The sequence below is a fragment of the Sunxiuqinia sp. sy24 genome (assembly GCF_052677165.1).
Genome location: NZ_JBQYLH010000014.1, coordinates 57,672 through 115,342, shown reverse-complemented (window position 1 = coordinate 115,342; position 57,671 = coordinate 57,672). Strand labels below are relative to the sequence as shown.

The window sequence follows — 57,671 nt, the reverse complement described above, 5'->3', positions numbered from 1 at the left end:
TTTTTTCACAAAATTTGTTCTCGGGAATTCAAATAGGGAAAAAATTTGTCGAATAAATATTAAATCCTGCTGTTCAAAATGAGTAACAATCATCTTGCTGTATGGAATCGTTGTCTCTCAGTTATAAAAGATAATGTTCCTACAATTAGTTTTAAAACATGGTTTGAGCCAATTGTTCCGGTAAAAATCAACGATCAAGTATTGACCATTCAGGTACCAAGTCCTTTCTTTTATGAATATTTAGAAGAACAGTATATTGATCTGCTGCGTAAAACATTGCGCAAAGAAGTAGGAAACGATGCCAAGCTCGAATATGTTGTAGTAATGGGTAATAACCAAACGAACACACAACCATATACGGTTAAATACCCAACTACAAACAATAGTAAAATTCAAAATAAACCACTCAACATACCATTAAAAACTGAGGGGAAAGCTTCGATCAGGAATCCGTTTATTATTCCTGGTATTCAAAAGCTCCAAGTTGATCCACAATTGAAATCAGACAACACTTTCGAAAACTTTGTTGAAGGTGAATGCAACCGTTTGGCCAGAAGTGCCGGTTATGCCGTAGCACAAAATCCAGGAGGAACTGCATTTAATCCGCTGATGATCTATGGAAACTCAGGATTAGGAAAGACACATTTGGGACATGCCATTGGAATTGAGGTTAAAGAACGTTTCCCTGAGAAAATTGTCTTGTATGTTAATGCCAATAAATTTCAAACGCAATACACGGAAGCTATCCGTAACAATAACCGCAATGACTTTTTGCATTTCTATCAGATGATTGACGTGCTGATTCTGGATGATGTTCACGAATTTGCTGGAAAAGAAAAAACGCAGGAAACTTTCTTCCACATTTTCAACCACCTTCATCAAAGCGGCAAACAATTAATTCTGACTTCGGATAAGCCACCTATTGAATTGAAAGGCATGGAGCAACGCTTGCTTTCACGTTTCAAGTGGGGATTAACAGCAGACCTACAAGTTCCGGATTTCGAAACAAGAATGGAAATTCTGAAACGAAAAACCTACAAAGATGGTATTGAAATCAAAGAAGAAGTACTGGAATACGTAGCTTCTCATATTGGTAACAATGTTCGTGAATTGGAAGGTGCTTTAGTGTCATTATTGGCTCAATCAACCTTAAACCGCAAGGAAGTAACCATTGAACTGGCCAGCGAAATGGTCAATAAATTGGTTAAGAGCTCGAAACGCGAATTATCAATCGACTATATTTCTAAAGTAGTTTGCGATTACTTTAACATGCCGGTTGATACCCTTCAGGCACGAACCCGGAAAAGGGAGATTGTGCAGGCTCGACAGTTGGCGATGTACTTCTCCAAAAGCCTGACTAAATCATCACTGGCATCCATCGGCTCACAAATTGGAAAGAAAGACCACGCCACTGTATTGCACGCATGCAAAACGGTGAATAACCTCAAAGAGACGGATAAAAACTTCAAGTTCTTTGTGGACGAGATAGAAAAGAAATTAAAAATGTAACTGTAACTAGTGCTGGCAGATCAATATGATCTGCCTTTTTTATACCTTTAAAAATGACTGATTCATTTCGAACCATAACCGAAGCAGCTGAAGGCCTGTTTAAAGACAAAGGCAGCAAATTCATTGCCTACGCTTTTCCGGTTGAAACGGAGGATGAAATCAAAGAGCACATTCAAGAACTCAAAAAAGCACACCACTCTGCACGGCACCATTGTTATGCCTGGCGATTGGGGGCTTCCCAAAAGCGTTTCCGGGCCAATGACGACGGAGAACCTTCGTCAACAGCCGGCAAGCCCATTTTAGGACAAATTAGGCGCTTAGAGCTAACCAACGTTCTTGTTGTCGTCGTTCGCTATTTTGGCGGAACATTATTAGGAGTAGGCGGTCTTATCAACGCATACAAAGAAGCGGCAGCAGATGTACTGAATCAGACAACCATTGTTGAGCAACTGGTAGAAACCTATTTCAGGCTTGATTTTGATTATCCGAACATGAATCCGGTAATGCGCATCTTCAAGGAAGAAGGACTGGATCAAAAAGAAAATAAGTTTGAATTACATTGTCAAATAACAACATCTGTAAGACAAAGCGAGGCAGAGCGTATCATGGAGAAATTTCGGCAAATTCACGGCGTCAAGGTCACGCTTGTTGATTAATCCGGATATTGTTGATAAATCGCTAATAAAACACGTATAATATGCAATTGTTGCATGCACAATTTATTTAATTTTGGATTTTGATGAAGCGTTTAAACGTTCTATATGATTTCCCCATAGGTGACCAGGATCACCTGACAAATTTTTTTCCCATAATTAGACGTTTCATCAAAGTCTTGAATAGACATTTTTCAACTCAGCAAATTTATTTGTTACCGGTATATTATCCGGATAGTAAAAACCAACAGTGATTTTTTAATCCTGTTGGTTTTTTTTTGAAATCACTTAATGACACAGATCGAATGAATAAAAAAGATTTAATTTCCATCATGGATTATTCGAAGGAAGATTACCTGAGAATAATGAATCTGGCTGCAGATTTTGAAGCAAATCCCAATCAGAAATTATTGGATGGCAAAGTTGTAGCCTCGCTCTTTTTTGAGCCGTCAACGCGCACTCGTTTGAGTTTCGAAACTGCAATCAACCGCATGGGGGGACGTATTGTCGGGTTCTCTGATGCAGGTTCATCCAGCGTATCTAAAGGGGAAACCCTGCACGATACCATACGGATGGTTTCGCAATATGCTGATCTGATTGTAATGCGCCATCCCATGGAGGGAAGTGCCCGGTATGCCGCCGAAGTTTCTTCGGTTCCGGTAATCAATGCCGGCGATGGGGCCAACCAGCACCCTACCCAAACCCTACTCGACATGTACTCGATTCTTAAGACCCAGCAGACATTCGACAACCTGAATCTTTTCATGGTTGGCGATCTTCGCTATGGACGTACGGTACACTCACTCTTGATGGCCATGTCTCAATTTGAAAACCCGATTTTCAACTTCATTGCACCCGAAGAGCTTTTAATGCCCGAGGAATACAAGATTTACCTGCGCGAAAAAGGTATTCGCTATTTCGAGCACCTGGAATTTACCGATATCATTTCCGAAGCAGACATTGTCTATATGACCCGCGTGCAGAAAGAACGCTTTTCAGATCCGATGGAGTATGAGAAAGTCAAAAATGTCTATATCTTAAGGAATAGCATGCTTCAAAACACGAAGCCCAATATGCGCATTTTGCATCCGCTGCCGCGTGTCAACGAAATTGCCACCGATGTAGACCAAAACGAAAAAGCCTATTATTTTCAGCAAGCACTTAACGGGGTCTATGCCCGCGAAGCCATCATTGCTCACGCCTTAAATTTAAAGTAACTGTCATGAAAGAGCACAAGAAGAAATTAAAACTGAAAGTAAGTGCCATTAGCGAAGGCACGGTGATTGACCATATTCCTTCCGAGAACCTGTTTGATGTAATTTCAATTCTTGAATTGGACAAAACCTCTAACATGATCACCTTTGGGGCAAACCTGGACAGCGATAAGCTGGTCAAGAAAGCAATCATCAAGGTTTCGAATCAATTTTTCGAAAATGATGAGATCAACAAAATTGCTCTTATTGCTCCACACGCAAAGTTGAATATTATACGCGATTACGAAGTGGTGGAGAAAAAGGAAGTTACTATTCCCAATCAGGTTATTGGAATTGTTAAATGCTTCAACCCAAAATGCATCACCAATTCAGAACCAATAACTACGTCATTTTCGGTTATCTCAAAAGAGCCTATTGCGCTGAAATGTAAATATTGTGAAAAGATTACCCACGAAAGCCAGATGGTTATCAAATAGGCAGAGCTTAAAACTGATATAGAAATACGAATTGATTTAAAGGATGTAAAACATGAAAACAGATTTTTCTGCGATTCTGGAAGAGATAAAAGAGCTAGTAGAAAGCAATCCGACAGATCTGCACCTGCAGGTGTGCCAAATATTAAAAAAGAAAGTTTATCATTATGACTGGGTCGGTTTTTACCTGCTAAAAGAAGAGGCTTTAGTATTGGGCGACTATGTTGGTAAACCCACCGATCACACCAAAATTGCGATTGGGAAAGGTGTTTGCGGACAGGTTGCCGAAAAGAAACAAACCATCATTGTTCAAGATGTAAGTCAGGAAGACAACTACATTGCCTGCAGCCTGGATGTTCAATCAGAAATTGTAGTTCCGGTACTTCGCAATGGCGAATTTATTGCCGAATTAGATATTGACAGCCATTCTCCTGCTCCATTCTCAAACGAAGATCAGAAATTTTTAGAACAGGTTTGTACCTTACTTGAAGCTTCTTTTTAAAGAAAAAAGGTTCGTCCGGGATATCCCGGACGAACCAATATTTTTCACCATATAAAAGCCAGCATTAATAGCGATCTCTTCTCGGAGCTCTTTCCGGTCTGGGCCGGGCTTTATTAACTTTTATATTTCTTCCGTTTACTTCTGCTCCATCCAATTCTTCTACAGCTTTTTCGCCTTCGGCTTCTACAGCCATTTCAACAAAGCCAAAACCTTTCGCTCGTCCAGTTTCACGGTCCATAACAATTTTCACGGAGACAACTTCTCCGTATTCAGCAAAAATTCCACCCAGTTCGTCTTCTTTCAGATTGTAGTCCAGGTTACCTACGTAAATGTTCATAATTAAAAAATAAAAATTAGAAATGAATAAAAACATAACTGACGGGGTAAAAATGTGGACCAGAAAATTTAATTATTTGAATGAAATCGTCTCAGAGACCGAACAATTTCAACCCCACCCTAAATACATAAAATAACGTCAACAGTTGGGGATGAATAAGCATTCATTTTGCGGGAAAAGGTTGATTTTTATCTAAAAAATTTCCAATTCTCAACCATACTCTATACAAAAATAAGTATTGTTTCGAATCTGCAAATTTTTTAGATGTTTTTTTTGAGTAAAAATTATGCAAAATTACTGGAAAGTATCTCCCTCCTACTCAATGTATAAAACCAATCCTTTTAAATATTCGCCTTCCGGATGGTAAATATTGATGGGGTGATCAGCTGGTTGATGAAGCTGGTGCAAGATACGTACTTTACGCCCCGAAATGGCCGCTCCGGAAAACACCGCCTCCCGGAATTGATCTTTACTCACCACCTGAGAACAGCTAAAAGTGAACAAGATACCGCCCGGACGAATCTGCTCGAACGCTTTCGCATTAAGTCGTTTGTAGGCTTGCAATGCCTGACGCAAAGCACCTCTGTGTTTGGCAAAAGCCGGCGGATCCAGAATAATCAGATCATAACGGTCTTTCATGTCGCGCATAAAATCAAAAGCATCAGCAACATAAGCTTCATGCCGTGGATCATCCTCGAAATTCAAAGCTACATTTTGCTTAGTCAACTCAATGGCTTTGGCCGATGCATCAACAGAGTGCACTAAATTAGCGCCTCCCTGCATGGCAAAAAACGAAAAGCCTCCACTGTAACAAAACATGTTGAGCACATCGCGGCCTTTCGCAAACTGCTCAACCAGCTTCCGATTTTCACGTTGGTCAATAAAAAAGCCTGTTTTTTGCCCTTCAACCCAATCAACCTGATATGAAAGTCCATATTCCTGAACGATGCACGGTTCTGATTGTCCAAGCAAATACCCATTTTCAGGTTGAATATTGGCTTTAAACGGAAGTGTTTTATCACTCTTATCGTAAACGGAAACCAACTGATCGCCCATGAGTTCTTTAAAGATTTCGGCCAGCTCGTGCCGAACAAGGTACATACCAACTGAATGCGCCTGATAAACAGCCGTTCCGTTGTAAAAATCGACTATTAGCCCGGGCATGCCATCGCCTTCTCCGTGAATCAACCGATAAACATTGGTTCCCGTTTCAGTAAACCCCAAACTACGTCGAAGTACAAGAGCCACAGCAAGCTTATTTTTCCAAAAATCACGGTCAATCGTCGTATCTTCAAACGACAGAATGCGAACAGCAATCGACCCAATTTGAAAATGGCCGATGGCTAAAAATTCATCTTTACTGGAAACCACACGAACCAACTCGCCTTCTTCCAGTTCCTGACTAATATATTTGATTGCTCCGGAAAAAATCCAGGGGTGAAACCGGTTCAGCGATTGTTCTTTCCCGGGTTTTAAGGTAATTACAGGTAAGGTCATGATTGTGCAGTAATTAATGAATTGAAAATTTCGCAGGAAACCCAGGCATCGGTAGCCGCATAGCTAAGCTGTGCCTCGGATAATTGGTCCGCTTCCCAGTTCGACAAGCGTTGTGATTTGGAAATGCGAAATCCCAAAACAATACCGGTAATCTTTTTCAGACTAAAATCCTGAATGCCATAACCTTTTACCTCTTCTTGAAGCTCTATAAATCCTTGGGGAGAAAATCGGTTTATTTTTTGAAGTGCTTTGATATCATCCCGAATAGCCACCCCTACTTTAGCAATTTGCTCATCGGCTAAAATGTCTTTCAGCTCGTTGGGTAAGCCAATCTTACTAATCCGGAAAATAAAGGCTTTCTCGGAGGCTGACAGTTGTAAGAGCGCCACCTGATGAACCTGCCCCCGCTTAAATGAAGGTTTCGTCTCCGTATCAAAACCCAAAACATCTTGATCCCGCAAATAAGCGATGGCCGTTTTCAACTGATCTTCTTTATCAACCAAAACAATCTCCCCGTCAAAGGCATGTAAAGGCAAATCGGCCAGTGCTTCTTTTGTAATACTTTCTATAAACATATCTAATCTCCCTGGTTCTTAAATAATTGATTCAGCCAATCGGGCTTACTACTTGCACCATCGTCATCATCACGATCGTCTCTTTCCGGAGCCATTCTCACCTGATCTTCCAAATCAACATCGCCATAAATAAGCGCATGAATCGCCCGCAAAGAATTCACCAGACGTTGCCCCCAAAAGCTTTTAAAATTATCGATGCAAGTCCACAATGCTTCCTGCATAACCAACTCGTCACTCGTTCGGTAGGACATTAAAAAATCCTTCAAATCCTGATAAATATCAGCTAAACATTCCGAGATACTGGAGCTTAATGGCGCATCGCTAAATTGCATTTCCGCATCAAAAACTTCCTGAAAATCGTCATGTTCTCCCAGCAGATTCATCACTTTTTGTTGTAGAAAGTTGTAATCTACCTCGCTGACAAACTTTTCCAGTCCCATCTCTTCAAAACTTTCAACATCGGGCAAAACCGATGCTTTCAGGTACAATAAAGGCAAAACTTTTTGAACTTTGTTCAGTAAAGTGAGTGTTGTCTGTGTATTGGCAGCCTCCAGAAAGTTACAGTATTCATTGGCTACAGTAACAAACTCGATAACATTCTTTGAGTAAACAATTGGATTTAAATTTTCCCCGGTCATATAGTACAATTAAAGATGCAAAAATAATAAGATTTTCCGTTTCACTCGGTTTTTGAGCCATTAGTCTCCCGATTCTCTTTCCATTCCAGCTTATTATCAATGCGGCGAACAATCTTACCATTATCCATCAACCAACGGATAACCTTTATTTTCAAGTCTTCTTTACCTTTTAGCTTCATAATTAGTTCCTCAAAAGAACATGCTTCCAGCAAGTTATTTTTGATATCTTCAGCTAGCTGATCAAATTCCAGCTTGCTCAAATCCAACTCATTTCGTTCCAGACAAACATCGCATTTTCCACATCGAACCGACTCATCTTCGCCAAAATAGTGCAACAACACCTGGCTGCGGCACTTCAGTTTTTGGGTCGAATAATGAATCATCGCATCAATCCGCTTTTGATAATCGTGCTTGCGGTCAGCATAATGTTCTTTCGAAATCTTCAATCGAGTAATATCAATACGTTCTTTGGGGAAATAAATGTAGGGTGTATTCTTTCGGGGAATGTAATGAATAATTTTATAGGCATTCAGGTGATTCAGAAAACGATAAATCACCTCAAGGGTCAGTTCAGCACGCTTGGCCAGTAACTCCTCATTAATTTGCACATAATCGGAAAACAGACCGGAATACGATCGAAGTAATAACTTAATGAAGCCATCGAAGCTTGAGTTGGCCACCTGAAACTTATACAAATCGTCGCGACCAACGATAAAGGCCACACGCGATGGATTATCACTCTCTTCAGTCAACTCCAGGTAACCTTCACGCTGCAAAATTTTAATACTGCTGTATATGGCTTGAATTTGCATCTTGTATTTTGCAGCAAAATTACCCAAGTTGAAATCCTTGGTTTGATTTATTCCATAGCCAACCGCCATCTGAAAGGTATTGCAAAGCGCCTGATATACATTCTTAATGACCTGAATCTCGGGAAATGACTTCTCCACATTTTTTTTCAAGGCCAAAATATCGGACTTGCCGTAAATCAGCACCGCATAAGCTTTATTGCCGTCCCGCCCGGCCCGTCCCGCCTCTTGGAAATAAGCTTCGGGCGAATCAGCAGGACCATAATGAATTACAAACCGGACGTTGGCTTTATCGATCCCCATACCAAAAGCGTTAGTTGCCACAATCACCCGTGTTTTTTCCGATTTCCAATCGTCCTGTTTGCGCTCACGGTTTAAGCTACTCAGGCCCGCATGGTAATAATCAGCCGAAATTTGATTTCGCCGCAGGTATTCGCTGATTTCTTTGGTCATTTTCCGGCTACGCACATACACAATGCCAGTTCCTTTGGCCCGCTTCACCGATTGCAGCAAATAATTCAGCTTATCTTCCCGCTCGCGGACAATATAAATCAGGTTTTCACGAAAGAAGCTTTTCCTTAGGATATGCTCTTTCTTAAAGTCTAGTTGCTTCTGAATATCTTTTTCAACTTCGCGGGTAGCAGTGGCTGTAAGGGCCAAAACCGGCACATCAGGCAATAATTTCCGAAGTTCCGTAATTTTTCGGTAAGAAGGTCTGAAGTCGAAGCCCCATTGCGAAATACAATGTGCTTCATCAACCGTAATCAGATTGATGTCCATATTGGTCAAGTGCTCCTTAAAACGCTCGGTGTTGATACGCTCAGGCGATAAATACAAAAATTTGTAATCACCCCAACAGGCCTTGTTAAATGCAATTTTTATCTCTTGCTGACTTAATCCCGAATGGATGGCCAAAGCTTTAATGCCCTTTTTATTCAGATTCTCCACCTGATCTTTCATCAAAGAAATCAGTGGCGTAATCACCAGACAAATACCGGGCTTAGCCAACGAATACACCTGAAAAGTAATGGACTTACCACCACCAGTAGGCATCAATCCCAAGGTATCATTTCCTTCAGCAACAGACTGGATAATTTCTTCCTGCAATGGACGAAACACCGAATAGCCCCAATAGCGGGTTAATATGGACTTGAAATCACTCAAACGAACTAATTTTTTGCAATGATTATAAAAACAGATTCAACTTAACAAATTTTAATGAAATTTAATTTTTTTAATGGAGTCTTGCAATGCCTAGCTCCAAGCTTAATCCGGTTATTTTTTGTAGTTTTGGCCTAATATTTCAAACCAAAAAATCGCCACTATGTCGTTTTACGCCGATAAAATAGTCAGCAAGGGCTTAACATTTGATGATGTTTTATTAATCCCCTCATATTCTGATGTATTGCCTCGCGATGTTGATTTGACTTCTTCCTTCTCGCGCTCCATCAAACTAAACACCCCCATTGTGACAGCGGCCATGGATACGGTTACCGAAGCCACTTTGGCTATTGCCATTGCCCGCGAAGGCGGCATTGGAGTGTTGCATAAAAACATGAGCATTGTGGATCAAGCCCAACAGGTGATGACCGTGAAGCGAGCCGAGAACGGCATGATTTACAATCCAATTACTATTGAACGGCACAAGCTAGTCCGGCATGCACTGGAAATCATGAAAAACTATAAAATTGGAGGAATTCCAGTGGTCGATTCCAACAACCTGCTCGTTGGCATTGTTACCAACCGCGACTTGCGCTTTGAGCAAAACATGGATCGCCCGATTGCGGAAGTCATGACTTCTGAGAACTTGGTTTATACAGCCGAGTCAACTGACCTGGCAAAAGCGGCGGAGATTCTTCAGAGATATAAAATTGAAAAATTGCCTGTAGTTGACCAGCACAAAAAGCTGATTGGACTGGTTACCTATAAAGATATTACCAAAGCCAAGGACAAACCGTTGGCATGTAAAGATAAAAAAGGCCGGCTGCGGGTTGCTGCGGGTGTTGGTGTAACCATCGATTCGATGGATCGGATTGATGAATTGGTAAAAGCACAGGCTGATGCCATTGTGATCGACACTGCGCACGGGCATTCGAAAGGGGTGCTGGAGACTTTGCGAAAAGCAAAAGCCAAATACCCCGAAATTGATTTTATAGCCGGAAACATTGCGACTGCTGAAGCGGCCACAGACATGGTGCTTGCGGGCGCCGATGCGGTAAAAGTGGGTATTGGCCCCGGATCGATTTGCACCACCCGCGTGGTTGCCGGAGTGGGTCTCCCGCAGTTATCAGCCATTTACGATGTTGCCAAAAGCCTTAGAAATAGTGATGTCCCAGTCATTGCCGATGGAGGAATCCGTTATTCTGGCGACATTGTTAAAGCCATCGCTGCCGGTGCCAATTCTATTATGGCCGGTTCGCTATTTGCCGGCGTAGAGGAATCACCTGGTGAAACCATCATTTTTCAAGGACGCAAATTTAAATCATACCGCGGCATGGGATCTGTAGAAGCCATGCATGCCGGGTCAAAAGACCGATATTTTCAAGATGTAGAAGATGATATTAAAAAATTGGTTCCTGAAGGCATTACCGCCCGAGTTCCATACAAAGGAACGTTATACGAAGTGCTTTACCAGTTGATTGGTGGATTGAAGGCGGGTATGGGCTATTGTGGTGCTAAAAACATCGAGGAGTTGATGCATGCCAAATTTACCAAAATAACGTCATCAGGCATTCAAGAGAGTCACCCGCACGATGTGTCCGTAACGCGCGAAGCCCCCAATTACAGTAGTCGTTGAGCGGCACCACGCTCTAGTTTTAGCTTGAAAATTTTTATTGACAACCATTGTATGCATAGTTTCATTCTCTTATTTTTTGCAGTCGTAACTACGACTTTTGGCTTTGGTCAGGACAATCCTGAAATCATCGTCACGATCGGCGATCATGCCATCGCCAAAGAGGAGTTTGTCCGGCTGTACGATAAAAACAATAAGCTATTGCTTGATGAGGCGGAGAAAAAATCGCCCAGCGATTACATGGATTTATTGATCAATTTCAAACTGAAAGTTCTGGAGGCTGAACGTTTAGGCTATGACACCCTTCCAGGCTTTGTCAACGAACTAAGCACATACCGGAAAGAACTGGCCAAACCTTACCTCACAGCTGTTCACTATACCGAAGAAATGGTAAAAACAGCTTACGAGCGCATGCAAACAGAGGTCAATGTCAGCCATATCTTATTGTTGGCGAAGGAAGATGCAAGCCCTAAAGACACCCTGGAAACGTATATGCAGCTGCTGAATTTACGCCGGCAATTGGAGGATGGCTCTGATTTTGAAACCCTCGCCCTGAACTATTCCGAAGATCCTTCGGCCAAACAGAACAAAGGTAAGCTGGGCTATTTTAGCGCTTTCCAAATGGTTTACCCATTCGAAGACGCAGCCTATAAAATGAATGTTGGGCAAGTCTCCTACCCCGTGCGCACCAAATTTGGCTATCACCTCATCAAGGTTAATAACAAACGCGCGGCCCGTGGTCAGATCAAAGTGGCTCATATCATGAAAGAGATAGACGAACACACCAGCGAAGAGGCCACCAGCCAGGGGAACCAACAACTTGACAGCTTACTGTTGGAGCTTGAAAATGGGGCTGATTTTGCAGAGAAGGCCAGACTCCATTCGGATGACCAACGCTCGGCATCAAGCGGAGGCACGCTTTCCTGGTTTTCATCTTCGGGGATGATGCCGGAGTTTGCCGAGCCTGCTTTTGCCTTGCAGCAGGATGGTGACCTCTCGCCTGTGATTCGAACTCCCTACGGATGGCATATTATCAAAAGACTAGAACATCGTCCGATTCCGACATTTGATGAAGTGGAGGATTTTCTGGCAGAAAAGATCCGCAATAACCCAGAGATCAGTCAGCATAACGCTGAGCGTTTTATTCAGAATTTAAAAGGTGAATACGATTTCAAACAAGACGAGCAAGTTCTTGATGAATTAATCAAAGAACTGAAAACAGCAATAAAGAGCAACACACTGGAAACATTCCAATTAGCCAATCCCAATCAAGTCTTGTTTCATTTTGCAGACCAACAGGCAACTGCAGGCGATTTACTGGCTTACCTCAGACGAAAAGCTGGGGGGCCGAAATCTGCAGCCATGCCCCAAACTTACAACAGCTTTGTCTTTGAAAGGCTGCGACAATATGAAGATTCTCGGCTTGAAGCGAAATATCCTGAATTCAGATATCTGGTACAGGAATACCACGACGGCATCTTGCTATTTAATATTTCAGAAGATGAAATTTGGAATGCTGCAGTTCAGGATTCTACAGGACTAGTGGCATTTTACGAAAAAAACAAGTCAAAATACCAATGGGACGAGCGCTTTCACGGATGGAGCATCAAATGCGACAATCTGGAAGCAAAAGACTTTATCGATGCTGTTTTTGATGAAGATTCGGAAATTCAAGCTGCAGAACTACGTGACCAAATGAAAGATTACCTTGGAGAAGTGAACGCCGAGGTGGAATTTGGCTTTTTTGAGAAAGGCCAGGATCCTTTGGTTGATTACTTGGTTTGGAACGCCCCCAAGCCTGACAACTTTCTAGATGGTCTGCATTTTGTCAGAGGAAACAGAGTTCCCCCACAGGTCAAAACATTGCAGGAAGCCAAGGGTTTGTATGTCTCCGACTACCAAAACAAGCTGGAGAAAATGTGGCTCAAGGAGCTTCGAAAACGTTATAAAATTAAGGTAAACAAAAAATTACTAAAAGGTATTGAACAGCACCAATGATCAGGACTCGATTACATACAGTATTAATAATATTAATCTTTTCGGCCTGCACCATCGAGCAGGAAAAGGTTCCCTTAGCCCAAGTGGGGACAAAAATGCTTTACCTCGACGAGGTAGAAAAAGTGCTGCCTGAAGATCTTCCACCGGCCGATAGCGCTTTGTGGATGGATGATTTTATTCAGAAATGGGTTCAGCGTGAACTGATGGTTTTAAATGCGGAGGAAAATCTGAGTATTTCGCAAAAAGATGTGAGCCGTGAGTTGGAGGAATACCGTAATTCGCTAATTACCTACCGGTACAAAAAAGCGCTCATGGAACAAAAGATGGATACGCTGATCAGTGATCAAGCTATTGAGGCATATTATGATGCTCACAAAAATGAATTTATCCTAAAAAACGACATCGTCAAAGCTGTCTATTTAAAAACTCCGCTCGAGTTGGCTAATCCGGAAACACTTAAAGAACTTTCCATGGATAATGATCCTCAAAAGTTACTCGAATTAGACGAATATGGCATTCGGTACGCCAAGAACTATGACCGATTTGACGACAAATGGATTGATGCCAGTCGCATCTTAACACAAATTCCTACTGAAATAGACAACCTGGAGCGTTTTTTACGCAGAAACAAGTTTATCGAAAGTGATGATACAGAATATTATTATTTTATTTGTATCCGCGATTTCAGGTTTGAAGGAGAACACGCACCTGTTGACTTTGTCAAGTCATCCATCAAAAATATTCTTTTGAATCAGCGAAAAATTAACTTTCTAAAGAAAATAGAAACTGATGTCTATCAAGAAGGTCTGGAATCGAATAAATTTAAACTTTATACTATTAAAAAATAAACCAATATGTTTAAAAAAGTATTAGCTGGTATTTTGCTCTTCAGTTGCCTTACAACCGTAACGCTGGCTCAAGATAAAACAATCGATCAGATTGTGGCAGTTGTGGGTAACAACACTATCCTGAAATCGGATATTGAAAACATGTATATCCAGCAACAGGCTCAGGGAATCGTCTCAGATGGCGATATGAAGTGTGAAATTCTGGAAGATTTTCTGGTTGAAAAACTTTTATTGGCCGAAGCTGAGCTGGATACAACCATCTTGGTGAGTGACAGCCAGATTAACCAAAGTCTTGATCAGCGGATGCAATATTTCCGTCAGCACCTGGGCTCGGATAAAGCGGTTGAAGATTACTTCAAAAAGCCCATCAATCAGATCAAAGCTGACTTGGAGGAAGTTATTCGCAATCAATCGATGACCAGCCAGATGCAAGGTAAAATTGTGGATAAAGTACAGGTAACCCCCTCAGAAGTTCGCTATCACTTCCGAAATATGAAGAAAGATGAGATTCCGATGGTGGAACCGATGACTGAATTTGCTCAAATCACGCTTTTCCCTCCTATCGAGCTGGAAGAAGAAAACCGTATTAAAGCCCGTTTACGTGAATTTAAAAAGCGGGTTGAAGAAGGCGAGAGCTTTGCCGTTTTGGCGGTAGCTTACTCCGAAGGACCTTCAGCATCAGCAGGAGGTGAATTGGGGTATATGGGTCGCGCAGAGTTGGACCCCACATACGCCACTGCTGCCTTCAACTTAAAAGGCGACCGCATTTCTAATGTGGTGAAAAGTGAGTTTGGCTACCACATCATCCAGCTTATCGACCGTCAAGGTGAAAAAGTCAACACCCGGCATATTATCTTGAAGCCCAAAGCAACAGCCAAGGCCATGGAAGATGCCTACAACCGTCTCGACAGTCTCGCAAACTTCATCCGGAAAGAGGAAATTTCGTTCTCCGATGCAGCTATGCGTTATTCATTCGACAAAAATTCAAGAAACAGCGGAGGGAAAGTGATCAACCCACAAACCATGTCAACCAAGTGGAGACAACAAGAACTACCACCCGACGTGAGTAAAATTTTAACCAAGCTGAAAGTAAACGAAATATCAGAGCCATTCAAAGCCGTTGATGAAAAACAACGTACGGTTTATAAGTTGATTAAGCTGATTAACCGTACAGAACAGCACCGGGCAACGTTGCAGGAAGACTACCAGATGCTGACCGAAATCTATCTTCGCGAGAAACAGGAAGAGGCACTGAATCAGTGGATCTCAGAGCAACAATCAAAAACGTATATTAGCATAGATCCAACCTATGCCAATTGTAATTTCAAGTTTAAAGGCTGGAAAAAATAAATTGACTCCTGGATATGAATTTCAGAAATGACGTTGAAGCAGTTGATGCACTAAAAAGCAGGTTTGATTTACTTCAGGCAGAAATAAAGAAGCGAATTTACGGGCAGGATGAAATCATCAAGCAAGTATTAATTTCGCTTTTTAGCCGAGGTCATTGCTTGCTAATTGGTGTGCCCGGATTAGCGAAGACCCTTTTGGTAAACACCATTGCCGAAGTGTTGGGGCTGAAATACAGTCGTATTCAGTTTACGCCCGATCTCATGCCTTCCGACATCATTGGAACTGAAATTCTGGACAAAGACCGGGAGTTTAAATTCATCCGAGGACCGCTGTTTGCCAACATCATCCTGGCTGACGAAATTAACCGAACGCCGCCGAAAACACAGGCCGCGCTGCTCGAAGCCATGCAGGAACGTGCGGTAACAGCAGCCGGCGAGCGTTTTCAGCTGGATAAGCCATTCTTTGTATTGGCCACTCAAAATCCGATTGAGCAGGAAGGAACCTATCCCCTGCCCGAGGCCCAGCTGGATCGCTTCATGTTTTCGGTCTGGCTCGACTACCCGGACTATGATGATGAGCTTGAAATCGTTCGCAATACAACATCTGATTTTACAACAGAGCTGAGTGAAATTATTTCAGCAGAAGAGATCAAGTATTTTCAGAATTTGATATTAAAAATTCCAATTAATGATCACGTTTTGAAATATGCGGTTTCCCTTTCGGCTAAAACACGCCCCGGCACCAATTTGGCAGCGCCTATAACCAACAAATACCTGAAATGGGGTGCTGGCCCAAGGGCATCACAATACCTGGTTTTGGGGGCTAAAACACATGCCGTTTTATCCGGGAAATACTCCCCTGATATTGAAAATGTAAAAGCAGTTGCCAAAACAATTTTGCGTCACCGGGTCATCAAAAATTACAAAGCCGAAGCCGAAAACATTTCTGTCGATCAAATTATACAGGAATTGCTGTAATTTAAAATTAAATGAATTTGAAAACCAAGTACAGTAAACTCGTATTCTTACTGTTATTCTTACCCGTAGTTTCATGGGCACAAACCAAGAAACGGATAGACATTGAACAAGCAGGTTCCTTGCAGGTTGATAAAAGAATTGTAGCCAACGCCCAGCGGTTAATTGGCAATGTTATTATTACACACAACAACATCCGGTTGTGGTGCGACAGTGCCTATTCCTATACCGACACCAATATGGTGCACGCCTTTGGGCATGTGCATATCCTGAAAGATGACACCCTGCATTTGTACTCTGATTTTTTGAACTACAACGGAGATGCCAAATGGGCAGTGGCCACTGGAAATGTTCGGCTGGTCAACAAATCAACCACACTGACGACCGATACCCTGGATTTTGACATGAGCCGAAATGTGGGCTATTACGACGACTACGGAACCGTTGTTGATAGTTCCAGCACCCTGTACAGCAAAATTGGCGAATATTACGCCAATGAAGACAAGGCCTACTTCAAAACAGAAGTTGAAGTGTTGTCGAACGATTATACGCTGAGCTCAGACACGCTGATCTATGACACCAAAACACAGGTTATATCCATTGTTGGTCCGACCAGTATCAAGGATGAAGAAACCAACTTATATGCTGAACGTGGATTTTACAACAGTAATTCAGGCGAGGTTGAGCTGTATAACAACCCGGAGATTCTTGGAGATGAACAAAAGATTAATGCCGATTCCATCTTCTACAATAAAACCACCGGCGATGGACGTGCCATTGGCAATGCCCGGATTGAAGACTTCAAAAATAGAATGATTGTTAAAGGAAACCGGGTTGTGTATAACGATCAAGACGAAACCTCACTGGCAACCGATTCGGCTCATTTTATGCTCTATTCAAAAAAAGACACTTTGTTTCTGCATGCCGACACCCTGATGTCGCGACCAGATACCATTCCCAACGAGAAATTGGTGACCGCTTATTACGAGGTTAAGTTTTTCAGAGAAGACATGCAGGGCCAGTGTGATTCGATGGTTTACTGGTCGCTCGACTCCACCATCCAACTGTTTCACAATCCGGTGATCTGGTCTGAAAACAACCAAATGACTGCAGACTACATTGAAATGATCAACCAAACGAACGAGCCCGACTTAGTCAAAATGAAACAAAACGCCTTTATTGTAGCCATGGAAGATTCTGGCCGGTACAATCAAATTAAAGGGCGCAATATGCTAGGCTATATTCGGAACAATGAACTATACAAAATCAATGTAGATGGCAACGGACAATCGCTTTATTATGCACGCGATGGGCAAGGCATTATTGGCTTAAACAAAGCGCAGAGCAGCTCAATTGAGATATACCTAGACAGCAGTAAGGTTAGCAAGATTGTTTTTATTAAAACCCCGGATGGGCAATTGCTGCCACTGATCAATATTTCGGATGAGGATAAAAAACTCCCCGGATTTCAATGGTACGATGCCATCCGCCCCAAACGGGTTGAAGATATCTTCCACAAAAACAAATAGCAAGGCTTAGCCTTGCTATTTGTTTTTTTACTTGCTTCAAGTTCAATCAATATTCGTCCTCATTGAAGAAAAAGTCATCTTTACTCGGATAATCCGGCCAAATATCTTCAATACTTTCGTATATCTCCCCTTCGTCCTCAATATCCTGCAAGTTTTCAATTACTTCCAAAGGAGCTCCTGATCTCATTGCATAATCGATCAACTCATCCTTGCTTGCAGGCCAAGGTGCATCCTCTAATTTTGAAGCTAATTCTAGTGTCCAGTACATATTCGAAGGAATTTTAGTTTTGATTCTTTTTTTTTGATTTTGCGAATATATAAAAAATTACAGCAATACCTAAGAAAAAATAACATTTGCTTAAACTCCCGAATTCCAAGTATTTTCTGGCACTTGGTCATCGAAAGAGATCTTACGCCCCAGCACAAAAAGATAGTCAGAAAGGCGATTTATGAATTTTATCAGGTTTTTGTTGATGTCCGTCTTTTCTGACAGCTCAATAATTAGTCGTTCTGCACGCCGACAAACAGTCCTTGCAATTTGCGCATGAGCAGCAGCCGGACTTCCTCCCGGAAGAATAAATTGGCTTAATTTGGGCAACACCTTAAACATCTCGTCCATCTCTTTTTCGAGCAGAGCAATATCTTCATCTTTGCAAGGAATTTGGTTTCTGAAATCAGCTGCCGATTCATCGGTAGCCAACTGGGCTCCCACCGTAAATAAAATCGACTGGATCTGCTTTAAAATAGCCTGGGCATGTTCATCAATACCCATGGCAATAATTAAACCGAGATAACTGTTTAACTCATCAACGGTTCCATAGGACTCCAGGCGAATATCATACTTTTTCACCCGAGCTCCTCCAATCAGGCCGGTAGTGCCATCATCTCCTGTTTTAGTATAAATACGAACTTCTTTATCCATTATATTACTGGGTTTGGATTTATTTCATCAGATTCAACTTGCCCGTCTTTCAGCCGAATAACCCGGTGAGCATGCAGGGCAATATCTTCTTCGTGAGTAACAACAATCAGCGTATTGCCTTGTTGATGAATCTCCGCAAATAAGTGCATAATTTCTTCTGAAATTTTGGAGTCCAGGTTTCCCGTAGGCTCATCGGCCAGCAAAATTGCAGGCTTATTGATCAAGGCACGAGCCACTGCAACACGTTGTCGCTGACCTCCGGAAAGTTCATTGGGCTTATGCTCAATTCGGTCGGCCAAACCAACATCAGTCAATATTTTTGTTCCTCGTTCCAATCGCTCCTGTTTTTTCACTCCGGAATAAACCAGCGGCAACATTACATTATCCAAAGCCGTGCTTCGAGGCAACAGATTAAATGTTTGAAAAATAAAGCCAATTTCGCGATTTCGAATTTGAGCAAGTTCATCATCGGTCAAATCGCTAACATTATGTCCATTCAAAATATAATTCCCACTTGTTGGAGTATCCAAACAGCCAATCACATTCATCAGGGTTGATTTTCCCGATCCAGATGCCCCCATGATGGCAACATATTCGCCTTCATTAATGGAAACGCTAACAGAGCGCAGAGCACGCACGATCTGTGTTCCAACTTTATAATTTTTGACAATGTCGGTAAGGTTGATTACTTGTTTCATTTTTTTCAGAATTGAGCTTTCAGTAATAGATTATAATCAGGAAAATTATCTTTCATTCGTCTTTGGTTCGTAAATATAGGGATATAGTCCTAAATTTCCACTTAACGAAAGTATTTTTCATTTTCATAAATCGTGATTTCAAGAACACCCTTTAAACAAAAACCATGCAACTCTTTTCATTTACAAACAAAATAATCTTAATAACTACTTTTGTAGACTTTATCCTCTGATAGTTTTTGTTTTTTATCTTTGTTTTATGCCTGAATATTTAGATCAAGACATTAAATTTTTACAGGGAGTAGGTCCAAAGCGAGCAGAATTGCTGAAAAAAGAATTAGACATTCTTTCTTTTCGCGACTTGCTTTACTATTTCCCCTATCGCTATATCGACAGAACCCGTTTTCACCAAATCTCAGAAGTTCGGGCCGACCAGGCTTACATCCAGGTGAAAGGTAAGATTCGCTCGTTTCAATTGCTTGGAGAAGGAAGAAAACAACGACTGAGTGCCGTGTTTTACGACGAAACGGGCAGTATGGACTTAATTTGGTTTCAGGGTATTAAATACACCCGGGAGAACCTGGTACCCGGAAAAACCTATGTGGTTTTTGGCAAGCCCTCCGTATTCAGTGGCCGGGTCAACATCATTCATCCCGAAGTGGAAGATCGACACAGCGAGCAGTTCAAAACAGGTGTTTTGCAGGCATTTTACAACACAACGGAAAAACTAAAAAAAAGCTTTCTGAATACCAATGCGCTGAATAAAATTCAGTTCAACCTGGCGAAACAAATACAGGGAAAGGTTTATGAAACTTTGCCCACAAAAATTAAAGATCCCCTGAAGTTGATGACCTTGAGTGATGCCCTCCATCAAATTCATTTCCCCGAAAGCACACACCTGCTTCAAAAAGCTACTTTCAGACTTAAATTTGAAGAGCTCTTTTATATCGAGTTAAAGATAATCAGCTTGAAGCATCGCAGACTAGAGGCTTTCAAAGGTTTTGTTTTTTCGAAGGTGGGCTACAACTTTAATCATTTTTACGCCAATAACCTGCCCTTTGAACTTACCGGAGCGCAGAAAAAAGTAATTAAGGAAATTCGGAAAGATTTAGGCTCCGGAAAGCAGATGAACAGGCTTCTACAAGGCGATGTGGGCAGTGGCAAAACCCTGGTTGCCCTAATGGTTGCTATACTGGCTTTCGACAATGGATTTCAGGCCAGCTTAATGGCGCCAACCGAAATCCTGGCCATCCAGCATTTCAATACCATTCAGAAGATGCTTGATGGCTTGGGTGTCAACATAGCCCTGCTATCGGGATCAACCAAGAAACGCGACCGCAAAGTGATTCACGAGCAACTGGAAAGCGGAGAACTACAATTGCTCATTGGCACGCATGCGCTGATTGAAGATTCCGTCAGTTTTAACAAACTGGGATTAGTGATTATTGATGAACAACACCGTTTTGGTGTTGCACAACGAGCCAAATTGTGGAAAAAGAATACCAGTATCCCACCGCACATTTTAGTAATGACTGCTACACCGATCCCCCGCACACTGTCCATGACCCTTTATGGGGACCTGGATGTATCGGTAATCGATGAATTGCCTCCGGGAAGGAAACCCATTTCAACCCGGCACTTCTTTGAAAATCGCCGAAAAGAAGTCTATCAGTTTATCCGTTCGCAGATCAATGCCGGAAGACAAGCCTACATTGTTTATCCATTAATCAGCGAGTCGGAAAAAATGGATTACAAAAACCTGGAAGATGGCTATGAACTGATGCAAGAGGTTTTTCCCCGTTTCAAGCTCAGCATGGTTCATGGGCGCATGAAACCAGCAGAGAAAGAGGCAGAGATGCAACTCTTCAAAGAAGGCAAAACACAGATCATGGTCGCCACCACCGTCATTGAAGTGGGCGTTGATGTACCAAACGCTTCGGTCATGGTGATTGAAAGTGCCGAGCGCTTTGGACTCTCGCAACTCCATCAGCTGCGAGGGCGCGTTGGGCGCGGAGCCGAACAATCCTACTGTCTGCTGATGTCATCGTATAAAATTAGCAACGAGAGCCGCAAACGACTCGAAACCATGGTTCGAACTAACGATGGTTTTGAGATTGCGGAAGTAGACCTTCAATTGAGAGGCCCTGGCGATATTGAAGGAACCCAACAGAGTGGACTGGGCGTCAGCCTGAACATCGCAAACCTGGGAAAAGACGGCGAAATTTTGCGAATAGCCCGAACCATTGCCAGCGATATTCTTGATGAAGACCCCCGACTGGAAAAAGAAGAGAACAAATTACTACGTTATCACTACCAAAAAATGAAGAATGCCGAGTTCAATTGGAGTGTAATTAGCTAAGATTAGCTAACAACTTTTGCATTTTTTTGCTTTTCAGGCACGCTAAAAATGATCCAACATTGCAAAACAGAGATTATTTTATCGACAAAATACTGCAATCTCCACATTACAAAAACAATGACTTTCATCAACCACCCTTGCAATACACTGACCTATTGACTCTTGAGGATGCCTTGAATTCATTGGTTATTTAAAACAAATATAAATAACTACCGATGTTTTAAAAATGATTTGAAGAAGGATCCGAGTTATCTAAACATCTTTAGTTTTGCAGTCATAAATATGCTAGGAAGTAGAAAAGATGTCGGGAGAAATTTCACACAAAGGAATTATTAAAGCACTTTCTGCTCAACGAATTCTTGTTGAGATTATCAACGAATCAGCCTGTTCTGCCTGTCACGCAAAAGGCATGTGTTCTGCCGCTGACATGAAAGAGAAAGAAATAGAAATCAATCATTTTTCGGGAGAATACCATGTAGGCCAAGCCGTTGAAATTGTGGGCAAAACCTCCCAGGGTTTCAAAGCCCTCTTCTACGGCTACCTCTTTCCTTTTCTGCTTATCATGATTGTATTGATTACCCTGACCAGCTTGCAATTTAGTGAGGGGCTCAGTGGACTGCTTTCGCTATCCATCCTTATCCCCTACTATTTCATACTATATATTACGAGAAACAGAATTCGCAAGAGCTTTGAATTTGAAATCAAGCCTTTACCATAATTATGAGTGATACGATTATTTATACCATGATTGCTTTGAGTGCAATTGGCATTTTGGCTGCTGTCATTTTGTATTTTGTTGCTCAAAAGTTTAAAGTATACGAAGATCCACGGATCGATGAAGTAGAAACTACGCTTCCCGGAGCTAACTGTGGAGGATGTGGTTACGCAGGTTGCCGCGCTTTTGCCGAAGCCTGTGTTAAAGAAAACGACTTGTCCGATCTTTTTTGCCCGGTTGGTGGAAACGATTGCATGACCGACGTTGCCGGCGTGCTGGGACTGGAAGCCGTTCAACAGGATCCTCGTGTAGCCATTGTTCGATGCAACGGGAGTTGTGAACATCGTCCGAAGACGAATCAGTACGATGGCGCCTCGTCATGTGCTGCAGCAGCCTCGCTTTACAGTGGCGATACCGGATGCCAGTATGGCTGTTTGAGTCATGGCGACTGTGTTGATGCCTGCGACTTTGACGCCTTGCACATGAACCCCGAAACCGGCTTGCCTGAAGTAGTCGATGACAAATGTGTGGCTTGTGGCGCCTGTGTTGATGCTTGTCCGAAAACATTGATCGAGCTCAGGAAGCGTGGTCCCAAAGACCGGAAGATTTATGTTTCATGTCGGAATGAAGACAAAGGTGGTGTAGCTAAGAAATCCTGCGCAGTAGCCTGTATTGGCTGCTCCAAGTGTTTCAAAGTTTGTCCGTTCGATGCCATCACCATGAACAACAACCTGGCCTTCATCGATTCAGACAAATGCAAGCTGTGCCGCAAATGCGTAGTTGAATGTCCTACCAATGCGATTATTGAAGTAGGTTTTCCTCCTCGCAAAGAAAAAGCAGACCTGCCCCCTAAAGCGGCAGTAAAAAAGGAAGCTCCCGCAAAAACGGAAAGCACGGCTTCCGAAGAAAAGAAAACCGAAAACTTAGATTAAAATAGGAGGCCATCGTGTTAAAAACATTCAAACTCGGCGGGGTTCATCCGGCAGAAAACAAACTTTCGGCCGACAAAGCCATCGAAAAGCTGGCTTTGCCCAAAAGCGTTTTTATCCCCGTAGCCCAGCATATTGGAGCACCAGCACAAGCCCTGGTAAAAAAAGGCGATCAAGTGAAAGTAGGACAACTTATTGCCCAATCCGGAGGATTTGTCTCTGCCAACATTCACTCATCCGTTTCCGGGACGGTCAAAAAAATAGACTTGTCGCCCGATAGCTCCGGCTACCCCAAGCAAGGTATTTTTATTGATGTAGAAGGCGACGAATGGGCCGAAGGCATTGACACTTCAGATAAGCTGGTAGAAAATTTCGAAGCAGACAGCAAGAAAATCATTGATAAGGTTAATACTGCCGGAATTGTTGGTTTAGGAGGTGCCACCTTCCCTACCCATGTGAAACTGATGCCACCACAGGGCATGAAAGCAGAGATGCTACTGATCAATGGTGTAGAGTGTGAACCTTACCTGACCTCGGACCACCGGGTAATGTTGGAAAAAGCTCCTGAACTGCTGGTTGGCATTCGTCTGTTGATGTGTGCTCTGCAAGTTGACAAAGCCTACATCGGCATTGAAAACAATAAGCCGGATGCGATTGCTCATCTTCAAAAGTTGACGGCATCAGAGGCATCCATTGAAGTCATTCCGCTGAAAGTCAAATATCCACAAGGTGGAGAGAAGCAACTAATAAAAGCCGTTACCGGACGTGAAGTCCCATCGGGCGCGCTTCCTATTGCTGTTGGCGCCGTTGTCAACAACGTTGGCACAGCCTTGGCCGTATATGAAGCCGTACAAAAAAATAAACCGCTGATTGAACGCGTGGTGACTATTACCGGGAAATCGGTAGCCAAGCCTTCTAACTTTTTAGTACGCATCGGAACGCCCGTTCAGGAGCTGATTGATGCGGCAGGCGGACTTCCCGAAGATGCCGGAAAGATTATTAGTGGTGGCCCCATGATGGGAAAAGCCGTTGCATCGACAAGCATTCCGGTCACCAAAGGAACTTCGGGGATCCTCATTATGCAGGACAAAGAAGCCAAGCGGGAACAGATAAAAACCTGTATCCGTTGTACCCGCTGTGTTACCGTCTGTCCAATGGGATTGGAACCTTACTACTTGATGACTGTATCGGACAAACAAGTGTGGGACAAGGCTGAAGAGCAGCACATCATGGACTGCATTGAATGCGGCTCATGCAGCTATACTTGTCCGGCCGATCGTCCTTTGCTGGATTACATCCGCCTCGGAAAAGGACAAGTAGGATCCATCATCCGCTCAAGAAAAAACTAATACGTAAGTAAAATTCATAATTCTGATCAACAAGAAATGAGTAAATTGCTAACAATATCACCTTCACCGCATGTTCATACCAGCGACTCGGTGAATAAAATTATGTACCGGGTACTCCTGGCACTGATGCCAGCCTTAGCCTGGTCCGTTTTCATGTTTGGGTTCGAAGCCATTCGCGTTACACTTTTAGCCGTTGCCGCATGTATGGCCTTCGAGTTTCTGATTCAAAAATTTCTGTTAAAAGAAGTGCCGCAAATTACCGATGGCTCAGCCGCACTTACCGGCATCCTATTAGCCTTTAACGTTCCGGCAAGTCTTCCCTCCTGGATGATTATCGTTGGAGCACTTGTTGCTATTGGCGTTGGAAAACTATCCTTCGGAGGCTTGGGGAACAATCCGTTTAACCCGGCTTTGGTTGGCCGTGTGTTTTTGCTAATTTCCTTTCCGGTGCACATGACCAGCTGGCCCGTAAGTCTGCATTCAACGGTTGATGCCTTAACAACGGCTACACCGCTGGCGCTTTTAAAAGAAGGCGTAAAAGCCGGACAACCCGTCAGCGAAGTTATGCTCAACCTGCCTTCCAACCTGGAACTGCTGTACGGAAATATGCCGGGTTCGTTGGGTGAAATTTCAGCGCTCTTTCTGCTGCTTGGATTTGCTTATATGGTCTGGAAAAAAGTCATTACCTGGCACATCCCCGTCTTCATCCTGGGAACAATTTTTATCTTCCAGGGATCATTGTGGATGCTTAATCCCGAAAACTTTATCGAACCTGTTTTCCACTTGTTATCCGGCGGAGCCATGCTTGGAGCAATTTTTATGGCGACCGATATGGTTACTTCGCCGATGACCGTTAAGGGTCAGCTGATCTTTGGAATCGGCATTGGGGTTCTGACCGTTTTGATCCGAAACTTTGGAGCCTATCCTGAAGGCATATCCTTCGCCATCCTGATCATGAATGGGTTTACACCACTAATAAACGCATACATCAAACCAAAACGATTTGGAGGGAAGAAGTAATGGCACAAAAAGAATCGACATTTTTAAATATGACCTTAACCCTGTTTTTGGTTACCTTGATTGCGGCAACGATACTGGGTTTTATTTATGACTTGACCAAAGGCGATATTGCCCTGGCCAAACAAAAAGCACAAAAAGAAGCTATCGAAAGTGTTTTACCCGCCTTCGATACGCTCGGTGATTCTTACAAAATATTGCCGGACGATGCGGCTGATAGTCTGGAGTTTTTCCCGGCTTACGATGCCAACCAACAACTCGTGGGTATTGCGGTGAAAACCTTCACCAAAAATGGCTTTAGCGGACTAATTAGCATTATGGCGGGTCTTTCGCCCGATGGAACCATCACCGGTTTTGAAGTACTTGAACACAAAGAAACGCCGGGTCTAGGAGCCAAAATGAACACTTGGTTTAAAGATGAAGGCAAACCCGGACAAAACATTGTGGGCAAAAGCCCGGCAACAAGCAAATTTGAAGTGAGCAAAGATGGTGGCGATGTAGATGCAATCACCGCTTCAACAATTACCAGCCGCGCCTTTTTAGATGCCATTGTCCGGGCCTATAACACCTACAAAAGCAAGCCGGATCAACAAGAAATAAGTACCAATCAAGTGAATGAAGGAGGACAATCATGAATCAAATGAAGAACTTCACCAAAGGATTTATCAAAGAAAACCCTGTTTTCGTTTTATTGCTTGGCATGTGTCCAACACTGGGAGTTACCTCCTCGGCCATCAATGGTTTGGGAATGGGATTGGCTACCACCTTTGTCTTGCTGATGTCGAACATTGTCATTTCAGCCATCAAAAATGTCATCCCCAGTAAGGTAAAAATCCCCAGTTTCATTGTAGTTATCGCTTCGTTGGTGACCGTGGTTGAGCTGGTGATGCAAGCATACCTCCCTGCTCTTTACAAAAGTCTCGGATTATTCATTCCACTAATTGTGGTGAACTGTATCGTATTGGGCCGCGCTGAAGCATTTGCATCGAAAAACACCATTATTTCTTCAGCCATCGATGGTTTAGGAATGGGTTTAGGTTTTGCTTTTGCTTTAACCTTGCTTGGAGCAGCCCGCGAACTCTTAGGTAGTGGGAAGATTTTTACCATCACCATCTTCCCTGAAGATTATGGCATGTTGCTGTTTGTGCTGGCACCGGGAGCATTTATTGTTCTGGGCTACCTGATTGCATTAATCAATCGTTTGAATAAAGCATAGGAGATTTTACCATGGAATATATTATTATCATTATAGCAGCTATTTTTGTCAACAACATTGTACTCAACCAGTTCTTAGGAATTTGTCCTTTCCTGGGTGTTTCCAAGAAAATTTCGACAGCCGTAGGCATGACCGGTGCCGTAACTTTCGTCATGGTCATTGCGACTATTGTAACTTACCTGATTCAGGTTTCTATTTTGAACCCGCTGGGACTACAGTTTTTACAAACCATTTTCTTCATCCTCGTTATTGCGTCGCTGGTGCAGTTGGTGGAAATTATCCTGAAAAAAGTGAGTCCATCACTTTACCAGGCTTTGGGCGTATTTTTACCCCTGATCACGACCAACTGTGCAATTTTGGGTGTGGCTATCCTAACCTATCAGAAAGAATTTAATTTGATGGAAGGCGTAGTTTTTGCCATTGCTAACGCGATCGGATTTGGATTGGCCCTGATTTTATTTGCCGGCCTACGTGAGCACCTCGATCTGATGAACATTCCGAAAGGATTAAAAGGGACACCAATTGCCCTGATCGTTGCCGGTATTCTGGCCATGGCGTTCATGGGTTTCAGTGGCCTTGTCTAACAAACTAAGTATTAAACCTATATTTCAGACTTATGAACAATTAGCTTCCAACAAAACAATTGAAAATAGGTCAAAGCAACATCTCTCGGGGTGTTGCTTTTTTTTGCTCTGAAATGCCTTTAAAAAGCGCTTATAGGCTTCCAGCCGAAGCTAACTACGACGCCAACTATATCATACTTCTAGCTGAAAATGGCCACTAAATGCAGCGATTTGCGATCAACCAAGTCATTTATCGCGGTAAGCCATCCTGAATAATAGTTCAATAATCCTTTTTCAGTTTAAATCTTCTTCTCACAAATAACTTGCACCAATTCGTGCCTTTAAGAAATTCGCCCTCCATAACCTTCAAGGCAAAAGAAATTTGCATCAAAACAAAAAAGGCACCTTCCAATGAAAAGTGCCTTTCTGAAAATATCATTTCAATGCTTATCGAATTCGATTGACAGACCGAATCAGGGCTTCATCTTTTCCAATATTGCGAATAGCCAAGTAATCCATAACAATGGCAATTAAAGGAAATACAACCGACAACTTAAAGCTAATATCAGCTCCTTTAAAATCGTAGTAGGTAAAAAAGTAAAACATGCCGAATAGTCCCAATAGTAAAATAATGGTAAAAGTAAGCACGCGCATTTGCGTCACCCGTTTTTTATAAAGAAAGATAGCCACAACATGCAGCAAAAGAATGAGTCCGATAAAAAGCATGATCGGAAGTCCGTTATTGACCAGCTCACCATTCTGCGAAATTCCCTTAATATTGAACAAGAACAACTCGTTATTGGCGACAATTTCAGCAAAAGGAAGACCAAACAGAGAGCCGATTAAAACAGCGGCAATAAACATATAAAGTGTTTGAATACGTTGAATCATGATTTATTTATTTTTTGACAAAATTACATTTTTGGGCAAATGTAGCAAGACCAAAGGGCAAAAGTTTCGAACTTATCGTGACCGCTCAGGAACTAGGCGACCTTAATCATCTATTTTCACTCGTTTATTGCTTTGCGTATACCAAATATAGCCCGAAACATTGGTATACCCACAGCGCTTCAGCTCATTCACATAACTTCGCACCTGGTAGTGGTATTTATCCAGCTCCTTTTCTCCCGATTTATAATCAACCACGATCACTTCATTTTCGCCCAGCATAATGCGGTCGGGCCGTTTCAAAGCTTTTCCGGTAAGCACTGAGCGCTCGTTCAGCACGCGGAAGGTTCCGTCAAACCAGCTCTTCACTTCCGGATCGGTAACCAGTTCATCCAGTTGCTGCTTCATTTGTTTGGCCTCGTCGGCCTGAACCATTCCCTGAATCTCCAAGGTGGTTACCGCCATTTCCACGTCGCTTGCAGTGGAGATTTTGGCCAGGACTTCGTGAAAAACCTTTCCTTTATTGATCTTAGTTGACGCCAATTCGTCTGCAACAAAAAAGTGTTCGTTGCGTTTTCGCAAATTCAGGTAATCATGAAAATCGGCAAAGCGAAACTGATTCAACTGCAACCGATTCTCTTTTAGCTTTTCTTTGGATATGGACGGCTTAATTTCGCCTACCGAGAAAGTTGAACTTTTGCTATCGTAAAAGTCAGCCAGCGGACAAAACAGCGACTGATCGTGCTTGAGAGGCAAGGCCTCCACCTTTTCCAACGCGTGCAGCAATACGTCGGCCATATTGCCAAACTTACCAGTGGTCACCGACCAGGTAAACAAAGCGGTTCGGGCACGGGTAAAAGCTACGTACAGCATGTTCAGGTTGTCAATGTAATTGCTGATTTTCTCCTGAAAATACTCCTGGAAAAAGATAGATTCGCCCATTCGCTTTTCAAACTTAACCGGCACCAGTTCCAACTGGTCGAAGGGTGGCAGTTTGGGGCGGCACCACAGCATGGGCGCATGTTGCGGCGATACGTCAATCTTCCAGTCACAAAACGGAATAAACACATAGTTGTATTCCAGACCTTTCGCTTTGTGAATGGTTTGAATCCGAATAGCATCCAATTCTTCCGAAACAGCAATCGTTTTCTTCTGTCCCTGATCTTCCCACCAAAGCAAAAATGCGGCAATATCCGTGGTTCGGTTCTTCATAAAACCAACCACCTGATCAATAAAAGCCTGCAAATAGGCCAATTCTTCATTCAGGCTAAACAGGTTAAAGACCTCGCACACCTTGAAACTAATTTCCTGAATGTTACGTCCACCAAGTGTTTCCGAAAAGTATTCGCTCGACAAAAAGTCAGAAAGCTTATTGCTGTCATCCGTCAGTTTTTCAAACCAGCTGGCTTCATCTGGCTTGTCCAAAGCATCGAAGCCAAGCGACAACTGATCGGAACAAGGGAAAGACAAATCAGGCACCCGATGTATGGCATGAAGCTGATCAAACAGCTCATTATAGTACAAATGATTGGCGAGTGCCAAAGCCACCGCATCATTTGGGTCGGCCAGCAACTGGAGCAGGGCCAGCACAAAGCCCACTGCCGATGAGTTTTTCACATAAAGCGATTCGCTGGATAAAATATTGAAATTATAGCTGGAGTCGCCTTGCTCATTTTCCTTCAGCAACCGATCGGCCACCAATTTCGCTTCGTCCTTTTTGCGAACCAAGACAGCAATTTCTGAAGCATTCGCTCCACTCGCCTGAACTTCCTTGATCTTTTCTACTAGCTCATCCAGGATCGTCTCCAACAATTCTTCCTTTTCGTCTTCTTTGGGTTTATTGAAGAACCGCATTCGAATTGCGCCATCATGTTCAAGCTTGGTATTGGCAATCTCTTGCAAGCTTTGTCCATAAATCGCTTCAATCTGACCCGACATTTCAGTATCCTTCAGCCGATTTGCTTCCAGCTCCTGATTAATATTTTGCTGAAACAAATAAGGCATCACGTGGAAAATACTGTTGTTGAAACGAATAATATTTCCAGTACTGCGCCAGTTTTTCTGCAAGGTCTCCTCTTCCACCCCATTTCCCGAGAACTGGGTGTTTACTTCACGTGCAAGCAGGTTCCAATCGCCGTTTCGCCAGCGGTAAATGGCTTGTTTCACATCGCCTACTACCATGCCCAAATGATCTTCCGACAGGGCATTTAGAATCAGTGGACGAAAGTTTCCCCATTGTAAGCCCGAAGTGTCCTGAAATTCATCAATCATGAAATGATTAAAAAAAACGCCTGTCTTCTCATAGATAAACGGCGTATCCGAATCATCGATAATACTTTTCAGCAAGGTTCCCGATTCGGAGATTAACACTACGCCTTTCTCCTGTGTTACTTTGCGTACCATAGCCTGCAAATCGACCAAAATACCCAAGGTATAAAGCTGGCTGACAATGAGCTTGGCGCTGTTGTATTCGTGCAGTTTTTGAAAATAAAACTCAACGGCCTCGTTCAACAAAGGTTGCAAAGCTACCGCTGCTTCCATCACATTGGCTTTATCGTTTTTCTTCGTCCACACTTCCGGATCACTTGCAGCTGCAAGCACCCGAACTCCGGGCCATGTATCCAGACTGAAGTCGGCCAACCGCTGAAATGAGCTACAAGCTCCGCTTTTCTTATACTTAAAATCATCAACCGATACGCCATGCTGCTGCATCGTCAGCAAGCCAGCGCGCCCAATTCGTTTCAAATTACTTTCAAATTGAAAAATCAGGCTATTCAGTTCTTTTTTGTATTGATTAATGAATACCTTGTCATTGATTTTTTCATGCAAGGTCTGGTTCAACGCCTTAAACGTTTCATTATAAATTTGCACCCCCAGCTTCATAATGTCGTTTTTCAGGTTCCAGCCACCGCCTTCCCTGATCTTTTCATTAGCAAACTTCTTGAGCCACTCCAGTAATTCCGGATTATCTTCAATTGAAAGCAACAATTCATCCACCGCTTCCTCCAAAATCAGGTTGTCCTCCAAATCAACCTGATAAGCCGAATTAATACCGAGCTCCCGGTTAAACGATTTAATTACCCGCTGAAAGAAACTATCAATGGTACTAATCGAAAAACGAGAATAGTCGTGTAGAATCCGTTTTAGGCTTTTTCGTGCCCGATCGGCAATATCCTGCTCTCCTAGCTTCATTTCCTGCATCAGCAAAGGCAAATAGGCTGAAGATCGTTCTTTGGCCAACACATAAAGTTCTTCAATCACCCGTTCTTTCATCTCGGTAGTGGCCTTGTTGGTAAAAGTTACTGCCAGAATATTTTTGTAGTTCCACTCATCTTCCAAGGCAATTTTAAGGTATTCGAGAGCTAAACGAAAGGTTTTCCCAGAGCCGGCGGAGGCTTTATAAATCTTGAGTTTCGACATGCTTATACAAGAAAAAGTTAAATAGAAGTAAGTGCTAAACAAAAGTACAATAATATTACGATCCATTTCAATCAATGGGCAAATAGTCCGTGCATTCAAAAGGCAATGTAATTACAGCAAATCTTACTTTTTATTTCAACAGCCGCAGCACTAAGTTTGAAAAGCCCTTTGGCAATTGTACATTTGCAGGAAGCTCTAATTCTAAGCGCATGATACTTCAGATTTTATTAGGAATTTCCATCATCCTGCAGTTTTTTGCTGCGGGGGTAGCCATCAAGCTTACCCGGGTCACCAAGTTCAATTTCTCCTGGATTTTGTTGACCATCGGATTTATCGTTATGGCCATCAGCCGCATGGTCGAATTTTTGCCGTTCATCAGCAATTTCGAGCCACAAGATTTAGGTGAAGTCGTTATCTGGTTTGGAGTAGTCATTTCGCTCACCTTTGCCATTGGCGTTTTCATGATTCAGCGGATCTTTAAATACATGAAGCGTGTTGAGGATTCACGCCGCCTGATGGAAAAGATGTTTCTGAATGCGATTATTCAAACCGAAGAAAAAGAACGAAAGCGATTCGCCAAAGACCTGCACGATGGACTGGGGCCTTTGCTCTCAACCGTAAAAATGTCGGTCTCTTCGCTGGCCCAGCTGGAACATGATCAGGCTTCGCGGGAAATTGTTTCCAATACCGAAATGGTGATCAACGAAGCAATCAAATCACTCAAGGAAATATCAGATAACCTGAGTCCCCATGTGCTCAATAATTTTGGGTTACTGCGTGCTTTGCGCAATTTCACCAATAAAATCAATGCTACGAAAGCCATCCACATCCAGCTCACGTCCAACATTACCAACGAACGATTTTCCAATAACATTGAAGTAGTGCTCTTCCGGGTGGTGTGCGAGCTCATTAACAACACCATCAAACACGCTGCGGCGAAAAACATAAGAATAAATCTGCAACATACCGATCAGGAAATTGCCATTATTTATAAGGATGACGGCATTGGGTTTAATAAAGAGGAACTGGAAAAGCAGCCGGTAACCGGAGGAATGGGCTTATCCAATATTTATTCGCGCATCAATTCGCTCAAGGGTGAGCTCAACATTGAGAGTGAGCCACAGCGGGGCACCCGTGTTAACATCAAAGTAAAAACCAAAGAGGATGAATAAAACAAACTACCAGATCATGCTGGTCGACGACCACACGTTATTTCGCAATGGGTTGCGAATTTTGTTGAATAATCTGAACGAATACACGGTGATCGGAGAAGCTGCCAACGGACAGGAATTTCTGGATTTGCTGGAATCACAAACACCCGATCTGGTATTGCTTGACATCGATATGCCGGTAATGGATGGCATTGAGGCAACGCGGAGAGCCATCAAGACGAATCCTGATCTGAAGATCATTACCCTCTCGATGTACGGAGAGGAAGACTACTATTATAAGATGGTGGATGCCGGAGTAAAAGGTTTTTTGCTGAAAGATTCGGACATTCAGGAAGTAAAAGCAGCCTTGCAAACCGTGCTGGAAGGTGGCACCTATTTTTCCTCCGAATTACTGCAAAACCTGGTCAGCAGTCTGCGGTCAAAATCACAACATCATGAAAAACAAAATGTGCTTTCGGAGCGGGAATCAGAAATTCTGATTTTAATTTGTCAGGGACTTTCGAACCAGGAAATTGCGGATCAACTTTTCATCTCGAAACGAACGGTAGATAAACACCGCTCCAACATTCTGGAAAAAAGTGAGAGCAAAAACACCGCTCAACTGGTGATGTACGCCATTAAAAATCAGCTGGTAGAAATTTAGGCTTGACAAGCAACGTCCTTTCTTCGGATAATGATCAGCTGATAATCGTTTCAATTCGTGCATCAAGCTGTGCCTGATCCCTTGTAAAACTAGCTAATCCGGCCAAGTTTAGTAAAGTATCAATAGCCAGTTCTCCGGACTCAATTCTTGCTGCCCAGCGCTGATGAACGGGAATTTTTCCATCCTGAGCGATGTCCGCCAAATCCTCATCGCTCAAATAGGGGAACAGATCCCTGCAGCCCGCATCATGAACCCGTTGAATCAATTCATTGCCATCTTTGGGTAGATTCGCGCCTAGATCCTTGGCCAAAGCAAGCTCCTTTTCCGATACTTCCCACAGTTTTGAAACAGAAACTTCATCTGCTGGAGAGTTTAGGTGAACAGGATAATCGGCACCAAGTTTAGACGAAAAATTACCCTTAAGTTCAGTCTTGCCTGATGCAGCCACTTGGGTTGGTATGGTATAAACATCCACTCCGGCCATATCTTCCAGCTGGCTTGCACTGCGCAAGCTGGCGGCAATTAACTTTGTAGGAACTTTATTGTTTGATGTTAGCTTGCTCACCCATCGCTGAGTCGAGAGGACGGTCTTTTCACCTGCTCCCGAACCATCGCCCAAACCATTGTCTTTGATATAGGCGCCCAAACGGCCCAAAAATACATTCAAGTAATTAGGCTGAGTTATTAAGGCTACCAGCACATTCTGACGTGCACTAAACTCTAGCGTAAAATTTATTTTGACTCCTAAATCCCGCAACTTCCGTGCAGCAAGCATACCCGAAGCCGTGTAGGGAACCTTTACAATGAATTGATCGGGACATATATCAAAATAGCGTAAGCCATAATCTACCGTAGCATCCATATTATGGGCTGTGTTTGTATGCAGCTCGACACTGACAAATCCTCCAAATCTTTTAGCTAATCGCAGTCCATGTCGGGCATTGACAATGAAGGCTATTTCCATGACTTGTTTCTCGAGGGGTAAATCTTTGACTATTTCTTTAGCCTGCTCAATCAGACTATCATAAATTCCTTTTTGAATCTCCTTATTTACCAAAGTATTGTTGGTAGTCAGAGCAGTCATTTCCGCAGACCAGTTTTTATCTGCCTCATCCATATCGCCCGTATCCAGCCATAATTCCGTTCCTGTATTTTTCAAGTGTTGCCAAAACGGATCCGGAGCTCCAACGACTCTTGGTTCTTCGCCCTTATTCAAAATAAATTCTTTGATTCTTGTTTTTAGAATGGCATCCATAATCGGTCATTTAAAACATTTAATAGCAGGAAAGTTATTAATCAAATATACCCAATTTATTTATCTTGCTAAACTTCGACCGAATCTCTTTTACAAATACCGCTGAGCCATACGCTGAGCCTGATCGCCGTAGGATCCGCCAAACAAGTAATAATGGTTCAGCACATGATAAAGTTGATAAAGCTGGATTCGATCTTCCCATCCCGGATTTAGCGGGAACTCATTTTGGTAGGCACTCCAGCATGTTTGCGAGAAGCCACCAAACATCGTCATCATCGAAAGTTCCATCTCGCGATCGGCGTAATAGGAAGCTGGATCAATCAAGGCCGGACCTTGTGCAGTGTAAAGGTAGTTGCCCAACCAGAGGTCGCCATGAATAAGAGAAGGCATGGTTTCAGCAGGAATTAGCTCCGGCAAACGTTCGACCAGCTTATCGTAGGTGTTTCTTTCGCCAGAAGCAAGCGAACGGTGCTTACTGATTTTTTCAAGAAGATACCGAATGCGCTGATTGCCAAAGAAATCAATCCAGTGGCTGTTCCACCGGTTATCCTGCTCAGTAGCACCACAATAATTGTTATGCTGAAATCCGAAGGCATTATTTGTTTTCCGATGCAAACGAGCCAGCCCAATACCCAACTTTTCATCTTCAGAATGAGAATGGCCGGGAGACAAATATTCTATCAACAAATAGCCGGGAACTTGATCAGCCTCATGAGCCAGAATAACTCTTGGTATAAGTAATTCGGATTGATCAGCCTGTCCGAGTTCTTCTAACGATTCAGCTTCTCGTACGAACAAGTCATCGGGCATGTTGCTATTCCATTTCAGAAAGAAATTTCCCTGGTTGGTTTCTAATTTGACACTTGTACAAATGCAACCACCTCCAATCGCTTGCTTGTTTTTAATGACCAGTTCGTTGCCAACCGTTGCCTGATACGTTTCAATAATATGGCTGATTATTTTTTGCTCCATGCAAACAAATTTCAGCATAATAAAAAAAAGTAGCAAACCCGCTTAAATAAAAAGCTGATTTGCTACTTCCCTATCGTTGTAATCTGAAAAAACTAGGCTTCCGGCTCGGTCTCCGTCGTTTCCTCAGCTTCAGTTTCTTCATCGAAATTCAATAGCTCTTTGCTTTGCAGCAAGCTGTACCACTGAATCACTTTTTTCATATCCGAAACATAAACGCGATCCTGATCATAGTCAGGGAGGACTTCTGAAAAGTAACTTTTCAGCTCATTGCCTGAGCCTATTTTAGCTACTTCCCCGCCATTTTCCTTTTCAGAAATACTTTTTAAAACTTCTTTCAAAGGCACTTCACTGGTTTCTGTGAAAATAGCAATATCTTCTAATGCACTGATCTTAGATGTAGAGTAAGCAGGCATTCTTTTTCCTGTAACAAGCGATTCAACAATAATGCTGTTTTTTGCTTCAGCCACCAGTTTAAAAAGTCCCGGCTGGCCTGATATAGACATAATTCCTTTCAACATAAATTCAAATTTTTAACCTCGGCGAATATACTATTTTCCAATGATTCGACCTAAATAACCCAAACAGATTTATTCGTCCAGCAGGGCTTAACCGAGAGCTTTCTATTTCAAATACTTGCGGTATATATTAGCTGTTTCAGGATCTTCAAACCGGGTATAAATATTGACTAAATAGGCCGCATAGCGTGAATTTTGATCCATTTCCCATAAGGGCTTAAAGTAGGACAAGGCCTTCTGAAAATCGGCTGTCACTGTTTTCAGAGCTTGGGTCAGTTTAATATGCTGAACCCGTGTGTGGTTCTCTTCATATTTTTTTAGCTCACTCTGGTAGCGCGTTTCCGCCTGATTGTAGTACTTAATTCCCAGCCATTCCAAAGCAGCCACATGCTTTGGGTTGATAGCCAAAATTTCTGCCGCGACAGAATCACAAACAGCCTCATTTTTCAATTTCTTCTGAATGGAAAAATACGCATCAAGATGTTCTTCTTTCTGGCGGTCTTCCAAGCTCATTGTTGGCCAAAAAGCTAAAGCTTTCTCTCGTTCGTTGATCTGACTATAAATTGCAAAAAGACGCGCATTCACTCCTTCTAAATCTGTTTGATTCTGATAATTGGTTTGATAAAACTCCAGCGCATCCAATTCTTTGGACAGGTTATTTTTTTGCCTGTATAGGGCTACCAGATTCAAGTACATTTGCGGATCAGCATACTTGCTGGCTTGAGCCTGCTCGAACCAACTCAGCGCCAAGTCCGTTCGATCTGCCTGATAAGCCATTTTCGCAGCCTCTGCAAAGTATTGCGGTTCAATTTCGTTTTCTTCGAGCGTTTGCTGTTCAAAATACAAACGCCAGTTTGCTGTTGCAGCTTCAAAATTTCCTTCTGCAACAGCCTGCTCTGCAATATTCCGATAAGACGTAGTTACCTTAGGAGCACCACAGCCTCCAACTATTAGCGCCATTACTACAATCAGTATACCTGTTCTTGATTTCATATCTTTCTCTTTTTTCCAACGTCATTATTAACACAAATGTTATACCAGCAAATCAACTCAAGTATTCATGATGAAATAACAACCCAATTATTATTGTTCGATCCAATGGACCAAAAAAAACATGCAAAGTGATGCGATAATTATAAAAGGAAGGTCATTCCGGCATGTTGGAATGACCTTCTCTATTGTTTAATTTTGAAATACAAAACGCTTCGGGAAGGTTTTAAATTTGTTTGAAAAAATCATTCCCTTTATCATCAACAATGATGAATGCAGGAAAATTCTCCACACGTATTTTGCGGATTGCTTCCATTCCCAACTCTTCAAAATCGACTACTTCAACCGACTTAATGTTACTTTTAGCCAAGATGGCAGCAGGTCCACCGATCGATCCCAAATAAAAACCACCATGCTTCTGACACGCATCAGTCACCTGCTGCGAACGGTTTCCTTTGGCCAGCATAATCATGGAGCCACCCAAGCTTTGGAACAGACCGACATATGGATCCATACGTCCGGCCGTTGTAGGACCAAAACTTCCAGAAGCCATTCCTGCAGGCGTTTTCGCCGGACCAGCGTAATACACCGGATGTTTTTTGAAATAATCAGGCAACTCTTGTCCTTGATCAACCATCTCTTTCAGTCGTGCATGTGCCATATCGCGAGCCACAATCAAGGTCCCTTTTAGGTTTAAGCGGGTTTTGATTGGGTATTTACTCAACTCAGCCAATACTTCTTCCATTGGTCTGTCCAGATCAATATCGACAGCAGGCGCCAATTCAGGCGCTTGCTTCGGCAAATACTTAGCCGGATCTTTTTCCAGTTGCTCCACAAAAATACCTTCTTCAGTAACTTTTGCTTTGATATTACGGTCAGCACTACAGCTTACGCCCAGCCCCACCGGACAAGAAGCTGCATGACGAGGCAAACGAATCACACGTACATCATGTACAAAGTACTTTCCACCAAACTGCGCACCAATGGCACTGTCCTGGCAAATTTTCTGAACTTTCTCTTCCCACTCCAGATCGCGGAAAGCCTGACCTCCTTCATTCCCTTCGGTTGGCAAGTGGTCGTAATAACCGGCCGATGCCTTTTTCACCGTTGCCAATGTTGCTTCGGCAGAAGTACCGCCAATAACCAAAGCCAAGTGGTATGGAGGACAAGCAGAAGTTCCAAGGTCTTTAATTTTCTCCTGAACAAACTTGGTCAGGTTTTCTTCGGTCAGCAATGATTTAGTTTGCTGATACAGGAATGTTTTATTGCCCGAGCCACCGCCCTTAGTAACAAACAAAAATTCATATTTATTACCTTGCTCAGCATAGATGTCAATTTGAGCGGGCAGGTTATTCCCAGTATTTTTTTCTTCGAACATGGAGAAGGGAACCACTTGCGAATAGCGCAAATTGCGGTTCTGGTAGGTATCATAAATACCTTTCGATAAAAATTCGGCGTCTGATGCTCCGGTATAAACATCTTCTCCTTTTTTAGCCACAACAATGGCAGTACCTGTATCCTGGCAAGTTGGCAACTCCCCTTCGGCCGATACCACTTGGTTCATCAACATGGTGTGAGCCACAAAACGGTCATTGTCTGAAGCTTCTTCATCGCTTAAAATGTGCTTCAGTTTTTCCAGATGCGTTGGTCGCAAATAAAAAGAAACATCTGCAAAAGCTTCTTTTGCCAGGTATTCTAACCCTTTGGGATCAACTTTCAGAACTTTCCGGCCATCGACCTCCACGGTTGACACATAATCCGTTGTCAATAAACGGTAAGGAGTAGTGTCTTTTAAAATTGGAAATGGTTTTTGATACTTGAATTCTGCCATAGCTTTATGTTATTGAAAAGATTATATAATTATTTGTTTTTTTGTTCGTCTTGAAAATGCGTTCCTAGACGAACAAATATAGGGATATTCGAAAAATGAGGCACGCAAATTACCCAATTTCGCACCGAAAAATGAATTCTTCACAAAGCCTTTACACTCCTTTGTTTCGGGCTTTTTTGATATAGGCTTCAATTTTTTCATCGTAAGCCTTCATTAACAATCTTAATGCCTGATTCATGGTGTCAAATTTCTGTTTGCCAATCGAAGCAATCGGCAATACGTTGTTCGATGTTCCGGTCAAAAAAGCAGCATCATAATCGGCAAGCGTAGCAATCGGAATCGATTTTTCTACGCACGAAAAATTCAATTCACCAATACATTCAAGTACCTTCTGCCGGGTAATTCCGGCGAGCACAAAATCAGACTGAGGAGTAAAGAATTGGTCGCCTTTCACAAAAAAAAGGTTTGTTCGGCTTCCTTCCAGCACCTGTTTTTCTGAATTCATCAAAATGACTTCAAAAAGTTGATGATCACGAATGGCCCGGTTAGCATTATCACGCAATCTTTGCTGCACTGTTTTTGCTTTAGGCATTACGCGCTCAGCCTGCAGACAATCCGTTTTCACCCCATCGAGATAAGCCTGAGGGGCTGGATAAACATGTGGAATAAAGTAAAAGAAAGCTGCTTGTTGACCACTTCCATATTGAATTAACACTTTAACATTGCCCACAGACAACTCATTGGCTTGGATCAACTTGCGGATCTCGCGAACAAAATACGCTTGTGTCATTGCTAACGGGATACCCGCCAGTTTTGCCGAATGCATCAAGCGGATGTAATGATCTTCCAAAAACAGACCAACCGAATCGATCACCCGTAAAACCTCATAAATCAAAATGCTATCAGTGGTCAATACTTCCACCATCTCAGTGGGGAAAAGATGATCATCTTTTATAAAGTAGGCTCCTATACAGTCAATCATAGCTTGAAATAGATTTAAAGAGGTCTAAAAATATAAATCTGGCAGGACTAAAAGACATAAATCGGCCCTCGCCTGCTTTCATAATCAGCAAGTAATTATCAAAGTTTTGTATCGATAGATTATACGTTCAATCGAATTCGCTTCGTTCACGTTCTACCTTCAAATAAATGCCGCAGTTTAAACACCACTCAAACTGCCGGCATAATTCAACATTTCAATTACGCCACTTTTATACCGTCGTCCTATCGGAAGCTCGACTCCCGCTATTTCTAAGCTGTTGCTGGTATAGGCATCAACATGCATCGCACAAATCAGGTAGGATTTGTGAATACGCAGAAAAAACTGCGGAGGAAGCTTGGCTGCCATTTGGTTCATCCCCATTTTCGTAATCACTTTCTTCTTTTTTGTATGAATCTGGATATACTCCCCCAAGCCTTCAATATAAAAAATATCACATAATTGAATTTTCACTTCCCTCTTGTTCTCGCGTACGAAAATAAAGGGCCGCCCCGCCTTAAAATCGGCCTGAAAAGAACTGTTCAACTGTAGGAACTTATTCACCGCCCGCATAAAACGATTAAACCGAACGGGCTTCAGAAGGTAGTCAACAGCATCCAGCTCAAAGCCTTCCATGGCATACTCGCTATGCGCGGTGGTTACAATGACTTTGGGCGGATGATGGAGTGACTTTATAAATTCGATTCCAGATGCCTGGGGCAATTCCACGTCCAAGAAAATCAAGTCGACCGGAACTTCACGCAATAGCTCCGCAGCTTCCTCTGCAGAAGCACATTGCGCCACAATCTCTAGGGAATCAAACTTCTGAGCATGCCTGAAAATTAAATCACGAGCCAAGGGTTCATCGTCCAAAATCAGGCATTTTGTTTTCATGGTTTTCTGTTTCTATTAAGCATTCAAAAAGAATGAGCAATTTCTTAAACGACTTATTCGGGCCTTAACTATTCATTGACACAAAAGTCAAAAATACTACGTCTATATAGACCTTTTTCTTGGCCTTTTGTTACACTTTTTCAGTAACAAATTCAAAAAAAAACAGCACAAACAGAAAACATGAAAAGAACCGAGTCGAACTATTTGACTGCTATTGTCTCTATTTCAACCAGAACACCCAAAGGAAGCTCCTTAACGGCAAAGGCCGCGCGGGCAGGAGGATTTTCTGCATAATATTTTCCGTATACCTCGTTCATCGCCTTAAAATTGGCCATATCGCTTAGCAAGCAAGTTGATTTTACCACATCGCCGTAGGTGTAACCTGCCGCTTCCAAAATTGCGCCAATATTTTTCATCACCTGCTCTGTTTGCTCAGTAATGTCGCCTTCAACAACCGTTGCCGTAGCCGGATCAAGCGGCACCTGACCGGAGATGTACAAAGTTCCATTTACTTCTACGCCCTGACTATAAGGACCAATGGCTGCGGGAGCGTTTTTTGTTGAAATTATTCGTTTCATCATTGAATTTATTTGGGTTTAAAAAAATCAAAAATACTCATTCATGAATTTGAGCACTTCAATTCCATCGACCTGTTTGGCCCAATAGAAAAAGGGTTCTGTGCTAATTCCTGAAATCATTTCTACAAAGAAACTAATTTTGATCTATTTTTATCAAGCACTGCTTTTGATATTGGTGTTAAGTTGTTTGCTTTTCAACAACCAGCTAACACTCCCACGCCGATAAAAAATAATCTCTTTTAGTACGAAGTATCCTGCTTTTAGCTCGTTTCATCCAAACTTGTTTTCGTATTTTTAGGCCAAATTTGAAAATATGGCAACAGAATCCATCCAACAAAGAATTCAACAACTTCGGCAAGAACTTGAAGAACACAACTATAGGTACTATGTGCTTTCCACGCCTGCAATCAGCGATTATGATTTTGACATGAAGCTGAAAGAATTGGAAAAGCTGGAACAAGAATATCCCGAATTTCAGGATCCCAATTCACCGACTCAGCGCGTGGGTAGCGACAACAACCAGGAGTTTACCCAGGTCGCTCACAAGTATCCCATGCTTTCGTTAGGTAACTCATACTCCAAGGAAGAATTGATGGAGTTTGACAATCGCATTCGTAAACTTATTGGCGAAGAGTTTGACTATGCTTGTGAGCTTAAATTTGACGGAGCCTCGCTGAGTTTACTATACGAAAATGGACTGTTAGTAAGAGCTGTTACCAGAGGTGATGGCGAAAAAGGTGATGATGTCACCTCGAATGCACGCACCATACGAAGTATTCCCTTAACATTGAAAGGAAACTCGTATCCCAAATCGTTTGAAATTCGTGGCGAGGTGTTGCTTCCGTTTAAGATGTTTGCCGAGCTGAACAAAGCCCGGGAGGAAGCCGGAGAGCAGTTGTACGCCAACCCGAGAAACACAGCCTCGGGATCTTTGAAAATGCAAAACTCAGCCGAAGTTGCCAAGCGAAAGCTTGATGCCTATTTTTATTATATACTGGGTGAAGACCTACCCGAAGACGGACACTACGAAACGCTACAGGAAGCTGGCAAATGGGGATTTAAAATCTCGGAACATACCCGCAAGTGCAGCAACATCGACGAGGTATTAGACTTCATCAACCACTGGGATACTGCTCGTTTCGACCTTCCTGTAGCCACCGATGGCATCGTTATTAAAGTTAACTCACGTCGTTTGCAAAGCAACCTGGGCTTTACAGCCAAATCGCCGCGCTGGGCCATTGCCTATAAATTTACAGCCGAACAAGTCAGCACGCTGCTCGAGTCTGTAACTTACCAGGTCGGGCGCACCGGGGCTGTTACTCCGGTAGCTAACCTAAGTCCGGTATTACTTGCCGGAACCACTGTTAAACGAGCTTCGCTGCACAATGCCGATATCATTGAAAAGCTGGATTTACACCTTGAAGATGTGGTATTTGTTGAAAAAGGTGGTGAAATTATTCCTAAAATTGTCGGTGTTGATCAGTCGGCACGAAAACCGGAAGCACAAAAAATTCAGTTCATCGACCAATGTCCGGAGTGCCACACAGCTCTCATCCGTCGCGATGGCGAAGCAGCACACTATTGCCCGAACGAAACCGGCTGTGCCCCGCAAATCAAAGGAAAGATTGAGCATTTCATCAGCCGCAAAGCCATGGATATTGATGGGCTTGGGCAAGAAACAATCGAGCTACTTTTCAATCAGGGGCTGATTAAAAACAGTGCCGATTTATATCAGCTAAAAGCCGAGCAACTCACAAAGCTGGAGCGTATGGGAGAAAAATCGGCTCAACGTATCTTAAAAAGTCTGGAACAGTCCAAAGCAATTCCATTCGAGCGGGTATTGTTTGCGCTGGGGATTCGCTTTGTAGGCGAAACGGTAGCAAAGAAGCTAGCCAACAAGCTGGTGGACATCGATACCATTGCCACTTCAAGCTATGAACAGCTGATTGAGGTTGATGAAATTGGTGGTAAGATAGCGGAGAGCATCGGTTTGTATTTCGACAACGAATCGAACCAACAAATTGTTGCTGACCTGAAAGCACACGGACTACAGTTCAAACTGAACGAAAGTAGCCTGGAAGGTAGAAGCAACAAGCTGGAAGGCTTGAGTATTGTTATTTCGGGAACCTTTGAAAAGCACTCGCGCGATGAGCTAAAGAAATTAATTGAGAAACATGGCGGTAAAAATGTTGGATCTATCTCAAAAAATACGTCCTATTTATTAGGAGGAAGCAATGTCGGTCCGTCCAAAATTCAAAAAGTAGAAAAGCTGGGGATTCCAGTCATTTCCGAAGATGAATTCCTGGGAATGATTGACTAGGCACTGCCAGAAGATAAAGACAACCTATCGGATGCTGACCATTAACAGACAAGATAATCAGGAGAAGCAAGCTTTTATCAAACAAGTTTTTACATTTGATTTGCTCCGACTCGCTGTATCAAAAACAATTTGTTATTTTTGCCTCAGGCTATGAGTATAAAAGACCAATTCATCACCTGGTTGCTGAAACGCAAGCACAAACAACTGAAGCGAACTGTTCAGTTTTTTAACCTGAACCAGGTTAAAACAGCTGGCATTCTTTGGAAATCAGATGACCATCAAGTGTTTAACCAACTTAAAAAACAACTGAAAGACAGCGGTATTCTGGTCTCCAGTTTATGTTTTTCAAATCAAGCAGGATCGGTTGGCGGTGAAGCAATTTTTAGCCCGGATGATTTTTCGATGTTCGGTAAAATCAAGAATCCGGAAATTGTCAAGTTTATCAATCAAAAGTTTGACCTGCTGCTCGATATCAGCTTGAGTTCTGGGATTGAACTTCAATATTTGCGAAGCTTGTCGAAAGCGCGATTCAAAGCTGGATGGACCGAAGAACAACCCAACTATTTCGATTTGAGCATCGATGTCAGCCACCGCCAAGAGCCAGCTTACCTGGCCGAACAATTGGTTTTTTATTTAAGTGAACTAAACAAACAATCACTCGTTAATCAAAAAGTATAAGTAATCTATAATAAATACAACATGACACACCCGTTTAAAGGAGCCGGAGTTGCCTTGGTAACTCCATTTAAAGAAGATTCGTCCATTGATTTTAACAGACTAGAAGACCTTGTAGAAGATCAAATTAGCAATGGCATGGACTACCTGGTGGCTCTCGGAACAACTGCCGAAACGCCCACCTTATCTTTACAAGAACAAAAAGAAGTGGTTGCCTGCATCAAATCCAAAACGAACAAACGGGTTCCACTGGTTTTAGGTATGGGTGGCAACGACCCATACAAAGTCATGCAAAGCATCCAGAAGACTGATTTCACCGATATTGATGGAATTTTAAGTGTTACTCCTTATTACAATAAGCCCTCTCAAAAAGGTTTGCTTGAGCACTTCAAATTGGTATGTAAAACCAGTCCGGTGCCCGTTATTTTATACAATGTTCCTTCGCGTACAGGAATCAACATGGATGGAAAAACCTCGGTTGAAATTGCCCAAACTTGCCCCAATGCCATTGCGATTAAGGAAGCCTCCGGCATTTCGTCGCAAGTTTCGCGCATGGTAAAATACGCACCCGAAAGCTTTGGTGTTATCTCAGGCGACGATGTGTTGGCCTTGCCAACCATTGCCGTAGGCGGTATTGGCGTTATTTCTGTTATGGCCAATTTGCTTCCCGGTAAGCTCAGTCAAATGATTCACCTGGCTAACGATGGCAAATTTACCGAAGCCCGCGAGTTACACCTGCAAATGCTCGATTTATTCAAACTCTTATTTCGCGAAGGAAACCCTGGCGGAGTAAAAGCGGCTATGGAAATGACCGGCAAACTGAAAAATATTATTCGTCTACCGCTCATGCCGATCAGCAAAAAACTCTATGGCGAAATTGAAGTTGAACTAAAGAAATTGCTTTAAAACAAACTTCTGAAAATAGATTTAAGAGACTCGTCAACTATGGCGAGTCTTTTTTTTTAAAATTTAGATTCGAAAAGCTCGACGAAAGGCAATTCGGGGAAGATCAATAGTAGCATCAAATATTAGGTGTCCTTCTCAAGTCTTTCCGCTTGATAGGATTAGAAAATCCTACCGAGTATCGTACCGATGTGCAGTCCAATTTTTCAATTCCAGTATGGTGCGATTAAAAGTTTTTCCAGAGGTTAATCCGATAAGATTTTTCAGCATTTCAATTCCAGTATGGTGCGATTAAAAGTGTAGCGCTGATCAGTCCACCCCTCCTGTTCATACATTTCAATTCCAGTATGGTGCGATTAAAAGAAGTACAAGCAAGAAACAGGGAATGGCAATCCTGATTTCAATTCCAGTATGGTGCGATTAAAAGTTTTCATTATTGCATTAAACAGAGGAGGACACAGAAATTTCAATTCCAGTATGGTGCGATTAAAAGCAGGAGCCAGACTAAGATGGTATATATCTCTTCCTGAATTTCAATTCCAGTATGGTGCGATTAAAAGAACCATATCTGGATCAGACATAATTGATCAGATTAATTTCAATTCCAGTATGGTGCGATTAAAAGTTGAATTTAAAAACTCAGAATACGTCAGGTTCTGGCATTTCAATTCCAGTATGGTGCGATTAAAAGTCTTTCGTCAATCCCAACCGAAGCCCATGAACGAGATTTCAATTCCAGTATGGTGCGATTAAAAGTGGCTTCCGGCAGAACCTCAATGCTGTACTTCTGCCATTTCAATTCCAGTATGGTGCGATTAAAAGGATCTTTTATTTTATCTTAGTATTAAGTTATGTAACTAATTTCAATTCCAGTATGGTGCGATTAAAAGCCTGATACAATTGCATCATCTACATATCCTTTAGTATTTCAATTCCAGTATGGTGCGATTAAAAGTTCCAAAGTCCCAAGCCCCATGTTCATCAACTTTAATTTCAATTCCAGTATGGTGCGATTAAAAGGGGGTAAAGGCATGTGGTTTAAGCAAGCTGGCCGTTATTTCAATTCCAGTATGGTGCGATTAAAAGCTGAGCTTTTCCAATCTTCTCTAATCTTTCCTGACTTATTTCAATTCCAGTATGGTGCGATTAAAAGGGTCGTGCTGAGAGCTTGAGAAGTCGCTTATAGAATTTCAATTCCAGTATGGTGCGATTAAAAGCAAACAATAACCTATTCAGCTACACCTTCATTTAATATTTCAATTCCAGTATGGTGCGATTAAAAGTCAAGCCTTTGTTCAATTTTATCAACTCTATTCTCGAATTTCAATTCCAGTATGGTGCGATTAAAAGTTTATTGCACCAAAGAATGTATGCACAGGATGCAAAATTTCAATTCCAGTATGGTGCGATTAAAAGTTTGAAACAACTGTAAAATAAGGAACATAGTAATTATATTTCAATTCCAGTATGGTGCGATTAAAAGGCCTGCCCGCGTCCTCCTGCGTTGCTTGTTAGTTTATTTCAATTCCAGTATGGTGCGATTAAAAGAATTTATTCTCCATTTGAATTTGACGATCTTTACTTTATTTCAATTCCAGTATGGTGCGATTAAAAGCTTTTTTGCGCTCATTATATAGCGTGTTCGATCTATTATTTCAATTCCAGTATGGTGCGATTAAAAGTTCATCTTAGAAACGCTGTATCTGTTTACGAGCCTTTTATTTCAATTCCAGTATGGTGCGATTAAAAGGCATCCAATAAATCAGGAGCAGCGGCGATTAGCTATTTCAATTCCAGTATGGTGCGATTAAAAGCAAGATAACAGCTAACATTGAAGTTAAGACCGTTTCCTATTTCAATTCCAGTATGGTGCGATTAAAAGTGAAAATGCCTACGAGGAAAAGTTTGACTGCCTTATTTCAATTCCAGTATGGTGCGATTAAAAGCCGTTCGACGACTCAAAGAAAATAGTTCATTATCAATGAACTAAGATCGGTAAAAGTAGTCTTTTTTTAGAAATAGTTGTCGATCAATGAAACTGCATTTTCCCCCGAGGATCGACAACCCAACACAAAGCACTAGTTTTCAATACGTCAAAGAACGCAGGCCCAAACATTTATTTTTACCGAGCCTTATTGGGTTAACTCAAAAGCGCGATCGACTCCTTTCCGATTAAAGAAAAGTGTCCAGCTTTTGACGTTCATGCCCCACCACTTCCTTATCCAGCCATTTTTCTTGCCGTGTTTTAAAAATAATCAAACTATCTGTTTCTTCATCCATCAACAGCATTGCTTGTTGCTTTAGCTCCATTAGTTTTACTTCTGATATTTCCCCTTCGAAAACCGAATTCTGAATCCAGTTTAAGTATCGCCTGCAAAGTTTCAACATCTTCCCTACCCGTTTCTTACCCACATCATATACTGCTATAACATACATTACCACCACATTTTAAACGGTTTGTACTCTTGAATATCCAGCAAGTGCTTCTGTAGTTTGTAGCATTCCAGTTTAATCAAATGCTTATAACTCACCGACCGATTTAAGCTGCGGTGTTTAATCGTTTCTTCCAGCCGATCTTCAAATGCCTTAACAAAAACCTTCTTTCCATTTGCTTTTAGTGCAACTCCGCCTAATTTCTCTTCGAAATGATACGGCTGAATCATCTTTTTATTCATCACCTTAAAAATAACCCGGTCAACCAACAAGGGCTTAAACAACTCAGCCAAGTCGAGCGATAAGGAAAAACGACGGTCTCCCGGCTCGTGTAAAAAACTAACCGTTGGGTTAAGCTGAGTTTGATGAATAGCCCGCAAACACTGACTATAACACATCATGTTTCCAAATGAAATTAGTGCGTTCACCTCGTTATTGGGAGGTCGGTAGCGGCGGCCATTCATACTAAAATCGTTAATGATCAACTCGAAAGCTTCGTAATAATTCTTCCGAATATTTCCTTCAATTCCCATCAATTCGTCAATGGCTGTTGTCTGTGGTATTTTAGCAACCAATTGTTCAATCACGTCAATAATAGGAACAAGATCTTTACCCCGGCTATTGTAATACCGAAGGTTTTTGAGAATATTAAAACTGGCACCATCCAAAATACGCTGAGCCAGATCGATTCGTTTCTTCTTGTTTTGCTGAACCTTAACCTGGGCAATCAGCATTTTTCCTGAAAGCAGGGCTTCGCGCGGCATAAACGACCCCGTGTAGTTTTCGTAATAATCGAAGAAATGGATCGGAATCTGAGTCTGCCCCAGGAAATTATACGTCGCCGAATTGGCATCCAGGTTCCCAAAGCAATAGAGCTCACCCACATGCTCGACCGGTAAATAGCGAGGCTTTTGTTCATTCCCTTCCTCATCATAAGGCGTAAACTTCAGTGTATTATCACGCCGTTGCAAGCGACCGGGATTAAAGAGGTAATAAGTCTTTTTCATATGTCTTGAACTATGATTTTACTGATTGCTTGATGGGCTATGATTTCATTTTCAAGATGAAATCCTATTGTTCTTTTTTCTTGATTCAGGTTTTGCAACACCAGATTGAAGCCACCGTGCTGTAATGAATCGTATTTCTCTCCTTAATCATCGTATTCTTATCATCATTTTGTTATAGTTCAGGTCTCCCCGCTCCAGCAAAAATCAAAATAGCTACAGTTTTTGCACCGGCTTTTAGGAATCCGCTCCGGGCACTGCTCATAATGGATAATAGTATCGATTTTCTCGAGCATTTCCCTAATTACCTCCCTGTCAGGAATACTTAGCAACACTTCAGTGGTTTTATGCAAGCGTGGATATTCCAACAAGCCTGTAACTCCGGTTATTCCGTTCTGATCCAACACATACAGGTAATACTTAACCTGCCATTCATGAGCCTCCTCGTGTTTATCCGATTTTTTCAATTCATGCACCACCTTGTTTTTAGTATCATAGTAGTCGATTTTAATGCCATCCAACTCAATTTCCTGGTATTTCTCGCTGCGGCGCGGATAGGAAGTTTCGTGCAGCAACTTTCCTTCGTAAACCAAATCAGAAGTCGATTCCATATTGATGCCATTGGCAAACAGCCACAATTTACGGTGGCAAATGAGGTAGTAGTTGAAGTGGGTTCCGGTGATACGCATAAGGTTGATTTTTTTAAATTTTCTCAAACATGCCGCATTTAAAATCGTTGTCATTTCGCTGGTCGAACCGGTTCATCAGGCACAACAGATTTTCCTCAGGCTCGTCATCCTGGTACATTTTGCAAATGACACATAGGCTGGGAAGAGGGATAGATTCTGGTTCAATCGGATTGCCGTCATCATCGAATAAACCACCTTTGAAATCCGGGAAAGCTTCCGGCTCCTGCCGTCGACTGATGATTTCATCCAACTCGTTTTCGTCTTCAAGCAGTTGTTCGATGTAACGTTTCATAAAATCTTATTTTTTCAGGTAATAAGATGTGGTGTTCCCATGTCTAATTTAAAAAGCTATTCGTTTACTTGCACTTCAAAAACCCCGAGCATCGGGCAATCTTTCTTCTTCCCACATACGGTCAATGGAAAAGACGCTTTTTAGCAGCTCCCGTACTCCATCCAGATCAACCTCTTTTGAATCCCATATTTCGTCATCATCGAGGTACAACCATTCCCTCATCTCGGCATGTTCCGGATGTTTTGGATCAGCAAGGATCTGTTTGAGGTTCTCATAGCCTAATGGGCCGCCACAGTCTTCGGGCGGGCATTTTCCTTTGCCATCAATACACTCAGGAGTGCTAATTTTTTTAGTCAGAATTTTTTCCAAAACAATCCGGTGTTTCCAACCATCACCAAAGTCGTAGAGATAAGAAATACGCTGCCCTTCTTCAGTAAAAATATCTGACAAACGGGTTTCATCAGCCTCCATCGTTGTTCCCGGATCATCAAATTCGTCACCCTCTTTTATCAGCGGATAAGTTCCGTAACTACCAGAGTTAAATTGATAAAGGTGCATATCCTCCCACCCGAAACAATCCTGAATAAGCATATGGAAAAAGCCAAAGGTGTAATGCGACGGAACAACGATTCGGCGCCAAACCGGTGGCTTCGAAATGTTTTCGATCTGAACCTTAAACTGTAAGCCTAAACTGCTTTGCTGCAACATTTCCCTCAATTCGTCCTCATTCCCATCGTCTTCCCCAAACAGATCGCCCGCTTCGTCAATAAACTTAAAATTGCCAGGGCCGGCAGTCTTCTCCAGCTGGGCAAGTATCCGATTCGCTTCTTCATCCCTATCAAAGGGCCCCCTCACATACATCGGCTGTCCCTGGTATCCACACTCAATTTCAATCAGTTCAACAGCATCATTATCTTCTCTCAGGAAATACTGCATGGTCGAGCTAAAGTCTTTACAAGGCTTAAAGCCATAATCATCAGCAAACTCAAGCGCAGCAAATATCACATTGTGTGCCAGGGTGTAGTCCACCGCTTGAAGTTCGATAGACTCGTGCATATACTCAAGCAACTCCTTGTATTCGTAGACCGGTATATTAAATTTGAAATGAGCATCTTTTACCCCCAAACAGAGTAAATCAACCAAATAAAAGCCAACCGTAAAGTTACCGTTCGTGTGTTTGCGACTGATAACAATACTCACTTTTTTCTCCTCTTCCCACCCCTGGCTAATGAAACACTCATGAACCGGCAAATTGCGCGCCCGCTGCCTGATGTATTTCTCCGGGCTAAGCATTTGTACAACCTTTCCCTTCTTCTTCTGAGCCATATTCTGATTTCTTTTTTAGGTTTTGCCTTAAAGTTAAAGCAAAAAATCAAACTTGATTTCTTAATCCTGACAGGATTTGAGCCTGCCAGGATTAGAATGCATTTTATTGAGCTTTTACCAACTGATTTTCATAGTCAAAAGCTCTCATTAAATCGATCAGTTTTTGCTCTGCTTTTTCAAGGGCGTCGGCTGTTTCTTTTTTAGTCCTGATATAACCACCTGCGGCGAGGGAAACAAAAGAATCAACACCATTCATCTCTTCCTCAATAATTGGTACTGCCTTGTTTTCTTCTTCCTCTTTAAGTTTTGCTCGAATACTGCCTGCTATTCTATTAGCATTGTCTGAAATCGAAACAGCCAAGGTTTCCATTAAGCTAAACGTGCGCGATTGGTTCGATGTAATAGTCCAATTGATAATAGCATGAGCCAATGCCGGAATTAACCTTTCTCTCACTTCTATTGGAGCAACCAAACAAGTACCAAAAACAGCAGAGGTCTCTTCCCAGCCTGCTTCGCGAAGTTTAGCTTCTGTTTCAGCAGTAATTTCAGGTTCTAATTTGTTAAGCACGACACAGAAAAGGCGACGCAGGTCAATGGCGATGTCCTGAACGAAGAGACCTGTTGCTATTCGACTTGGTTTCAAATATTTACTTATTAAACTAACTTGCGAATCACTATTTGACAAGAAGGCATCAATTTGTTCATCATTTAATTCATTGCCATTTGAATCTTTAACTACAACAATATTATTACTCCTCTCTCTTCTATCAAAAGTTCCTGTAAACGTTTTTGTACCCGCGAGTAATGGATGTAAGCCCCTCATTGCAGAAATAGACAAAGGACTTCTTCTTTTAAGAACTTTTGTATCTCCACCTTTTTCAGCTTTCATCCAGCCTCCAAATAATTGGTCAAAATATTCTGGATTACATGTACCAAATACTTCTCCTTCTCCATCAAATTCCATTTTCTTTTTTGCACTATTCATTTTAACTTTTGAGATAAAAGTTATTGGAGACATTTGCTCATTTAAACATTTCCCTATACTTTCTAATAATGAACGCTTGACCTGTTGTCCACTAGAAAAAGGAATCCATCTGTCAAATTGAGGATCGTAATACTGTTTTTGACCATCTGCAACACAAAACACAGTATGTTCTGCTCTTTTTAATGTTCTGATATAAATTGTACTCATGATAAATATTTTAAAGGTTTATTGATTTGCTAATCGTTCTTGATATGTAAATTCAATTTTAATAAGGATGAATAAGTATTGAAAGTCTTCGTCATTTAATAGGTAAGCTCTATTACTTAAATCTTTCAACACCTTTGTGTTATCATCGGAAACAACTTTTATTAATTCGTTTAATTCAATTAAAAATTGTTTTCTTCCTTTAGCTTTAAAAAGCTTTTCTTCAATTTGCTTTTTCTCAACTCTAGCCTCTTGTTTATGGGCGAGTAATACTTTTGCAACCTCTTCTGAGTATTTGAGGTTTTCTTCTTTGTTTTTTGTAATCATAGCTAATAACCAGGTTTTATATGTTTGAAATTTTATTATATTCTCATAATCTTTTTCTTGCACTTTCTTGTTTGTCTCTTCGTCTTTTTGGGGTTTTGGTTTGGTGAGTTTTAATTCTTTCAAATTGCCATACTTATCCCTTAATGTTGATGGCTCTAGTGCTTTTAGCCCAATAACTCCAAAACTGCAAGCCCTTCGAAATTCAAGACCAAAAATTTCCTCGTATTTTGATGCATTATTTAATGCTGAATTTTCTCCAAATAATTTGATATATAGTTTTTTGAGTCGAGTTGCTGAGTTGAAATAAAACGGAGTGAATCCTATTGTTGTGTTCCCTTTGGGGCCTAAACTATAGATATATCCAAGTTGTTTCTTTTCAGGGAATTTATTTGAAAGACTAAAAAAGAGATTGGTCCATTTCAACATTTTCACTTCAACTACTGAAGCATCTACATTAAAGACACCAATTTCATGTAAATAAGAAAAATCAAAATCCTCTCGAAATAACCTATCATTAAAAGAGAAGTTTAACCATTGTGCGTTCCATGCTTCAATCTGATTCCCTCTAAATTTGGGAATAGAAACATCATTTAAAAATTCTCTATAGTGTTTCCATCCTTCAAAAATTTGCCATAAAATTTCTTCTTCTTCAAAATATATACTCAGAGCACCTTTAAGACAAATTCCAAATCCACTACCTATCCATGATAAATACTTATCTTCAGTATTGTATGGTAATTCAATATTTGTAGTTTGTCCTGAGTATTTTGCAAACTCCGTGTCTTCTGAAGCTGAAAAACCAATTGCAATGCTTCCATCAAATCTTTGAGATTCAATTTCTTTAATAGTATTAGAAATTCTTTCTTCACGTTCTTCACTTGAAGGGGTAATTCCTTTTTTCCAAGATATTTTAGGATTTTCAAGAGGTGAATTTCCTCCGGTCATCATATATTTGGGATGGTCGAAAAATAATGGAACATATATTTCTTCAAAAAAACTCTTTGCTGAAATTGTGCTGTATGTTCTCTTCTTATACGTTTCTAAAAATGTGCGTCCTATTGTTGCTGCTATCATTTCATTGTGTTTTTATAAGAATGAATAACTGGTGTCGTAATATTCTGGCTTGGCTAAATCTTGCTGGAAGCCGGTTTCGGTGTTGTATGATTTGTCGGGTATAGTAAATGGGCGCGAACCATAGTTAAGTTGTCGCAAATCTTTTACTACCCAATAACGGGTTGATAAGGTCATTTTTGCCCGTTCTTCGTAATTAGCTTCCTGATACTTTTCTTCGTCTGCTTCGCAAATGCAATTCACACTGTCAATTTCAAGTAAATCCAATAACAAAGCTTTTGAGTTGTGCGTTAGTGGTGCAATACTCCACTTTCCGCTTTCCTTAAAAACAGAATGGTTCTCTATTTTCAGGAAATCAATTTCAGTAAAAACATTATCGATTTTCAGTTGGAGTTCTGTTTCTTTTAATAGTTCACCATCTGGAAGTTCTTTATAGCTCCGTTTAATTATTTCTAAATTGTATGGCAATGCTTCTTTTTCATTTTCGGGCGGTGCAATTACATAAATGGGTTTGTAATGCCCAATGGTTTCCGGTGTCCGTTTACGGTTTACACGTCCAAAACGCTGAATAAGTGCATCGAGAGGTGCAGCTTCAGTTATCATTATGTCGAAACTGATGTCGAGACTAACTTCAACAACCTGCGTAGAAACCACGATACAAGCTTTGTTTGATGTACTAAAATTTCCATTCGACTTTCCATCTTCATCCAATCCCATTAGTAGTTGTTCTTTTTTATCACGATCCGATTTTGTAAATCGACTATGTAAAAGGAGTATAGGAACATCCGGGTATTTCGATTGGCATATTTCGTACTGCTTTTGTGCATTTTGCACACGGTTACAAACGAGTAATATTTTCTTGTCCTCTCCTATGGCATTGTCCACAATTAAGCTTGATTTATCCCACGAGTCAACTTTGTGTATTTCGTGACGATTAAATTTTTCAAGCTCGCCGTCTTCCAACTTTACTTCCAGCACGTTTTCTTTTCCGAGTATGTCAATAATCTTGTTGTACAAAATAGATGGCATTGTAGCTGTCCCTACATGAACCCGGCAATTTAAATAATCAAGTACCTGAATAATTTTCAAAACAATAGCACGGGTAATATCAGTATAAGTATGGATTTCGTCCAATATTACATCGCAGCCTTTAATATCCGCAATCATTGCCTCATATCCATTTGTGCCAAATGCAATAGCGGCAATTTGATGAGGAGTAAGAACCTTGATACTTGAGCCAACATGTCCCTGAATAATCTTTTCTTCCTTGGTAGTTCCTTTTGCCGAAATGGAAGAAGAAGCATGAAGCAAACGAATATCCAGATTAGGATTATCTTTTTCTAAATCATGTTTAACCCGATTGTACATGGCATTAATCGACGCCTGAAATGGTAAGGTATAAAATACCCGACCTTTACATCTTCGGAATAAAAAATCGGTTTTACCTGCTCCCGTACAAGCCACTAGCATTGTGTGCTTTTTATCAGAATAAGCACTTTTTGATGAAAGCGGATAAAGCTCGTGTTTTCTGTTAAAAAAATTCAGGTTCGATTTTCTAAACAACTTGTCTAAATATGGTTTATAATTTTCAGGAAGAGCCGAGGCAAAGTGGTCGGCTGCCATTAATAATCCCCGCCATGCGGAATAGCCACGTTCTTTTATTTTTGATTCACAATATTCATATACTTTAAAGAAATTTTGCTCGGCTTCCTTTTTCGATATTTCCCTTGTTGGAATACCAAAGGCTTTGAGAATTTTCAGAGCTTCTGGCATCCATGCTTCCCAATCTTGCAAGTGGAATTCAATAATTTCATCCTCCCAGTTTTGAAATAAATCCACAATTCCTTTTTCCCGTGCATCCTTAAACATGGACTTATGGTGGGCAATCACCATATCCATTAATTGAGGTTGAATTTGTTCCTCAAAAAGTGACAAAAAGAAACAGGATGCTATTTCATGGCGAAATGGTTTGTCCGAATCCCTCCTTTTATAAGTCTGGGTAAGTCGTTTTTGAAAGATGGTACTTGCTTTGCCAATATCATGCAGGATAGCCCCATAACGGGCAACTTGAGGATCCATATTCAGGTAATCTGCCACCTTCTCAATTACGGTTGCTACATCATCCAAATGGGTAAACAATGGAGTTTCCTCTGGTTTTCCTTTGGCTTTTAGGTGTGGGCATATTATAATCATCTCTGTTATTTATTAATTGGGCTTTCAGCCCGTTTTCGGATAATTGATTTTTTCTATTCCCAAGGCGTTGCCATTGGGCTGAATTGAATAAGCCTTTCAGGCAATTTAGATCATTAGACACAGGCTGAAAGCCCAACTAATTTCAGCCCAGGGCGAAACCCTGGGTATTGTGGGCAACACATCAAACAACCGCCCTGAAAGGGCAAATCAATCCTTCCATAAATAACGCTCATCGAAATCAATTCCATATTCTTTTAAAAACATCAGGTATTCCTCCTTAAATGACATCCTTTTATGATGTTCCTCCTGATTCTCGATGTAGCGTTTTGTTTTATCGTATACCGATGGACTAACTGAAAAACCGCCATAACCGCCTTGCCATGCAAACAATTCATAATATCCATTAAGCGTCTTAATCCACCGACTGCTATGTCGTTTTATTTCTTCTACAAGTTTTGCCAGAGAAATATTCTTCGACATCACACATAAAATATGAACATGATCTTCTGTGCCATTTATAATTATTGGTATCGAGTCATTCGATTTAAGAACAGAGCCCAAATAGGCGTAAAGTTTGAGGTTTTCTGTTCCCCGGATTTTGACTGAACCGGATTTGATATGAAAAATCAAATGCACAAATAATTTGGATAATGACTGTGCCATCGTAATTCTTTTAATAGTTACTTTTTACTGGTGTGCCAACAACTTTTAAATATCCATACATTGGTTCGTTGTTTTTTAATCGGTTATAACCAACAAGAAACGATTCTTCAGTTCTTTCGAAAACCAATTCAAACCCAGCAAACAGCTCCTCATTTGAATCAAATTCTTCCTGAGTAGTTTCCACTATTTCGCCATCGGGATAAAGCATATCTTCATTTCTGCAAAGACAAATGTGTTCACCAGATGCTTTTTGTGCATCTTCTTTATTGCCAAAAGCCACCCATAAAACAGGTTCAATAAAAACACCTCTGACTAAAATTGCATAAGGTCGATGATAGCCTTTTTCATCACCACCACTTTTTTTGTTCCACCCCCTTGGTTGAATTTGCTCTTGCTGTTGAGAGACTTGTTTGTAGCTTAACCGATGTCCAACTATTTTCTTTATTTCTCCATCATCATTTTTTAGTAATTCAGGAAAAAGCTTCCGTTCAATTCCTGCCACAATCGAAGGGGTTAAAAACTGCTGGCTGTACGTTTCGCTATCCCGAACTGCGGTCCAAGGCTTAATAAAACCAAAGGGACCTGTATATTTTACTGCATAAAGCATGTTAACCTCCTTTTATTTTATAGCTCCAAACCCAATTCCCGTTGAATTTCCAAGTCCTACATTCCAGGCAAATAGCTTTGTTTCGGGTTTGCCTTCGATGATTACCGGACACCAACTGGCTCGGTTTTGTACACCATTGTAGGTTATTTTCTTGGTGCCTGCTTTAGGATATTTATCTTCAAACCAAATTCGAAATGATTCATCATTTATTCCAGCCTTTTTCATCTTTGTAAGCAGGGTCTCCTGAAGACAAGTGTTGGCACGTAGGTCATCATAGGTAATGTGGTCTACCCTTTCGCCATCCTTTCGTTTTATGAAAATAGGGCTTGCGACAAAAAATAATTCGCGGGCCGAAAAGTCAGGATCTTCCTGAAGTA

53 protein-coding genes and 1 CRISPR repeat array (1 of these 54 only partly in view) are annotated in these 57,671 nt (G+C 41.7%); of the genes, 24 read left to right on the top strand and 29 right to left on the bottom strand.

From position 1 onward, the window contains the following. Positions 1–78: 78 nt before the first annotated feature. The 5 genes from dnaA (at position 79) to ACUNWA_RS13125 (ending at position 4,351) form a co-directional block, all read left to right on the top strand. Positions 79–1,509, top strand: coding sequence for a chromosomal replication initiator protein DnaA (gene dnaA, locus ACUNWA_RS13145; protein WP_445592382.1), 1,431 nt, complete (start codon positions 79–81; stop codon positions 1,507–1,509). 53 nt (positions 1,510–1,562) lie between these two features. Then, positions 1,563–2,165 carry a YigZ family protein gene (locus ACUNWA_RS13140; RefSeq protein ID WP_445592381.1) on the top strand — a complete coding sequence of 201 codons (603 nt, stop codon included), beginning with the start codon at positions 1,563–1,565 and terminating at the stop codon, positions 2,163–2,165. A gap of 302 nt (positions 2,166–2,467) precedes the next feature. After that, on the top strand, positions 2,468–3,379 hold the full coding sequence (gene pyrB / locus ACUNWA_RS13135) for an aspartate carbamoyltransferase (RefSeq protein WP_445592380.1): 912 nt from the start codon (positions 2,468–2,470) through the stop codon (positions 3,377–3,379). A 5-nt stretch (positions 3,380–3,384) separates the two neighbouring features. Continuing rightward, complete coding sequence (pyrI, locus tag ACUNWA_RS13130) at positions 3,385–3,852, top strand: aspartate carbamoyltransferase regulatory subunit (RefSeq protein WP_445592379.1); 468 nt, start codon at positions 3,385–3,387, stop codon at positions 3,850–3,852. A gap of 52 nt (positions 3,853–3,904) precedes the next feature. Further along, complete coding sequence (locus ACUNWA_RS13125) at positions 3,905–4,351, top strand: GAF domain-containing protein (protein WP_445592378.1); 447 nt, start codon at positions 3,905–3,907, stop codon at positions 4,349–4,351. A 64-nt stretch (positions 4,352–4,415) separates the two neighbouring features. On the opposite strand, the gene ACUNWA_RS13120 is transcribed toward ACUNWA_RS13125, so the two are convergent. From ACUNWA_RS13120 to ACUNWA_RS13100, 5 genes are all read right to left on the bottom strand, one after another. Continuing rightward, positions 4,416–4,688 (bottom strand): RNA recognition motif domain-containing protein, encoded by a 273-nt coding sequence (locus ACUNWA_RS13120; RefSeq protein WP_445592377.1) that lies wholly within the window; start codon positions 4,686–4,688, stop codon positions 4,416–4,418. A gap of 315 nt (positions 4,689–5,003) precedes the next feature. Next, complete coding sequence (locus tag ACUNWA_RS13115; RefSeq protein ID WP_445592376.1) at positions 5,004–6,185, bottom strand: class I SAM-dependent rRNA methyltransferase; 1,182 nt, start codon at positions 6,183–6,185, stop codon at positions 5,004–5,006. Continuing rightward, on the bottom strand, positions 6,182–6,760 hold the full coding sequence (locus ACUNWA_RS13110) for a 3'-5' exonuclease (RefSeq protein WP_445592375.1): 579 nt from the start codon (positions 6,758–6,760) through the stop codon (positions 6,182–6,184). The genes ACUNWA_RS13115 and ACUNWA_RS13110 overlap by 4 nt, the downstream gene beginning before the upstream one ends. Positions 6,761–6,762: 2 nt before the next feature. Beyond that, positions 6,763–7,398, bottom strand: coding sequence for a DUF5063 domain-containing protein (locus ACUNWA_RS13105; RefSeq protein WP_445592374.1), 636 nt, complete (start codon positions 7,396–7,398; stop codon positions 6,763–6,765). A gap of 41 nt (positions 7,399–7,439) precedes the next feature. Further along, on the bottom strand, positions 7,440–9,371 hold the full coding sequence (locus ACUNWA_RS13100) for a RecQ family ATP-dependent DNA helicase (RefSeq protein ID WP_445592373.1): 1,932 nt from the start codon (positions 9,369–9,371) through the stop codon (positions 7,440–7,442). A 160-nt stretch (positions 9,372–9,531) separates the two neighbouring features. Between ACUNWA_RS13100 and guaB the strand changes: the two genes are divergently transcribed. From guaB to ACUNWA_RS13070, 6 genes are read left to right on the top strand one after another with little or no spacing between them, the layout of a single operon-like run. Further along, positions 9,532–11,004: an IMP dehydrogenase gene (guaB, locus tag ACUNWA_RS13095; RefSeq protein ID WP_445592372.1), complete on the top strand. Its 1,473-nt coding sequence runs from the start codon at positions 9,532–9,534 to the stop codon at positions 11,002–11,004. 51 nt (positions 11,005–11,055) lie between these two features. Continuing rightward, the gene (locus ACUNWA_RS13090; protein WP_445592371.1) at positions 11,056–12,999 is read left to right on the top strand and encodes a peptidylprolyl isomerase; all 1,944 of its coding nucleotides are present in this window, start codon (positions 11,056–11,058) and stop codon (positions 12,997–12,999) included. Beyond that, positions 12,996–13,847 (top strand): hypothetical protein, encoded by an 852-nt coding sequence (locus ACUNWA_RS13085; protein WP_445592370.1) that lies wholly within the window; start codon positions 12,996–12,998, stop codon positions 13,845–13,847. The genes ACUNWA_RS13090 and ACUNWA_RS13085 overlap by 4 nt, the downstream gene beginning before the upstream one ends. 6 nt (positions 13,848–13,853) lie before the next feature. Beyond that, positions 13,854–15,197, top strand: coding sequence for a peptidylprolyl isomerase (locus tag ACUNWA_RS13080; protein ID WP_445592369.1), 1,344 nt, complete (start codon positions 13,854–13,856; stop codon positions 15,195–15,197). Positions 15,198–15,211: 14 nt separating this feature from the next. Then, entirely contained in the window at positions 15,212–16,174 is a 963-nt protein-coding gene (locus tag ACUNWA_RS13075) for an AAA family ATPase (RefSeq protein WP_445592368.1), read from the top strand. Between the two features lie 11 nt (positions 16,175–16,185). Beyond that, positions 16,186–17,700 carry an OstA-like protein gene (locus ACUNWA_RS13070; RefSeq protein ID WP_445592367.1) on the top strand — a complete coding sequence of 505 codons (1,515 nt, stop codon included), beginning with the start codon at positions 16,186–16,188 and terminating at the stop codon, positions 17,698–17,700. 46 nt (positions 17,701–17,746) lie between these two features. Here ACUNWA_RS13070 and ACUNWA_RS13065 read toward each other — a convergent pair whose 3' ends face one another. From ACUNWA_RS13065 to ACUNWA_RS13055, 3 genes are all read right to left on the bottom strand, one after another. Beyond that, entirely contained in the window at positions 17,747–17,968 is a 222-nt protein-coding gene (locus ACUNWA_RS13065) for a DUF2795 domain-containing protein (protein ID WP_299578114.1), read from the bottom strand. A 90-nt stretch (positions 17,969–18,058) separates the two neighbouring features. Then, the gene (locus ACUNWA_RS13060) at positions 18,059–18,622 is read right to left on the bottom strand and encodes a cob(I)yrinic acid a,c-diamide adenosyltransferase (protein ID WP_445592366.1); all 564 of its coding nucleotides are present in this window, start codon (positions 18,620–18,622) and stop codon (positions 18,059–18,061) included. Continuing rightward, entirely contained in the window at positions 18,622–19,320 is a 699-nt protein-coding gene (locus ACUNWA_RS13055; protein WP_445592365.1) for an ABC transporter ATP-binding protein, read from the bottom strand. Before ACUNWA_RS13055 ends, ACUNWA_RS13060 begins: the two co-directional genes overlap by 1 nt. A gap of 256 nt (positions 19,321–19,576) precedes the next feature. On the opposite strand from ACUNWA_RS13055, the gene recG reads away from it, so the two are divergent. From recG to ACUNWA_RS13015, 8 genes are all read left to right on the top strand, one after another. Further along, positions 19,577–21,676: an ATP-dependent DNA helicase RecG gene (recG, locus tag ACUNWA_RS13050; RefSeq protein WP_445592364.1), complete on the top strand. Its 2,100-nt coding sequence runs from the start codon at positions 19,577–19,579 to the stop codon at positions 21,674–21,676. Between the two features lie 301 nt (positions 21,677–21,977). Next, positions 21,978–22,394, top strand: coding sequence for a SoxR reducing system RseC family protein (locus ACUNWA_RS13045; protein ID WP_445592363.1), 417 nt, complete (start codon positions 21,978–21,980; stop codon positions 22,392–22,394). A gap of 2 nt (positions 22,395–22,396) precedes the next feature. Further along, positions 22,397–23,323, top strand: a complete 927-nt coding sequence (locus ACUNWA_RS13040) for a Fe-S cluster domain-containing protein (RefSeq protein WP_445592362.1) — start codon at positions 22,397–22,399, stop codon at positions 23,321–23,323. A gap of 14 nt (positions 23,324–23,337) precedes the next feature. Continuing rightward, the gene (gene rsxC, locus ACUNWA_RS13035; protein WP_445592361.1) at positions 23,338–24,669 is read left to right on the top strand and encodes an electron transport complex subunit RsxC; all 1,332 of its coding nucleotides are present in this window, start codon (positions 23,338–23,340) and stop codon (positions 24,667–24,669) included. 36 nt (positions 24,670–24,705) lie between these two features. Beyond that, entirely contained in the window at positions 24,706–25,689 is a 984-nt protein-coding gene (locus tag ACUNWA_RS13030; RefSeq protein WP_445592360.1) for an RnfABCDGE type electron transport complex subunit D, read from the top strand. Further along, positions 25,689–26,321: an RnfABCDGE type electron transport complex subunit G gene (locus ACUNWA_RS13025; protein ID WP_445592359.1), complete on the top strand. Its 633-nt coding sequence runs from the start codon at positions 25,689–25,691 to the stop codon at positions 26,319–26,321. Before ACUNWA_RS13030 ends, ACUNWA_RS13025 begins: the two co-directional genes overlap by 1 nt. Beyond that, entirely contained in the window at positions 26,318–26,902 is a 585-nt protein-coding gene (rsxE, locus tag ACUNWA_RS13020; protein WP_445592358.1) for an electron transport complex subunit RsxE, read from the top strand. Before ACUNWA_RS13025 ends, rsxE begins: the two co-directional genes overlap by 4 nt. Positions 26,903–26,913: 11 nt before the next feature. Beyond that, positions 26,914–27,486, top strand: coding sequence for an electron transport complex protein RnfA (locus ACUNWA_RS13015; protein ID WP_445592357.1), 573 nt, complete (start codon positions 26,914–26,916; stop codon positions 27,484–27,486). A gap of 426 nt (positions 27,487–27,912) precedes the next feature. Here ACUNWA_RS13015 and ACUNWA_RS13010 read toward each other — a convergent pair whose 3' ends face one another. Then, a complete protein-coding gene (locus ACUNWA_RS13010) occupies positions 27,913–28,356 on the bottom strand; it encodes a DUF4293 domain-containing protein (RefSeq protein ID WP_445592356.1) in 444 nt (147 codons plus the stop codon). A gap of 102 nt (positions 28,357–28,458) precedes the next feature. Continuing rightward, positions 28,459–31,773: a UvrD-helicase domain-containing protein gene (locus ACUNWA_RS13005; protein ID WP_445592355.1), complete on the bottom strand. Its 3,315-nt coding sequence runs from the start codon at positions 31,771–31,773 to the stop codon at positions 28,459–28,461. 209 nt (positions 31,774–31,982) lie between these two features. Here ACUNWA_RS13005 and ACUNWA_RS13000 point away from each other — a divergent pair, with 209 nt between their 5' ends. Continuing rightward, on the top strand, positions 31,983–32,945 hold the full coding sequence (locus ACUNWA_RS13000; RefSeq protein ID WP_445592354.1) for an ATP-binding protein: 963 nt from the start codon (positions 31,983–31,985) through the stop codon (positions 32,943–32,945). Next, positions 32,938–33,588, top strand: coding sequence for a response regulator (locus ACUNWA_RS12995; RefSeq protein WP_445592353.1), 651 nt, complete (start codon positions 32,938–32,940; stop codon positions 33,586–33,588). Before ACUNWA_RS13000 ends, ACUNWA_RS12995 begins: the two co-directional genes overlap by 8 nt. Before the next feature lie 34 nt (positions 33,589–33,622). On the opposite strand, the gene ACUNWA_RS12990 is transcribed toward ACUNWA_RS12995, so the two are convergent. The 8 genes from ACUNWA_RS12990 to ACUNWA_RS12955 all read right to left on the bottom strand — a co-directional run bounded on the left by ACUNWA_RS12990 (position 33,623) and on the right by ACUNWA_RS12955 (position 41,605). Then, entirely contained in the window at positions 33,623–34,843 is a 1,221-nt protein-coding gene (locus ACUNWA_RS12990; protein WP_445592352.1) for a transaldolase family protein, read from the bottom strand. A 90-nt stretch (positions 34,844–34,933) separates the two neighbouring features. After that, a complete protein-coding gene (locus ACUNWA_RS12985) occupies positions 34,934–35,815 on the bottom strand; it encodes a fructosamine kinase family protein (protein ID WP_445592351.1) in 882 nt (293 codons plus the stop codon). A 92-nt stretch (positions 35,816–35,907) separates the two neighbouring features. Next, positions 35,908–36,333 carry a DUF5606 family protein gene (locus ACUNWA_RS12980; protein ID WP_445592350.1) on the bottom strand — a complete coding sequence of 142 codons (426 nt, stop codon included), beginning with the start codon at positions 36,331–36,333 and terminating at the stop codon, positions 35,908–35,910. Positions 36,334–36,435: 102 nt separating this feature from the next. Further along, the gene (locus ACUNWA_RS12975; RefSeq protein WP_445592349.1) at positions 36,436–37,323 is read right to left on the bottom strand and encodes a hypothetical protein; all 888 of its coding nucleotides are present in this window, start codon (positions 37,321–37,323) and stop codon (positions 36,436–36,438) included. Positions 37,324–37,546: 223 nt separating this feature from the next. After that, on the bottom strand, positions 37,547–39,151 hold the full coding sequence (locus ACUNWA_RS12970) for a fumarate hydratase (RefSeq protein WP_445592348.1): 1,605 nt from the start codon (positions 39,149–39,151) through the stop codon (positions 37,547–37,549). Positions 39,152–39,302: 151 nt separating this feature from the next. Beyond that, positions 39,303–40,133, bottom strand: coding sequence for an aminotransferase class IV (locus ACUNWA_RS12965; RefSeq protein WP_445592347.1), 831 nt, complete (start codon positions 40,131–40,133; stop codon positions 39,303–39,305). Between the two features lie 177 nt (positions 40,134–40,310). Beyond that, on the bottom strand, positions 40,311–41,024 hold the full coding sequence (locus ACUNWA_RS12960) for a LytR/AlgR family response regulator transcription factor (protein WP_445592346.1): 714 nt from the start codon (positions 41,022–41,024) through the stop codon (positions 40,311–40,313). 200 nt (positions 41,025–41,224) lie between these two features. Further along, the gene (locus tag ACUNWA_RS12955; RefSeq protein ID WP_445592345.1) at positions 41,225–41,605 is read right to left on the bottom strand and encodes a RidA family protein; all 381 of its coding nucleotides are present in this window, start codon (positions 41,603–41,605) and stop codon (positions 41,225–41,227) included. A 310-nt stretch (positions 41,606–41,915) separates the two neighbouring features. Between ACUNWA_RS12955 and ligA the strand changes: the two genes are divergently transcribed. From ligA to dapA, 3 genes are all read left to right on the top strand, one after another. Then, positions 41,916–43,922, top strand: a complete 2,007-nt coding sequence (ligA, locus tag ACUNWA_RS12950) for an NAD-dependent DNA ligase LigA (protein WP_445592344.1) — start codon at positions 41,916–41,918, stop codon at positions 43,920–43,922. 150 nt (positions 43,923–44,072) lie between these two features. Beyond that, positions 44,073–44,600, top strand: coding sequence for a DUF6913 domain-containing protein (locus ACUNWA_RS12945; protein ID WP_445592343.1), 528 nt, complete (start codon positions 44,073–44,075; stop codon positions 44,598–44,600). 21 nt (positions 44,601–44,621) lie between these two features. After that, positions 44,622–45,503: a 4-hydroxy-tetrahydrodipicolinate synthase gene (gene dapA, locus ACUNWA_RS12940; RefSeq protein WP_445592342.1), complete on the top strand. Its 882-nt coding sequence runs from the start codon at positions 44,622–44,624 to the stop codon at positions 45,501–45,503. A 200-nt stretch (positions 45,504–45,703) separates the two neighbouring features. Next, positions 45,704–47,446: direct repeats of the CRISPR family, unit length 30 nt; unit sequence ATTTCAATTCCAGTATGGTGCGATTAAAAG. 226 nt (positions 47,447–47,672) lie between these two features. On the opposite strand, the gene cas2 is transcribed toward dapA, so the two are convergent. The 11 genes from cas2 to cas6 all read right to left on the bottom strand — a co-directional run. Continuing rightward, positions 47,673–47,936 (bottom strand): CRISPR-associated endonuclease Cas2, encoded by a 264-nt coding sequence (cas2, locus tag ACUNWA_RS12935; protein ID WP_445592341.1) that lies wholly within the window; start codon positions 47,934–47,936, stop codon positions 47,673–47,675. After that, a complete protein-coding gene (cas1b, locus tag ACUNWA_RS12930; protein WP_445592340.1) occupies positions 47,936–48,940 on the bottom strand; it encodes a type I-B CRISPR-associated endonuclease Cas1b in 1,005 nt (334 codons plus the stop codon). The genes cas2 and cas1b overlap by 1 nt, the downstream gene beginning before the upstream one ends. 179 nt (positions 48,941–49,119) lie before the next feature. Then, a complete protein-coding gene (cas4, locus tag ACUNWA_RS12925; protein WP_445592339.1) occupies positions 49,120–49,653 on the bottom strand; it encodes a CRISPR-associated protein Cas4 in 534 nt (177 codons plus the stop codon). Beyond that, positions 49,640–49,918: a hypothetical protein gene (locus tag ACUNWA_RS12920; RefSeq protein WP_445592338.1), complete on the bottom strand. Its 279-nt coding sequence runs from the start codon at positions 49,916–49,918 to the stop codon at positions 49,640–49,642. The genes cas4 and ACUNWA_RS12920 overlap by 14 nt, the downstream gene beginning before the upstream one ends. Positions 49,919–49,993: 75 nt before the next feature. After that, positions 49,994–51,244, bottom strand: a complete 1,251-nt coding sequence (locus ACUNWA_RS12915; protein WP_445592337.1) for a plasmid pRiA4b ORF-3 family protein — start codon at positions 51,242–51,244, stop codon at positions 49,994–49,996. A 103-nt stretch (positions 51,245–51,347) separates the two neighbouring features. Continuing rightward, positions 51,348–52,436: a hypothetical protein gene (locus tag ACUNWA_RS12910; protein ID WP_445592336.1), complete on the bottom strand. Its 1,089-nt coding sequence runs from the start codon at positions 52,434–52,436 to the stop codon at positions 51,348–51,350. Positions 52,437–52,454: 18 nt separating this feature from the next. Then, positions 52,455–53,834, bottom strand: a complete 1,380-nt coding sequence (locus ACUNWA_RS12905; RefSeq protein ID WP_445592335.1) for a hypothetical protein — start codon at positions 53,832–53,834, stop codon at positions 52,455–52,457. Between the two features lie 12 nt (positions 53,835–53,846). Next, on the bottom strand, positions 53,847–56,024 hold the full coding sequence (cas3, locus tag ACUNWA_RS12900) for a CRISPR-associated helicase Cas3' (RefSeq protein WP_445592334.1): 2,178 nt from the start codon (positions 56,022–56,024) through the stop codon (positions 53,847–53,849). Between the two features lie 207 nt (positions 56,025–56,231). Next, entirely contained in the window at positions 56,232–56,687 is a 456-nt protein-coding gene (locus tag ACUNWA_RS12895; protein ID WP_445592333.1) for a transposase, read from the bottom strand. Positions 56,688–56,697: 10 nt separating this feature from the next. Beyond that, entirely contained in the window at positions 56,698–57,294 is a 597-nt protein-coding gene (locus ACUNWA_RS12890; protein ID WP_445592332.1) for a hypothetical protein, read from the bottom strand. A 12-nt stretch (positions 57,295–57,306) separates the two neighbouring features. Continuing rightward, positions 57,307–57,671 carry the 3' portion of a CRISPR-associated endoribonuclease Cas6 gene (gene cas6, locus ACUNWA_RS12885; RefSeq protein WP_445592331.1) on the bottom strand. Its footprint extends 292 nt past the window's final position, so only the last 365 of its 657 coding nucleotides appear in the window; the start codon falls outside the window, past its right edge; it ends in the stop codon at positions 57,307–57,309.

Excerpts from the sequence above, each read along its gene's own strand:
- dnaA (WP_445592382.1), top strand. The coding sequence starts at position 79 with ATGAGTAACAATCATCTTGCTGTATGGAATCGTTGTCTCTCAGTTATA.
- ACUNWA_RS13140 (WP_445592381.1), top strand. The coding sequence starts at position 1,563 with ATGACTGATTCATTTCGAACCATAACCGAAGCAGCTGAAGGCCTGTTT.
- pyrB (WP_445592380.1), top strand. The coding sequence starts at position 2,468 with ATGAATAAAAAAGATTTAATTTCCATCATGGATTATTCGAAGGAAGAT.
- pyrI (WP_445592379.1), top strand. The coding sequence starts at position 3,385 with ATGAAAGAGCACAAGAAGAAATTAAAACTGAAAGTAAGTGCCATTAGC.
- ACUNWA_RS13125 (WP_445592378.1), top strand. The coding sequence starts at position 3,905 with ATGAAAACAGATTTTTCTGCGATTCTGGAAGAGATAAAAGAGCTAGTA.
- ACUNWA_RS13120 (WP_445592377.1), bottom strand. The coding sequence starts at position 4,688 with ATGAACATTTACGTAGGTAACCTGGACTACAATCTGAAAGAAGACGAA.
- ACUNWA_RS13115 (WP_445592376.1), bottom strand. The coding sequence starts at position 6,185 with ATGACCTTACCTGTAATTACCTTAAAACCCGGGAAAGAACAATCGCTG.
- ACUNWA_RS13110 (WP_445592375.1), bottom strand. The coding sequence starts at position 6,760 with ATGTTTATAGAAAGTATTACAAAAGAAGCACTGGCCGATTTGCCTTTA.
- ACUNWA_RS13105 (WP_445592374.1), bottom strand. The coding sequence starts at position 7,398 with ATGACCGGGGAAAATTTAAATCCAATTGTTTACTCAAAGAATGTTATC.
- guaB (WP_445592372.1), top strand. The coding sequence starts at position 9,532 with ATGTCGTTTTACGCCGATAAAATAGTCAGCAAGGGCTTAACATTTGAT.
- ACUNWA_RS13090 (WP_445592371.1), top strand. The coding sequence starts at position 11,056 with ATGCATAGTTTCATTCTCTTATTTTTTGCAGTCGTAACTACGACTTTT.
- ACUNWA_RS13085 (WP_445592370.1), top strand. The coding sequence starts at position 12,996 with ATGATCAGGACTCGATTACATACAGTATTAATAATATTAATCTTTTCG.
- ACUNWA_RS13080 (WP_445592369.1), top strand. The coding sequence starts at position 13,854 with ATGTTTAAAAAAGTATTAGCTGGTATTTTGCTCTTCAGTTGCCTTACA.
- ACUNWA_RS13075 (WP_445592368.1), top strand. The coding sequence starts at position 15,212 with ATGAATTTCAGAAATGACGTTGAAGCAGTTGATGCACTAAAAAGCAGG.
- ACUNWA_RS13070 (WP_445592367.1), top strand. The coding sequence starts at position 16,186 with ATGAATTTGAAAACCAAGTACAGTAAACTCGTATTCTTACTGTTATTC.
- ACUNWA_RS13065 (WP_299578114.1), bottom strand. The coding sequence starts at position 17,968 with ATGTACTGGACACTAGAATTAGCTTCAAAATTAGAGGATGCACCTTGG.
- ACUNWA_RS13060 (WP_445592366.1), bottom strand. The coding sequence starts at position 18,622 with ATGGATAAAGAAGTTCGTATTTATACTAAAACAGGAGATGATGGCACT.
- ACUNWA_RS13055 (WP_445592365.1), bottom strand. The coding sequence starts at position 19,320 with ATGAAACAAGTAATCAACCTTACCGACATTGTCAAAAATTATAAAGTT.
- recG (WP_445592364.1), top strand. The coding sequence starts at position 19,577 with ATGCCTGAATATTTAGATCAAGACATTAAATTTTTACAGGGAGTAGGT.
- ACUNWA_RS13045 (WP_445592363.1), top strand. The coding sequence starts at position 21,978 with ATGTCGGGAGAAATTTCACACAAAGGAATTATTAAAGCACTTTCTGCT.
- ACUNWA_RS13040 (WP_445592362.1), top strand. The coding sequence starts at position 22,397 with ATGAGTGATACGATTATTTATACCATGATTGCTTTGAGTGCAATTGGC.
- ACUNWA_RS13030 (WP_445592360.1), top strand. The coding sequence starts at position 24,706 with ATGAGTAAATTGCTAACAATATCACCTTCACCGCATGTTCATACCAGC.
- ACUNWA_RS13025 (WP_445592359.1), top strand. The coding sequence starts at position 25,689 with ATGGCACAAAAAGAATCGACATTTTTAAATATGACCTTAACCCTGTTT.
- rsxE (WP_445592358.1), top strand. The coding sequence starts at position 26,318 with ATGAATCAAATGAAGAACTTCACCAAAGGATTTATCAAAGAAAACCCT.
- ACUNWA_RS13015 (WP_445592357.1), top strand. The coding sequence starts at position 26,914 with ATGGAATATATTATTATCATTATAGCAGCTATTTTTGTCAACAACATT.
- ACUNWA_RS13010 (WP_445592356.1), bottom strand. The coding sequence starts at position 28,356 with ATGATTCAACGTATTCAAACACTTTATATGTTTATTGCCGCTGTTTTA.
- ACUNWA_RS13005 (WP_445592355.1), bottom strand. The coding sequence starts at position 31,773 with ATGTCGAAACTCAAGATTTATAAAGCCTCCGCCGGCTCTGGGAAAACC.
- ACUNWA_RS13000 (WP_445592354.1), top strand. The coding sequence starts at position 31,983 with ATGATACTTCAGATTTTATTAGGAATTTCCATCATCCTGCAGTTTTTT.
- ACUNWA_RS12995 (WP_445592353.1), top strand. The coding sequence starts at position 32,938 with ATGAATAAAACAAACTACCAGATCATGCTGGTCGACGACCACACGTTA.
- ACUNWA_RS12990 (WP_445592352.1), bottom strand. The coding sequence starts at position 34,843 with ATGGATGCCATTCTAAAAACAAGAATCAAAGAATTTATTTTGAATAAG.
- ACUNWA_RS12985 (WP_445592351.1), bottom strand. The coding sequence starts at position 35,815 with ATGGAGCAAAAAATAATCAGCCATATTATTGAAACGTATCAGGCAACG.
- ACUNWA_RS12980 (WP_445592350.1), bottom strand. The coding sequence starts at position 36,333 with ATGTTGAAAGGAATTATGTCTATATCAGGCCAGCCGGGACTTTTTAAA.
- ACUNWA_RS12975 (WP_445592349.1), bottom strand. The coding sequence starts at position 37,323 with ATGAAATCAAGAACAGGTATACTGATTGTAGTAATGGCGCTAATAGTT.
- ACUNWA_RS12970 (WP_445592348.1), bottom strand. The coding sequence starts at position 39,151 with ATGGCAGAATTCAAGTATCAAAAACCATTTCCAATTTTAAAAGACACT.
- ACUNWA_RS12965 (WP_445592347.1), bottom strand. The coding sequence starts at position 40,133 with ATGATTGACTGTATAGGAGCCTACTTTATAAAAGATGATCATCTTTTC.
- ACUNWA_RS12960 (WP_445592346.1), bottom strand. The coding sequence starts at position 41,024 with ATGAAAACAAAATGCCTGATTTTGGACGATGAACCCTTGGCTCGTGAT.
- ACUNWA_RS12955 (WP_445592345.1), bottom strand. The coding sequence starts at position 41,605 with ATGATGAAACGAATAATTTCAACAAAAAACGCTCCCGCAGCCATTGGT.
- ligA (WP_445592344.1), top strand. The coding sequence starts at position 41,916 with ATGGCAACAGAATCCATCCAACAAAGAATTCAACAACTTCGGCAAGAA.
- ACUNWA_RS12945 (WP_445592343.1), top strand. The coding sequence starts at position 44,073 with ATGAGTATAAAAGACCAATTCATCACCTGGTTGCTGAAACGCAAGCAC.
- dapA (WP_445592342.1), top strand. The coding sequence starts at position 44,622 with ATGACACACCCGTTTAAAGGAGCCGGAGTTGCCTTGGTAACTCCATTT.
- cas2 (WP_445592341.1), bottom strand. The coding sequence starts at position 47,936 with ATGTATGTTATAGCAGTATATGATGTGGGTAAGAAACGGGTAGGGAAG.
- cas1b (WP_445592340.1), bottom strand. The coding sequence starts at position 48,940 with ATGAAAAAGACTTATTACCTCTTTAATCCCGGTCGCTTGCAACGGCGT.
- ACUNWA_RS12920 (WP_445592338.1), bottom strand. The coding sequence starts at position 49,918 with ATGAAACGTTACATCGAACAACTGCTTGAAGACGAAAACGAGTTGGAT.
- ACUNWA_RS12915 (WP_445592337.1), bottom strand. The coding sequence starts at position 51,244 with ATGGCTCAGAAGAAGAAGGGAAAGGTTGTACAAATGCTTAGCCCGGAG.
- ACUNWA_RS12910 (WP_445592336.1), bottom strand. The coding sequence starts at position 52,436 with ATGAGTACAATTTATATCAGAACATTAAAAAGAGCAGAACATACTGTG.
- ACUNWA_RS12905 (WP_445592335.1), bottom strand. The coding sequence starts at position 53,834 with ATGATAGCAGCAACAATAGGACGCACATTTTTAGAAACGTATAAGAAG.
- cas3 (WP_445592334.1), bottom strand. The coding sequence starts at position 56,024 with ATGATTATAATATGCCCACACCTAAAAGCCAAAGGAAAACCAGAGGAA.
- ACUNWA_RS12895 (WP_445592333.1), bottom strand. The coding sequence starts at position 56,687 with ATGGCACAGTCATTATCCAAATTATTTGTGCATTTGATTTTTCATATC.
- ACUNWA_RS12890 (WP_445592332.1), bottom strand. The coding sequence starts at position 57,294 with ATGCTTTATGCAGTAAAATATACAGGTCCCTTTGGTTTTATTAAGCCT.